General features: G+C 37.6%; 53 protein-coding genes (2 of these 53 cut by a window edge). 29 read left to right on the top strand and 24 right to left on the bottom strand.

Annotated features, from left to right (window positions below; translation table 11 throughout):
* Nucleotides 1-295, bottom strand: partial view of an aminopeptidase N gene (pepN, locus tag ABMA76_RS05020; RefSeq protein ID WP_392912539.1) — the beginning only. 2,321 nt of this gene lie to the left of the window's left edge; the window shows 295 of its 2,616 coding nt (coding positions 1-295); the start codon lies at nucleotides 293-295; its stop codon lies off the left edge, out of view.
* A 139-nt stretch (nucleotides 296-434) separates the two neighbouring features.
* On the opposite strand from pepN, the gene ABMA76_RS05015 reads away from it, so the two are divergent.
* A complete protein-coding gene (locus ABMA76_RS05015) occupies nucleotides 435-1,166 on the top strand; it encodes a PilZ domain-containing protein (RefSeq protein ID WP_392912620.1) in 732 nt (243 codons plus the stop codon).
* Here the strand turns inward: ABMA76_RS05015 and ABMA76_RS05010 are convergent.
* Entirely contained in the window at nucleotides 1,132-2,085 is a 954-nt protein-coding gene (locus ABMA76_RS05010; protein ID WP_392912537.1) for a hypothetical protein, read from the bottom strand. The genes ABMA76_RS05015 and ABMA76_RS05010 overlap by 35 nt on opposite strands.
* Before the next feature lie 122 nt (nucleotides 2,086-2,207).
* On the opposite strand from ABMA76_RS05010, the gene spt reads away from it, so the two are divergent.
* From spt to ABMA76_RS04995, 3 genes are read left to right on the top strand one after another with little or no spacing between them, the layout of a single operon-like run.
* Nucleotides 2,208-3,416 (top strand): serine palmitoyltransferase, encoded by a 1,209-nt coding sequence (spt, locus tag ABMA76_RS05005; protein ID WP_392912534.1) that lies wholly within the window; start codon nucleotides 2,208-2,210, stop codon nucleotides 3,414-3,416.
* A 23-nt stretch (nucleotides 3,417-3,439) separates the two neighbouring features.
* A complete protein-coding gene (locus ABMA76_RS05000; protein ID WP_392912532.1) occupies nucleotides 3,440-4,567 on the top strand; it encodes an N-acetyltransferase in 1,128 nt (375 codons plus the stop codon).
* Nucleotides 4,567-5,547 carry an NAD-dependent epimerase/dehydratase family protein gene (locus ABMA76_RS04995; protein WP_392912530.1) on the top strand — a complete coding sequence of 327 codons (981 nt, stop codon included), beginning with the start codon at nucleotides 4,567-4,569 and terminating at the stop codon, nucleotides 5,545-5,547. Before ABMA76_RS05000 ends, ABMA76_RS04995 begins: the two co-directional genes overlap by 1 nt.
* Before the next feature lie 6 nt (nucleotides 5,548-5,553).
* Here ABMA76_RS04995 and ABMA76_RS04990 read toward each other — a convergent pair whose 3' ends face one another.
* From ABMA76_RS04990 to ABMA76_RS04975, 4 genes are all read right to left on the bottom strand, one after another.
* Nucleotides 5,554-6,162, bottom strand: a complete 609-nt coding sequence (locus ABMA76_RS04990) for a sterol desaturase family protein (RefSeq protein WP_392912527.1) — start codon at nucleotides 6,160-6,162, stop codon at nucleotides 5,554-5,556.
* A 399-nt stretch (nucleotides 6,163-6,561) separates the two neighbouring features.
* The gene (locus ABMA76_RS04985) at nucleotides 6,562-7,641 is read right to left on the bottom strand and encodes a metallophosphoesterase (RefSeq protein ID WP_392912524.1); all 1,080 of its coding nucleotides are present in this window, start codon (nucleotides 7,639-7,641) and stop codon (nucleotides 6,562-6,564) included.
* 2 nt (nucleotides 7,642-7,643) lie between these two features.
* Entirely contained in the window at nucleotides 7,644-8,606 is a 963-nt protein-coding gene (locus tag ABMA76_RS04980) for a GGDEF domain-containing protein (protein ID WP_392912522.1), read from the bottom strand.
* Nucleotides 8,607-8,614: 8 nt separating this feature from the next.
* Entirely contained in the window at nucleotides 8,615-10,252 is a 1,638-nt protein-coding gene (locus tag ABMA76_RS04975) for a hypothetical protein (protein WP_392912520.1), read from the bottom strand.
* A gap of 226 nt (nucleotides 10,253-10,478) precedes the next feature.
* Here ABMA76_RS04975 and ABMA76_RS04970 point away from each other — a divergent pair, with 226 nt between their 5' ends.
* From ABMA76_RS04970 to ABMA76_RS04960, 3 genes are read left to right on the top strand one after another with little or no spacing between them, the layout of a single operon-like run.
* Complete coding sequence (locus tag ABMA76_RS04970; protein WP_392912518.1) at nucleotides 10,479-11,540, top strand: L,D-transpeptidase family protein; 1,062 nt, start codon at nucleotides 10,479-10,481, stop codon at nucleotides 11,538-11,540.
* 11 nt (nucleotides 11,541-11,551) lie between these two features.
* Nucleotides 11,552-12,289, top strand: coding sequence for a hypothetical protein (locus ABMA76_RS04965; RefSeq protein WP_392860146.1), 738 nt, complete (start codon nucleotides 11,552-11,554; stop codon nucleotides 12,287-12,289).
* A gap of 9 nt (nucleotides 12,290-12,298) precedes the next feature.
* Nucleotides 12,299-12,637, top strand: a complete 339-nt coding sequence (locus tag ABMA76_RS04960) for a polymer-forming cytoskeletal protein (protein WP_392912516.1) — start codon at nucleotides 12,299-12,301, stop codon at nucleotides 12,635-12,637.
* A 17-nt stretch (nucleotides 12,638-12,654) separates the two neighbouring features.
* On the opposite strand, the gene ABMA76_RS04955 is transcribed toward ABMA76_RS04960, so the two are convergent.
* Nucleotides 12,655-13,266 carry a hypothetical protein gene (locus ABMA76_RS04955; RefSeq protein ID WP_392912514.1) on the bottom strand — a complete coding sequence of 204 codons (612 nt, stop codon included), beginning with the start codon at nucleotides 13,264-13,266 and terminating at the stop codon, nucleotides 12,655-12,657.
* Between the two features lie 134 nt (nucleotides 13,267-13,400).
* Between ABMA76_RS04955 and ABMA76_RS04950 the strand changes: the two genes are divergently transcribed.
* Nucleotides 13,401-14,330 (top strand): hypothetical protein, encoded by a 930-nt coding sequence (locus tag ABMA76_RS04950; protein WP_392912512.1) that lies wholly within the window; start codon nucleotides 13,401-13,403, stop codon nucleotides 14,328-14,330.
* Here ABMA76_RS04950 and ABMA76_RS04945 read toward each other — a convergent pair whose 3' ends face one another.
* On the bottom strand, nucleotides 14,331-15,710 hold the full coding sequence (locus tag ABMA76_RS04945) for a M16 family metallopeptidase (RefSeq protein ID WP_392912510.1): 1,380 nt from the start codon (nucleotides 15,708-15,710) through the stop codon (nucleotides 14,331-14,333).
* Nucleotides 15,711-15,729: 19 nt separating this feature from the next.
* Nucleotides 15,730-17,118 (bottom strand): M16 family metallopeptidase, encoded by a 1,389-nt coding sequence (locus ABMA76_RS04940; RefSeq protein ID WP_392912508.1) that lies wholly within the window; start codon nucleotides 17,116-17,118, stop codon nucleotides 15,730-15,732.
* 66 nt (nucleotides 17,119-17,184) lie between these two features.
* On the opposite strand from ABMA76_RS04940, the gene ABMA76_RS04935 reads away from it, so the two are divergent.
* From ABMA76_RS04935 to ABMA76_RS04890, 10 genes are all read left to right on the top strand, one after another.
* Nucleotides 17,185-17,973 carry an MBL fold metallo-hydrolase gene (locus ABMA76_RS04935; protein ID WP_392912506.1) on the top strand — a complete coding sequence of 263 codons (789 nt, stop codon included), beginning with the start codon at nucleotides 17,185-17,187 and terminating at the stop codon, nucleotides 17,971-17,973.
* A gap of 85 nt (nucleotides 17,974-18,058) precedes the next feature.
* Nucleotides 18,059-19,168 (top strand): alanine dehydrogenase, encoded by a 1,110-nt coding sequence (gene ald, locus ABMA76_RS04930; protein ID WP_392860138.1) that lies wholly within the window; start codon nucleotides 18,059-18,061, stop codon nucleotides 19,166-19,168.
* Between the two features lie 199 nt (nucleotides 19,169-19,367).
* Nucleotides 19,368-20,609, top strand: a complete 1,242-nt coding sequence (locus tag ABMA76_RS04925) for a hypothetical protein (protein ID WP_392912504.1) — start codon at nucleotides 19,368-19,370, stop codon at nucleotides 20,607-20,609.
* A 249-nt stretch (nucleotides 20,610-20,858) separates the two neighbouring features.
* Nucleotides 20,859-22,460, top strand: a complete 1,602-nt coding sequence (locus ABMA76_RS04920; protein ID WP_392912502.1) for an ABC transporter substrate-binding protein — start codon at nucleotides 20,859-20,861, stop codon at nucleotides 22,458-22,460.
* Between the two features lie 13 nt (nucleotides 22,461-22,473).
* Nucleotides 22,474-23,499 carry an ABC transporter permease gene (locus tag ABMA76_RS04915; protein ID WP_392912500.1) on the top strand — a complete coding sequence of 342 codons (1,026 nt, stop codon included), beginning with the start codon at nucleotides 22,474-22,476 and terminating at the stop codon, nucleotides 23,497-23,499.
* Nucleotides 23,499-24,395: an ABC transporter permease gene (locus ABMA76_RS04910; protein ID WP_392912498.1), complete on the top strand. Its 897-nt coding sequence runs from the start codon at nucleotides 23,499-23,501 to the stop codon at nucleotides 24,393-24,395. Before ABMA76_RS04915 ends, ABMA76_RS04910 begins: the two co-directional genes overlap by 1 nt.
* An 11-nt stretch (nucleotides 24,396-24,406) precedes the next feature.
* Nucleotides 24,407-25,369, top strand: a complete 963-nt coding sequence (locus ABMA76_RS04905) for an ABC transporter ATP-binding protein (protein ID WP_392912496.1) — start codon at nucleotides 24,407-24,409, stop codon at nucleotides 25,367-25,369.
* A gap of 15 nt (nucleotides 25,370-25,384) precedes the next feature.
* A complete protein-coding gene (locus ABMA76_RS04900) occupies nucleotides 25,385-26,326 on the top strand; it encodes an ABC transporter ATP-binding protein (RefSeq protein ID WP_392912494.1) in 942 nt (313 codons plus the stop codon).
* 113 nt (nucleotides 26,327-26,439) lie between these two features.
* A complete protein-coding gene (locus ABMA76_RS04895) occupies nucleotides 26,440-26,964 on the top strand; it encodes a hypothetical protein (RefSeq protein ID WP_392912492.1) in 525 nt (174 codons plus the stop codon).
* Nucleotides 26,965-27,103: 139 nt separating this feature from the next.
* Nucleotides 27,104-27,481: a hypothetical protein gene (locus ABMA76_RS04890; protein WP_392912490.1), complete on the top strand. Its 378-nt coding sequence runs from the start codon at nucleotides 27,104-27,106 to the stop codon at nucleotides 27,479-27,481.
* 114 nt (nucleotides 27,482-27,595) lie between these two features.
* On the opposite strand, the gene rpmG is transcribed toward ABMA76_RS04890, so the two are convergent.
* Nucleotides 27,596-27,772 (bottom strand): 50S ribosomal protein L33, encoded by a 177-nt coding sequence (rpmG, locus tag ABMA76_RS04885; RefSeq protein WP_021268365.1) that lies wholly within the window; start codon nucleotides 27,770-27,772, stop codon nucleotides 27,596-27,598.
* A 126-nt stretch (nucleotides 27,773-27,898) separates the two neighbouring features.
* Here rpmG and ABMA76_RS04880 point away from each other — a divergent pair, with 126 nt between their 5' ends.
* Together ABMA76_RS04880 and ABMA76_RS04875 are read left to right on the top strand one after the other, a co-directional pair.
* Nucleotides 27,899-28,195: a hypothetical protein gene (locus tag ABMA76_RS04880; protein WP_392860124.1), complete on the top strand. Its 297-nt coding sequence runs from the start codon at nucleotides 27,899-27,901 to the stop codon at nucleotides 28,193-28,195.
* 123 nt (nucleotides 28,196-28,318) lie between these two features.
* Complete coding sequence (locus tag ABMA76_RS04875; RefSeq protein WP_392860122.1) at nucleotides 28,319-28,585, top strand: type B 50S ribosomal protein L31; 267 nt, start codon at nucleotides 28,319-28,321, stop codon at nucleotides 28,583-28,585.
* Between the two features lie 55 nt (nucleotides 28,586-28,640).
* On the opposite strand, the gene ABMA76_RS04870 is transcribed toward ABMA76_RS04875, so the two are convergent.
* Nucleotides 28,641-29,225, bottom strand: coding sequence for a hypothetical protein (locus ABMA76_RS04870; protein WP_392909539.1), 585 nt, complete (start codon nucleotides 29,223-29,225; stop codon nucleotides 28,641-28,643).
* A 239-nt stretch (nucleotides 29,226-29,464) separates the two neighbouring features.
* Here ABMA76_RS04870 and ABMA76_RS04865 point away from each other — a divergent pair, with 239 nt between their 5' ends.
* Nucleotides 29,465-29,890 (top strand): hypothetical protein, encoded by a 426-nt coding sequence (locus ABMA76_RS04865; protein WP_392909537.1) that lies wholly within the window; start codon nucleotides 29,465-29,467, stop codon nucleotides 29,888-29,890.
* 28 nt (nucleotides 29,891-29,918) lie between these two features.
* Here ABMA76_RS04865 and ABMA76_RS04860 read toward each other — a convergent pair whose 3' ends face one another.
* The 3 genes from ABMA76_RS04860 to pyrE all read right to left on the bottom strand — a co-directional run bounded on the left by ABMA76_RS04860 (nucleotide 29,919) and on the right by pyrE (nucleotide 33,054).
* A complete protein-coding gene (locus ABMA76_RS04860; RefSeq protein ID WP_392909535.1) occupies nucleotides 29,919-30,950 on the bottom strand; it encodes a small ribosomal subunit Rsm22 family protein in 1,032 nt (343 codons plus the stop codon).
* A 69-nt stretch (nucleotides 30,951-31,019) separates the two neighbouring features.
* On the bottom strand, nucleotides 31,020-32,291 hold the full coding sequence (locus tag ABMA76_RS04855) for a citrate synthase (RefSeq protein WP_392909533.1): 1,272 nt from the start codon (nucleotides 32,289-32,291) through the stop codon (nucleotides 31,020-31,022).
* Between the two features lie 130 nt (nucleotides 32,292-32,421).
* The gene (gene pyrE, locus ABMA76_RS04850) at nucleotides 32,422-33,054 is read right to left on the bottom strand and encodes an orotate phosphoribosyltransferase (protein ID WP_392909531.1); all 633 of its coding nucleotides are present in this window, start codon (nucleotides 33,052-33,054) and stop codon (nucleotides 32,422-32,424) included.
* Nucleotides 33,055-33,233: 179 nt separating this feature from the next.
* On the opposite strand from pyrE, the gene ABMA76_RS04845 reads away from it, so the two are divergent.
* The 3 genes from ABMA76_RS04845 (at nucleotide 33,234) to ABMA76_RS04835 (ending at nucleotide 37,090) form a co-directional block, all read left to right on the top strand.
* Nucleotides 33,234-34,598, top strand: a complete 1,365-nt coding sequence (locus tag ABMA76_RS04845; RefSeq protein WP_392909529.1) for a hypothetical protein — start codon at nucleotides 33,234-33,236, stop codon at nucleotides 34,596-34,598.
* A 130-nt stretch (nucleotides 34,599-34,728) separates the two neighbouring features.
* Nucleotides 34,729-35,160 (top strand): DUF3015 family protein, encoded by a 432-nt coding sequence (locus ABMA76_RS04840; RefSeq protein WP_392909527.1) that lies wholly within the window; start codon nucleotides 34,729-34,731, stop codon nucleotides 35,158-35,160.
* A 58-nt stretch (nucleotides 35,161-35,218) separates the two neighbouring features.
* A complete protein-coding gene (locus ABMA76_RS04835) occupies nucleotides 35,219-37,090 on the top strand; it encodes a DUF4105 domain-containing protein (protein ID WP_392909525.1) in 1,872 nt (623 codons plus the stop codon).
* A 10-nt stretch (nucleotides 37,091-37,100) separates the two neighbouring features.
* Here the strand turns inward: ABMA76_RS04835 and ABMA76_RS04830 are convergent, their stop codons facing one another.
* The gene (locus ABMA76_RS04830) at nucleotides 37,101-38,453 is read right to left on the bottom strand and encodes a hypothetical protein (protein WP_392909523.1); all 1,353 of its coding nucleotides are present in this window, start codon (nucleotides 38,451-38,453) and stop codon (nucleotides 37,101-37,103) included.
* Between the two features lie 81 nt (nucleotides 38,454-38,534).
* Between ABMA76_RS04830 and sfsA the strand changes: the two genes are divergently transcribed.
* Nucleotides 38,535-39,287, top strand: coding sequence for a DNA/RNA nuclease SfsA (gene sfsA, locus ABMA76_RS04825; protein WP_392909521.1), 753 nt, complete (start codon nucleotides 38,535-38,537; stop codon nucleotides 39,285-39,287).
* Here sfsA and ABMA76_RS04820 read toward each other — a convergent pair.
* The 6 genes from ABMA76_RS04820 to ABMA76_RS04795 all read right to left on the bottom strand — a co-directional run bounded on the left by ABMA76_RS04820 (nucleotide 39,282) and on the right by ABMA76_RS04795 (nucleotide 47,731).
* The gene (locus ABMA76_RS04820; RefSeq protein WP_392909519.1) at nucleotides 39,282-40,103 is read right to left on the bottom strand and encodes a hypothetical protein; all 822 of its coding nucleotides are present in this window, start codon (nucleotides 40,101-40,103) and stop codon (nucleotides 39,282-39,284) included. The genes sfsA and ABMA76_RS04820 overlap by 6 nt on opposite strands.
* A 97-nt stretch (nucleotides 40,104-40,200) precedes the next feature.
* Entirely contained in the window at nucleotides 40,201-41,241 is a 1,041-nt protein-coding gene (locus tag ABMA76_RS04815) for a quinone-dependent dihydroorotate dehydrogenase (protein ID WP_392909517.1), read from the bottom strand.
* Nucleotides 41,241-42,164 (bottom strand): hypothetical protein, encoded by a 924-nt coding sequence (locus tag ABMA76_RS04810; RefSeq protein WP_392909516.1) that lies wholly within the window; start codon nucleotides 42,162-42,164, stop codon nucleotides 41,241-41,243. Before ABMA76_RS04810 ends, ABMA76_RS04815 begins: the two co-directional genes overlap by 1 nt.
* Nucleotides 42,161-43,558, bottom strand: coding sequence for a hypothetical protein (locus ABMA76_RS04805; RefSeq protein WP_392909514.1), 1,398 nt, complete (start codon nucleotides 43,556-43,558; stop codon nucleotides 42,161-42,163). Before ABMA76_RS04805 ends, ABMA76_RS04810 begins: the two co-directional genes overlap by 4 nt.
* A 36-nt stretch (nucleotides 43,559-43,594) precedes the next feature.
* Complete coding sequence (gene dnaE / locus ABMA76_RS04800) at nucleotides 43,595-47,215, bottom strand: DNA polymerase III subunit alpha (RefSeq protein ID WP_392909512.1); 3,621 nt, start codon at nucleotides 47,213-47,215, stop codon at nucleotides 43,595-43,597.
* 78 nt (nucleotides 47,216-47,293) lie between these two features.
* Entirely contained in the window at nucleotides 47,294-47,731 is a 438-nt protein-coding gene (locus ABMA76_RS04795) for a YqaA family protein (RefSeq protein WP_392909510.1), read from the bottom strand.
* A 97-nt stretch (nucleotides 47,732-47,828) separates the two neighbouring features.
* Here ABMA76_RS04795 and ABMA76_RS04790 point away from each other — a divergent pair, with 97 nt between their 5' ends.
* The 4 genes from ABMA76_RS04790 to ABMA76_RS04775 all read left to right on the top strand — a co-directional run bounded on the left by ABMA76_RS04790 (nucleotide 47,829) and on the right by ABMA76_RS04775 (nucleotide 53,029).
* Nucleotides 47,829-48,302, top strand: a complete 474-nt coding sequence (locus tag ABMA76_RS04790; protein ID WP_392909508.1) for a CBS domain-containing protein — start codon at nucleotides 47,829-47,831, stop codon at nucleotides 48,300-48,302.
* 297 nt (nucleotides 48,303-48,599) lie between these two features.
* A complete protein-coding gene (locus ABMA76_RS04785; RefSeq protein ID WP_021268301.1) occupies nucleotides 48,600-49,511 on the top strand; it encodes a hypothetical protein in 912 nt (303 codons plus the stop codon).
* A 291-nt stretch (nucleotides 49,512-49,802) separates the two neighbouring features.
* Nucleotides 49,803-52,577, top strand: a complete 2,775-nt coding sequence (locus ABMA76_RS04780; protein ID WP_392909506.1) for a fibronectin type III domain-containing protein — start codon at nucleotides 49,803-49,805, stop codon at nucleotides 52,575-52,577.
* 104 nt (nucleotides 52,578-52,681) lie between these two features.
* A complete protein-coding gene (locus ABMA76_RS04775; protein WP_392909504.1) occupies nucleotides 52,682-53,029 on the top strand; it encodes a hypothetical protein in 348 nt (115 codons plus the stop codon).
* Nucleotides 53,030-53,512: 483 nt separating this feature from the next.
* Here ABMA76_RS04775 and guaA read toward each other — a convergent pair whose 3' ends face one another.
* The 3 genes from guaA to ABMA76_RS04760 form a co-directional block, all read right to left on the bottom strand.
* Complete coding sequence (gene guaA, locus ABMA76_RS04770; protein ID WP_393061018.1) at nucleotides 53,513-55,066, bottom strand: glutamine-hydrolyzing GMP synthase; 1,554 nt, start codon at nucleotides 55,064-55,066, stop codon at nucleotides 53,513-53,515.
* Nucleotides 55,067-55,077: 11 nt separating this feature from the next.
* Nucleotides 55,078-56,556 carry an IMP dehydrogenase gene (gene guaB / locus ABMA76_RS04765; RefSeq protein ID WP_392909500.1) on the bottom strand — a complete coding sequence of 493 codons (1,479 nt, stop codon included), beginning with the start codon at nucleotides 56,554-56,556 and terminating at the stop codon, nucleotides 55,078-55,080.
* Between the two features lie 93 nt (nucleotides 56,557-56,649).
* Nucleotides 56,650-57,671: the 3' portion of a hypothetical protein gene (locus ABMA76_RS04760; RefSeq protein WP_392909498.1), read on the bottom strand. It continues 259 nt past the right edge of the window; 1,022 of the gene's 1,281 nt are visible here — the last part of the coding sequence; the start codon falls outside the window, past its right edge; it ends in the stop codon at nucleotides 56,650-56,652.

The following is a 57,671-nucleotide window of genomic DNA, read 5'->3' as shown; positions in this document are numbered from 1 at the left end:
TAATTTCATTGTGAATCTCAAGAGTAAACTTTTCAGTTGGAAGTGCACTAAGAGTTAAGATCTCTTTTTCTTCATTGAAGTTTTTAAATTCTTCACCGTTAACTTTTACTGATTTAAGAACTAATTCTTCACCATTAAGTTCAAGAGTTTGACCATTTACTGGTACAACTTCCATCTTTGAATAAACTTGAGTTTTTGTATCGTCTAAGTGGAATTCTAATTCCACAGTCTCGATTTTGTGAGTTGGCGCTTTATAGTCCGCCAAATACTTGACCACAGGAGTTTCGCTTTTCATATATACCTCGTTATTTCCTATAATTTTGAGTATTTATTTGTAGAATTTGCCACAATTTGAACTGAATGAAAACTTTGATTAGAATATATTTAATATTAAACACTTAAATTAATTTATATATTAGTAAAGTGAGAACTTGATGGATGCGAATAAGAAATTTTATTTCTCAGAAATACCTTTTGAAGAGAAGATAAGTTTTCTAAAAAGGGCCCTAAGCGATGAATTAATCATTGAAATCTGGCGCAAGGGACAAGAAAAAGACAAAGTTGAAAGCTTCAAAATTAAATCTTTTGATGAAAGTGAACTCGAATTCACTCTCGACTTTGACGCAAGCCTCATTGCTAAGCTGGCCGGATCTAAAAATAAGGACAGTGAGGTTCTTCTAAAAATTAAGTTTAAGTCAGTTATTTTATTTTCTAGTTCATACTTAAGCTTTCTTCCAGCAGAAGAGGTCTATAAGCTTAAAATTGACCGTCCAGTTTATAAGAGTCAACAAAGATCTAACTATCGCCTCCATGCGAATGCTTACATCCCTATTCAGATTAAAATCGAAGAAGATGTATTTGATTGTAACGATATTTCAGCTGGTGGTATCAGTTTTAACTGTCCTAAAGACTTTGCACAAAAGTTTAACAAAGAAGCAATTTTTGATAATGCAACAGTTAGGCTCGCTTCAAAGAGATTTGAAATTCCACAAGTAAAAATTGCAGCAACTTGGCCAATTGAAAACAACGAAGAGACGCCAATGGGCATTGGTATCGCCTTTATGAATATGGATAAAGAAGTTGAAGAAGATCTTGTTCTTTCGATTAATTCAGAGGCACGCGGCGAAGAGCTTAGGAAGCAGGCGGCGATGAAGAAAGGCACTTAGAGCTTTCATTCTCTATAAGCTTCAATTCTTTAAAGTAAGTATTAAGCTCATCCTGTTTAAGGATATCCTTTAAGGCCCTCTCATTTCCCTTAGTGAAATAATCCTTAAAAGCTAGGATCGTTTCAAGCTTTGGGCAACCTATTGGCATGCTAAGAATAAATGCATTGATATCTTGTGCTTTCACATCTTTACTCAAGAATCGTTTGTAATTTCGATCATGCCATCCTTCTAGATAGCGTGCGAGATAGACCGAAACGCCAGACTTATGTGAATCAATTTTGAAGAAGTTCTTTGAAACAAATTCCTTTAAGTCTTCATGATTAGGAATTGCGCTGATTAGGGCCCCAAGGTCTTTATAGGCAATACTCTCTCCACCCTTTTCAAGCAGATGAATATACATTCTCAAATCTCCAGACTTTTCAAACCATGGCCTAGGAAGCTTAATGGCCATTAAATAAAAAGACTTCTTTGCCTTATCTGAGTGGGAGGCATTAGCTAATTTTAGAAAATTACCTCTTTGATTTTGAAAGTAGTCATAGCACTTATAGTGATGACAATTGGCCATGGCACTCAGATAGAGCTCAATTTGAGTCGTATTCACATCCTCTTCTTTTAGCGAAAGATACGAGCAGCCACCTACCGAAATTAACTTGCCACATATATAGAAGATATCATCTGCATAGTGAGACTGATATTTTTTAAAGTTGTCTTTTGAACGATTTAAGATACTTACAAGAGATTGTCGATATTCAATAGGTCCATTTAGTGAACTTAAAATTTCTTTTCGGCCACAGAGCGAATTCAAATCACATGGAGGTTTCCAGTCAGAAACTTCGACTTGAGTTCTTTCATTCTGATCAACCTCGCTTTGACACGAAGTGTTAACAGTTAACAGAATGAACATGATGCATGTTTTCAAAGTGAATAATTTAAGTACCATAGGTGCTGTCACTGTGCGCATAATTTGTTGACTTGTCAATCTATACTGGCTAAATTCAACCCTACCTCTATTATTAATACAATTCGAATGAGATGTGAAATATGGCACTTAAATTCTCTAGCGCAGCTGACCGTCTAATGGACAAAGCGGCAATGCTAAAGTCAAAAGATCTTTACCCTTTTTTCCGCCAAATTGGTGATTCAGAAGGAACAATAGTCAAGATTGATGGAAAAGATCAAATCATGATCGGCTCAAATAACTACTTAGGGCTTACGCATCACCCACATGTAAAAGAAGCTGCCATTAAGGCCATTGAAAAATATGGAACAGGTTGTACTGGGTCTCGTTTTTTAAATGGGAACCTAACAATTCACGAGGAACTTGAAGAGAAGCTTGCGCGCTACCTTGGACATGAGAAGGCCCTTATCTTCTCGACAGGTATGCAAACAAATCTTGGTGCTCTTTCGGCAGTTTGTGGACCTAGAGACTGCATGCTTTTTGACTCTGAAAACCACGCATCAATCATCGATGCTTCTCGCTTAGCAATGGGAACGACTTTCAAGTATCGTCACAACGACATGGAGTCCCTAGAAGAACAACTAGAAGCAAATATCGACCGCTTTCAAAAAGTTATTATCGTAGCTGATGGTGTCTTCTCAATGACTGGTGATATCGCAAACCTTCCAGAAATGGTTAGACTTGCTGAAAAATATGGTGCTTATATCTACGTCGACGATGCCCACGGTATCGGTGTTATGGGAGATAAAGGTGCAGGAACAATGAATCACTTTGGGGTAACAGATAAGGTTCACTTAAATATGGGAACTTTCTCAAAGTCATTCGCATCAATTGGTGGTGTTCTTTCAGGTGATGCAGAAACAATTAACTATGTGAAGCACCTTGCAAGATCATTTATGTTCTCTGCTTCAATGGCACCTTCTGCAGTTGCAACAGTTTCGGCATGTATTGACGTTATCAACTCAGATGACACAATCCATGAGCGTCTTTGGGACAATGTAAAATTTATGAGAAACGGTTTCCAAGAAATTGGTTTCTATACATACAACTCACAAACTCCAATTATCCCAATCTTTATTGGTGATGATGTAAAATCAATGCTTGTTACTAAATTCTTAAGTGAAAATGGTGTCTTTGCAACTCCAGTTGTTCCACCTGCAGTACCTAAAGGTGAAGCATTAATTAGAACAAGCTATATGGCCACTCATAACAAGAGCGAGCTAACAAAAGTTCTAGAAGTATTTGCAAGAGCAAAGAAAGAGTTTGATATCCCTTCAACAATGGGACAATAGTTAAATTTTAAGGAGATAAGTCTATGGCCATTTATATCGAAAAAGTTGATATCTTAAACGATAAAAAGGCCCGCAAAAGATTTATTGATGTCCAATTTAATATCTACAAAGACGATAAATATTGGGTTCCACAGCTTCGCATGGAGCTCAATAAGCTCTTCACTTATAAGCATCCATTCTATCAAACAGCACAATGTGCTTTCTATATTGCAATAAAAGATGGAAAAGATGTTGGCCGAATTATGGCCATCAATAATTACAATTATAATGAATTCCATAATACTCAAGAAGGCCACTGGGGCTTTTTTGAGGCCATTGAAGATATTGAAGTCTTTAAGGCCCTCTTTAATTCAGCAATGGAATGGACAAAGTCACTAGGCCTAGCAAAGTTTGTGGGCCCATTTAATCCGTCGACAAATTATGAGTGTGGAACACTGATTAAAGGCCATAATGAGATTCCTGTTCTAATGATGATGTATAACTATGAATACTATCATCAATATTTGAGTGAGCTCGGATTTACAAAAGCAAAAGATCTTTTGGCCTACCATATGCCGGCAGAATTTGAGATGCCAGAGGTAATCAAAAAGATTGCTCATCGAGCTGAAGAGAAGGCCAACATAACTTATCGTACTGTTTCTAAAAAGAAGTGGATGCAAGAAATTGATCTAATGTATAGCATTTACAATGATGCCTGGGAGCAGAATTGGGGCTTTGTTCCAATGACTAAGGAAGAATTCTATACCATGGCAGCTGATCTTAAGACTGTTGCTGATGAGAAACTGATCCTTTTTGCATTAGTTAATGGAGAAGAAGCTGGCTTTATTGTTTGTCTTCCAGACTTCAATCAAGTCCTACACAAAATCCCAAATGGAAAGTTATTTCCAAAAGGAATTTTTCAAGTTCTTCGAGCTCCAAAGTTAATAGACGGTGTTCGTGTTATTACAATGGGAGTAAAGAAGAAGTTTCGCCTATATGGACTTGAATCAATTCTTTATTACAGATGTCATGAAAATATCAAGCAGTATAAAAAATATAAGAATGTAGAGATGAGTTGGATTTTAGAAGATAATCTCAATATGAATAAACCACTTATTCGCATGAACGCGGTTCCATATCGCACATATAGAATTTTTCAAAAAGAGTTATAATGAAGGTTTTAGTTACTGGTGCAACAGGTTTTGTAGGCTCACATCTATGTGATAAATTAACTCAACAAGGTCATGAGGTCTTTGCCCTTGTAAGAAACCCTCAAAAGGCAGAGTCATTAGAACTTCCTGGTGAATATATTAAAGGGAATCTTGAAGAGGAATCAATTAGGTCTTGGGTAAGAAAACTTCCACAAGACATCGACTGTGTTATACATACGGCCGGTGTTGTTTCAGCAAAACATTCTCTAACCTTTGCAAAGACAAATCATCTCGCAACTGAAATTTTAATTACAGCTTTAAAAGATAAATATGAAAATCTTCACTTTATTCTTATCTCTTCTCAAGCTGCCGCAGGACCTTCATCACAACTAATTGACGAGAGTAATGAGTGCCTTCCAGTTTCAGCATATGGCCATTCAAAACTAGCAGCAGAGTATGCAGTAAATGAGCTTGCACCAGAGAGTTGGAATACGACTATAATTCGTCCCCCGATGGTTATTGGCCCTCGAGACAGTGCAGTTCTTGATGTCTTTAAAATGGTTAAAGGTCGAATTGTCACTGGCCCTGGACTTAATTTTAAAAAGAAGAGATATAGCGTCGTAAATGTTTTTGATCTAGTCGATGCGATTATCCTCTGTGCATCTCAAGAACAAGATCAAGCAAAGAAAGAAACTTACTTTGTGACATCAATTGATGAAGTGACTTTCGAAGAATTAATCAATGAAATCTCAAGTGCTCTTGGAGTCAAGAAGATCATTTTTATGGCGCTACCAATATGGTTTCTTAGGATTGTTGCGGGAATGATTTATACCCTACCGATTCACTTACCTCTTACAGGCGACAAGATTAATGAATTAGAACAAGATGCTTGGCTTTGTAGCAATTCAAAGATTAAGGCACTTGGATATATTCCTAATTACAATTTAAAAGATACAATTGAGATGACGGCAAAGGATTACAAAGAGCGCAACTGGCTCTAGACAATATTAATCTTCTTTAGGCCCTGTCACTGTTCTAAATACATAATCCCACAGCGGTGAACTTACCCCGTACTTCGCTTTCTCATGTCTAAAGTGATGTTGTAGGTGAAACTTCTTTAAGTAACGTCCAATTCTTCCAGTCATTTTAAAATGGTGAGTCGCATAGTGGATATAGTCATAACAAAGATAGCCAACAGTGAAGAAGGCCATGAAGCCTGACATATAAAAAGCCGGAATAAAAAGAGAAAAGAATAACCATATCAAGGCCATAATAAGAATTGCTGGCACAGGTGGCATCACAAGCCTTGTCGGGTCATTTGGATCGTCATGATGAAGTCCATGAAATAAGAAGACAAATCTTTCAGTAAGAGGTCCAATAGGCTTTAGATGGAAAACAAAGCGGTGTAGAAGGTATTCTGTAAGAGTCCAGATGATTAGACCACTCACTGCACAGAGAAGCATCTGAAAATGAGTATAACCAAGTTCAAAATATGAACGATAGATTAGAAAGCCTATAAATGGTGCCCACAGTACTAAGGGTACAATTGGATGGACATGGGTAAATGACTCAAGAATAGGGTTTTTAAATATTCTGATTGATTCGTATTTTTTCACTTCTTCTACCTAATTAAATATCACATATTTCTACCAAAACTTTTCTTTAAAGTCAGCACAAGTCAGCACAAGCCAGCACTTGAGCATGAAAAATTCGCTTCAGGAAGTCATCATAATATTAAATCAAAAGTAATAAAATTTTATGATGTCAGAAAACAGAGAAACATATTTTATAGAGTGTGTAAATACCCTATAGCAGGGGCATAAGAATAATGGACTAAGTTAATCTCTAGTGCGAGTTACTGTAAGAAAAATTCTCTTGTGGTTTCTGTAAAATAGAATAAACTTATTAATAAGCAGAGACAAAAAATTAAAGACACTTCGGCGTTTCGGGAAAGGACTTTTTAGGAACGTCGTTTTTTTTACCACAACTCTCCTCAGATTATCTTCAATCCCCTTTTAACTTGTTCTAATTTCTTCAATATAAGGCTTCCACTGGCCCATCCACTGATTCATTGATGCATTAACTAATGAGTTACTCTCTGGATGTACGATAACACTACAATAAGTAAGGCTTAACGTATCTTGATGTTTTCCAGCATCAATGGACGGGATATTATTCCATGTCCCAGTATTGAAGTAATAGCGTCCCTCTGGAAAACGCCTCCACTCTTGTAGATGTGTATGCCCCATAACAACGGTATGAATTGAACTATCGCGATCTAGGATACGTCTTGCCATACGCTCATAGCGTGGGTAGATCGTGATTTGTTGGAGAATTTTTAAATTTGTTTTAAAATTTGAATTTTGACGTGTGTAATAATTTGAATGAGTCTTAATGACATAGTTAATACAAGTCATAAAAAGTCGCCAAAAGAATCTTGTATCATTAAATAGGCACCACTTTACGTATGAAGACATGGGCCTAACTTTATCAATATAAGGACGCTCTTTTTTAAGCTTCGGTAGGACATTGATACAAAACAGAGACCCCCATGGAAAGTTAAGAATATCTTTACCTCCAGGTCCACGAATGAATTGCTTGGCCTTTGGAACTGTATTTACCGCCTCAAAGCGGTGCCCGTGTTCCACATGAAGTCCATTTTCTAAGAATGTCTCAGTAAAGAAAATATTATCTCCACAGATTTTAGAAAACTTCTCTTGTGCACCTTTAAAAAGCATCCCAACATCGTGATTTCCCACGACATAGACAACGCGCTTATGAGGTGCCCTTAGAAACTTCTTGAGGCCTGCAAAGAAGCGAGGGTGCCCTTTTGCAATATCCTCAATCTGCTTAATTGTCATTTGCTCATCAACAACATGAGTAAAGACACCGTCAGAATCAATTTGTATGAGATTGAGAATATCTCCATTCATAATAATTGTGACTGGTTTTGAATAATATTCATTCGTTGAGAAGTAGTCACAGAATTCATAGAAACGATTATCTTCGAAGAAATCTTCCAAGATGTTAAATTCACCGTTTTGCAGGTAACTACCTTTGCCTAAATGGAGATCAGATAAGATTAGATACTTCATATTTATGAGTCTGCTACACAGACTTTGCCACGTCCAGACTTTTTTGCTTCATACATCATTCTATCGGCCATTCCGATGATTTCATTACGTCCAGAAGCGTTAGTTGGATAATTAGCAACACCAATTGAGACACTCAATTGGACATCCTCATCCTCATGAGTATTGATTTCGAGATCTGCTTCAATCTTATAGACTGTCGACTTAACACGACTAAGAATTCGTTGGCCAATCATCTTAGCGTCTTCCAGTGAAGAGTACGGAGCAAGGACAACAAATTCATCTCCCCCATAACGATAACAAAGATCGTCCTCTCTAACTGTTGAACGAATAGTTTCAGCAACCTGTTGGAGTAAGCTCGTTCCAATTAAATGACCATGCCCATCGTTGATACTTTTAAAATAATCAATATCAATGAAGATTAAAGAGAACGAGCGCTCAAGTGCTTCAAACTCTCTAATAGCAGCATCAATATCACTCTTAAATTTTCTTTGGTTATAAAGACCGGTAACATCGTCCACATGTGCTAACGACTGAAGTCGCTGTAGCTCTTTGACTTGCAGAAGACTTCTAAATTTTGATTGTATATAGTTTTCAATTTGCCTAAATATATCTGTTGAAAATTCTCCATTGAGAACTAGGTATAAGCTTTGACTACCGTTGAAGCCCACTTCCACAAAGCGGTACTTATCACCTTCAATATCAACATGAAGCTTCTGTGTCTTTAAGGCCCCCATAAGTTCTTGATAGACCTTACTTGGATATTCTTCGATGATTTTATTATTATAGAAATCTCGAATGATCGGATTTGCAGAATCATTATCAAGTGTTGCAAAAACAAGCGGCGTTTTTGAATCAAACTCTGTTCTAATAAAGTCACGAAAGGACTTCAAAACGATATTGAAGTTATGTTCTTCAACATTTTGACAGATAAAATCTAAAAGTGCTTTGTATTGTTTTTCCAGCATATTAATTATTAATCATCCAATCCTAAGTCATCATCCAATTCTAATGTATCAGCAACTACATTCAAAGATCCCCTTAAGTTTGTAATAAGGCGTTCAAGTTTTTGCTGTGCTAGCATTCTCTCTTTCTTTGCTTGTCTCTCGTTGATTGCAACATTTTCCATATTAAACTCAAGAGTATCTATTTTACGCTTAAGCTCCAAGATCTTTTCATCTCTTGCTTTTATCTTATTGTCACTGTCAATTGCCATTAACTCCAACTGACTTTCTAGCTCCTGTTCACGAGCTCTAATACTTGTATGATCAATCTTTAGGCGTGTGCCAATTTCGGCCATTTCTTCCTTCATGGCCTTATTCTTCGCCTCACTTAACTCGAGGCCATGCCTATACTTATCAAGCTGAGACTTAGTCTCTTCAACTTCGATAGCATGTCGTTTTTTAGCAATTGATAGCTCGATATTTTTCTCATCAACTTCAGTTCTTAAGTTAAGTGATTCCCTTTTTAGAATTTCAACCATGGCCTTAAGTTCGTTTAACTCAGACAGAAGATTGATACGATCTTCCTTCAACTCAGTTACAGTAACTCTTAGGTCAAGCAGCTGATCCTCACTCAGGGAGCTTAAAATATGTCCAGGATGAAAGTTAATATTTGCACTAGCATAAGCTTGAGTTGTCCCATGCTCAGTAGAAGTAAGGTCTTGTGGAACTTCTGCTGCAGGAGTCTCCACTGCTTCATAGTCATTCATATCAAAATTAGAAGTTACCTCTGTTGGCGATACTGACGTCACAGTTAATGTTTCTTCTGATGAAACTGCTGGCGTCTCATGGTGTTCTTGGTTTGTCTCAACCATGCCATCAAGTTGTGCCATCGTGTCCTCAGGTTCAACAGGAGCTTGCAACACAGGTGTTTCAACTTCGTCAGTAATGTCATGTGACTCTACTGCATCAAAAGACATATCAAGGTCTGCATCTAAGTCTTCATCAACATCCTCGAAATCTCCTAAGTCATCGAGGTCCCCTAGGTCATCAAGATCGCCCAGGTCCCCAAGCTCATCATCAAGATCATCACCTAGTGACATCTCCATTTCGCTTAGTTCGTCATCCAGATTATCTAAATCGTCTATATTGTCTATATCCCCTAAGCTCACCTCAAAGTCATCCTCAGAGGCATTTGCTTCAACCTCTTCTGGTTCTTCTAGTTGCGTCTCAGGTACTTCCTCAGCTTTATCTTCAACAATAATGGGATTATTATCTAAATCGAGATCATCTTCACGAGCAGCATCAATTGATGCATTAGGAATTGTATCCCCTTCTTGAGTAAGATTGATCTTTATACTTGATGAAAAGTCCATATCCAGATCATTTGGAGAATCTGCATTTGCAGGGGCATTTTCAATAATATCCCCTTCAGCACAAAGATCAATAGCACTTACGTCATCAAAGTTAAGCTCGATACCTTCGTCCAGTGGGGAGCTGGCCTCATTGTTCAACTGTGAAAAGTCAATATTTGTGTCAACAAGCGTTAAAGAAGTTTTCTCCTGTGCGTCACTGTTTGACTCAGTATCGCTTGCAAGAACTTCATCAACTGCATTTTGAATTCTCTCACTTTCAGCGAGTAACTCTTCTTGTTGCTTCTTTTCTGCTGACATATTTTTCCCCATCGCGGCCATGCAAAACGTATGAAATTTATTTAAATATGGCCTTTTCTTAAATCCTTACCCTCTACTTTTCGCCTTTTTTTGAAAAAAGTTAAGTATTTACGACTCATAAAGTTATTTTGTCGAAAGTTATTTCACTTTTTGGGGGATAAATACTTGAGAAGTGGTAAAAAAATGTTCTACAATATTAGGTAGTTATCAAATATAAAGGCTTTTCATGATTAAAAAACTATTATTTTTATCGACTATTATTACATCGACTATTTTTTCTATGAGTAGTGTCGCTCAGGAATTCTATCCATCAAATCTGCTTTTATTAAATGATTACTTCGCTCACCATGTGATCGTTGCAGAGAAATCAACTCACACTCTCTACCTATATGAAAATAACGATGGCCTACCACGCTTAATTAAAACTTATCAAATGGCCACAGGTCAGAAGGTTGGAAATAAGTCTTACCAAGGTGATCGTAGAACACCAGAAGGTGTTTACCATTTTAATCAATTTATTGAGCACAAAGACCTCATCAAGAGACATGGAGAACTTGGTGCACAATATGGTGTTGGAGCATTTGTTCTTAACTACCCTAACCCAATTGATAAGGCCCTGGGAAAAACAGGTGGCGGAATCTGGCTTCACTCAACAGATAACGAACCAAGAATTGATAAAGGTCTTGATTCTAAAGGATGTCTAGTCGCACACAATATCAACCTTATTGATATTTCAAAGTTTATTGAAATTAATAAGACTAATATTGTTGTTGTTCACAACCTGAAGTTCTTCAACAAAGAAACATGGTTAAAAGAAAAGAATGAAGTTCTCGATACAGTTAATGGTTGGCTAACAGCATGGTCAACAGAGAATATCAAAGACTATTTAAGCTTCTACTCGCGCACAGACTTTGTTGATCCAAACCGTGGGCGCTATAACTCTTTTGCACAATACAAAAGGGCCGTATTTGCAAACCCAGGGACTCCATCAATTCAACTAAAGGACCTTACTGTCTTAAAAGCTGATGACTATGTTGTCGTAACGTTTAAGCAAGACTACACTAGTAATACAATTAACGACATTGGAAAGAAAACGCTCTATTTAAAACGTGATGCTTACTACAAATGGAAAATTGTAGCAGAAAGATGGCAACGTATTCCAATGGATATTACAAACGAGAGGGAGCACTTAAGTTTTGAACCTTCACAGAGGTTCTTTACTTCGCAAGACCCAAAACAAATTTTCACATTGAATCTCACTTTAACGAGACCATATAGCGAAAATTAAAAGGGAACGGGATGTCCACACCATCAAGTAGTTCGAAGGCAAAGAATAATTTGTCTTTCATTCTTTATGAAAATAATAAAGTACCAAGATACTTACAGCTTTCTCCGCGCGAGTATAAAGCAATTCTTTATGTACCAGTTGTCCTAACAGTTTTTTCGATCTTTGCCCTAGCTGGGTCATATTTCTACACGAAGAATATCGAAAAGCTTATTAAGGCCAAAGAACCTCTTATTATTAAAAACCTAAGAGACGAAAACTCAACTCTGGCCCAGAAGAATACTGAGCTAACAACTCTTAATCTTGATCTAACAAACCGTCTTGCTAATGAAACAATTAGTGCCGTTAGCGCTAGTTCACTTAATATTATTGCTCCTGTTAAAGGTCAGAAAGATCTAACGAGTCCAGCTAGTATCAATATCGAAGACTTAAAAGTCACAAAGAAAGATGATAAGGCCGAGCTAAACTTTAATATTATCAATATAACTAAAGATAATAATAAGGTTTCAGGTTATATCCATATCTTCTTATTTGATGGGAATAACTACTTTCACTATCCTGAAGGTGGGGATTCAATTAGAAACTTCTCTCTTAACTACACAAAGGGTGAATCGTTTGCGACATCACGCTTTCGTCCTGTAACAGCTAAGTTTGATATGCCAAAAAATAAAACCGTTATGTTTAAAATACTAATCTTTAATCGTCTTGGTGATATTGTCCATCAACAACTTTTTAGAGAAGAGATTAAGTAAGGGCCAATTATGGATTTAAGAGATCAGAATTTTACATTTGTTGGTATTGGCTCAGTTATAAAAGGTGATATCGTTCTAGCGGGCCCCTCACATATTTGTTCAATAATCGAAGGCGATATTCAAATTGATGAAAAACATCAACTCACAATTGAGCCACAAGGAAATGTTAAAGGACGCATTCGTTGTGGTGACTTGAATATCTACGGTGTTGTTTGTGGTGATATTACTGCACAAGGAAAGGTAAAGGTCTTCCCTACCGGAACGGTTAAAGGCCAAATTGTTGCTAAGAATATTAATATTGCTCCGGGAGCAAAGGTTAATATGCAAGGTCATACACTAGAGTCGTAATTTTTTTGTATAAGTATTTAGCGAATTAAACGATCAAGAATCCCACGGTTGAACTTAAAGACAATTCCTAATGAGATTAAGTTCTCATGGCCATCACCATTTTCCTGGTAAGTATAGCTTGATTGAAAGTGTATCTTTCTTCCAATATGAAAAAAGTCATAGGCCGCTCCTACTCTAAGGCCACCTAATGTTGTATTTCTTTTAAGTCCATAAGTATTTGCGGCCCCCGCAAAGATATTTTCATCAGAATTATTTTCAAGGTAATCATTAAAAGAAGTTAATGCGTAACCTAGTCTTATCGCAAGCCTTGGGATCGGATAAAAGTGAAGTTCGACACCATAAATATTAAGAGATTGAATGGCCACACGCTCAGCTCCTCCATGCTTAATATCACCACTTAATTCCACACTTGTGTAGAAGGTCTCAATTCCAATGACTCGATTTCTTACCCCATATGAAAGATTGTAGCCGATACCGCTAGTTGCCGTATCATATTGGTCCATTTTGTCGTTGGTTCCAATTCCAAAGACTCCATCGATTTTTAGGTATGAGAACTCGGCCCGTGCAGCTAGGCCAAGCAAGCATAGAAGAAGTAAAGTGAATAGTTTTAAATATTTAGCTAAGCTCAATTAAACACCTCTAACCTATTGTAACAAAAAGAAAATAAATTTTCCTGAAACAAGATAAGCGGAAGTTTTTTCTCAATCTTACCTATTTAAACATCCAATTAACTTTATTTTAGGCTTGGCCCGATTCTTTAGGCATGAGAAAGTTAAAGATGATACACCTGACATTTTTTATCACCTTAATCCTTGGCCTTAGTTCTTGTAAGGAAGTTGAGTCAATCATTAAAGCTGAGCCCCTGCCAGCACCTAGTGGAAACTATCTTGAACCTGGAGATATCATTGTGATGAATTATACTGCTGATTCAATTGTTCAACTTGATAGTGATGGGGTTTTCAAAAGAACAATTTATCAAGCAACTGGCAATAGTGTCTTGCTGCTGGCGCTTGGTTGGTCAGCTGAAAATAATCAACTTCTTTTTACAACAGATGGAAATGACCGAGTTCTGGGAATTAATGCTTATACCGGAAAGGTATCTGATGTAATAGTTCACTCCGGCCTAAACGGTGCCCTTAGGGGTGTGACAGAATTAGTAAATGGAAATATCGCTGTTCTTGAGTCTAACGCCCTCGAAGTATTCACTCCTCTAGGAGATGGCCATCAAAGAGAGACTTCAGGCTTCCCTATTGCAAATATTATTAATACTGGACAAGGAATGGCGCCACTAGCAGATGGTGGTTTTTTAATAAGCTCTCGTGGATCCGATCAAATTAGAACTTATGACGAAGATGGAGTTCAACAAAATAGTGTGGGAAGTCCTGCTGGAGCAAATGATGGCTACTTTGCTATCGAGTTAGATAATGGAGATATTGTCGGTATTTGGAGTGGGACTACAGACCAAGTTGTCGAATATGACAGTACTCTAAGCGCAACAGGAGCAAGCTATAGCAATACAACATATCTTGCAAATCCAAGAGGTATTGCACAACTTCATAGTGGTAATATTATTGTTTCTGATTATTCATATAATCACTTAGTCGAGATTGATATTAGTGATTATTCTTTGGTTAGGACAATTGGGCAAGGCCTTTCAGGCCCTACCCACGTTCTGGTTGTTCCAGAGTATTGATTAGAGAAAATTCTTATAAGAATAAGTTTTAATCTTTCCGATCTTGCTTAAGGCCTTTTTCATGGACTTGTCACCAAGTACGACAATTTGAACCTTATCATATGGAAAAGCTGCATAGACAGTCTTTGCAACATCCTCTTGTGAGATCTTATCAACAGACTTTGTGTACTCAAGGAATCGTTTGATATCAACTTGAGAGTTATCAAGACTTACAAGCTGTCTCATAAAACTTGAAGGCTTTTGAAATTGAAAGGCAAATCCACCCTTAACGGCCTTTCTAACTTTTTCAATTTCTTCCATTGAGATATTTGTGGCCTCAGAGTTATCTTTTAAAATCTTCACGACTTCTTGAACCATCTGCCCTACTGTTTCTTCCTTTGTAAAAGTTGAAAGTATCGAGCGTCCATAATCCTTTTGCATACCAGCTGTTGCCCATGCTGAATATGTTAGACCTCTTTTTGTTCTTAATTCTTTAACAAGAATCGATGTGAATCCACCACCTAGGTATTGCGACATAAATTCAAGATTTTCAAAACCAGGGTCCTGTTTCTTTGCAATATAAACCCCTGCTCTCACTTGTGCTTGATTTGCCTTAGGGACTTCAACAAAGTGAATAAGTGGTTTTTCAGGGTTAAATTTCTTTATCTCTTTTACCTCAGTGTCCAATCTTCTTATGAAGTTGGCCTTCGCATTAAAGCCACATTCGTCAGTAATAATATTTTTTACTTTAAGAAGGGAGCGAGGTCCTGTGATATAAACTTTCTTCTTCACATCATCTCTAAAATACTTTAGACGACTTTGAAGGTAGCTTCTCTTAATACGCTTAATATCAGCAAGCCTACCTCTTACATCTGAAACATATGGAGTTCCCTTAAGGCTTATTGCACGAAATGCAGTTGAAGCAAGTTCACCGTGATTTGAAACAAGGTTTTGTCTTTGAGCAATGAGAGACTTCTTTGCTTTAGATAATTCTTGATTTGGATAAACTGCATCCCTGAAGATATGACAAATCTTCTTCGTCGTTGGAACCACATCTTTTACAAGTCCACTATAAGAATAACTTGAAAACTCATGCGTTACATTTGAAGAAGTTGAAACACCGTAGAACTCTAAGTTATCCGCAATTTCATTTAAGCTAAAGCGATTTGTCCCACTCTCCAGTAGATCAAACATCATCTTAGTCACACCTTTAGTGCGTCCATCTTTAATGGCACCATCTGCAAAGAAAATAGTGACATTATAGGTTGGAAATTTATCATCTTGAATATATGTGACATCAATATTATCCCACTTAAATTTTTCAATTTTATCGACAAGCTCATTGGCTCCAACACTTACGAATGTGGATGCAATGATTAATGATTTTAAAATTTTATTCATAGCTACTAATCCTTTCATTCTAGTTACGATCCCAAATTGATAAGAAAACATAATCGTTACCAGAAATGTAACGATGACAAACATCACGTACCTGATCAACAGTCATTTCACTATAGCTCTTTAGTTGTTTCTTATATTCTTTATAGTCACCATTAAAGAACTCTGATGAGCCTAGAAAGCTTGCTAAACCATCATTTGTCGAGATTGCTTCATAGTACTGCTTAAGAAGCATATTCTTAGTTTTTTGAACAGTACGTGGAGTGATCGCTTTAGAACAAGACTGCTTAAGTGATCGAAGTAATCGACGACGAGTATCTTTGATCCCTTTCTTTGGAAGAAGCTCTCCTCCAATGACAAAGATCCCACCATTTTTTAGGCCATAATTATATGAATATACTTTTGATAGTCTTGGTGACTTAGAAACAACATAATTCTTAACAAGGTAAGAGCTTGTACCAGTTCCTAAAATGTCAGATAAGAAGTCCAGAGCGTATGAGTCTTCATGAGTAACTGATACTGCAGGAAAAGCTAGTCTAAACATTGGGTTCTTAGATTGTCCCTTAAGACTTCTAACGTAAGGAAGTTTAGCTTGTCTTTTATATCTTCCAGCATCATCAAGTTTTGCCTTCTTTGCTTCAAGATTCTTATTCATTGGAATTTTTCCAATTGTCTCTTTCACTTTAGAAAGTGTTGAAGAAAGATTGATATCTCCAACAATAACCATAATGGCATTATTTGGTGCATAGAAGTCATGGTAGAACTCAAGCATTTGCTTGCGGTCTAAATCCTTTACGTCCTTTGCGTCCCCTATAACAGAGCCTCCATATGGAGTACCTTTAAACATTGCTTTCATCATCGCAAGGTGAATCTTTCCACTTGGCCTATTTTCATAGCGCATCTTTCTTTCTTCAAGAACAACTTGTCTTTCTTTTTCAAAAGGCACTTCTTCAAGCATGAGGTTTGCCATTCTTTCGGCTTCAAGCTCAATCATTTTTTCAACAGTTGGAGCTGCGATATTTTCGTAGTAAACCGTGTTATCAAATGTCGTGTAGGCGTTTGAATTCCCACCATATGTTTCAATATAGTCAGAGAAATACTCTGCAGGAAAGTTCTTCGTCTTCTTAAACATCATATGCTCAAGAAAGTGAGTTGCTCCAGTTGTGCCCTTTCTTTCATAACGGCCGCCAACATCATAGAATGTGTAAATTGAGGCAATCGGTAATTTCGAGTCGCGAACAAGTAGTAAGCGCAGGCCATTATCTAAAGTGTGCTTTTGAACATCAATATTAAGCTCAAGTGACCCTAGATCTGTGTCACTAGAGTGCTTAGCTTCATTAGTTGATGAACATGATGAGTTTAGAATAAGAGCTGCAGTAATAAAGGCAAATAAATTAATTGCTTTAAACATCAAATCTCCAATAAAAGTTAATATAAATAGCTTAAAAACTTATGATTTTCTTGGCAATATAAAGTTATGAATTTATTAGTTACGTTCCTAGGAACCGGAACAAGTACAGGTATTCCAATGTTAGGCTGCAGCTGTCCAGTTTGCACGAGCTCTAATAAACACAATAAACGCTTGCGAACATCATTTTTAATCCAACATGATGATACCACAATTCTCTTCGATACGGGGCCAGATCTTCGAACGCAATTATTGCGTGAGGGAGTTAAGGACATTAGTGCGGTGATTATTTCACATGCCCATGCAGACCACTTGAACGGTATTGACGATATAAGGCCATTCACATTTAAGCACCCTATTAACCTTTATACTGATCAAAATAGTGCCGATATAATCAATATAAGATTTGGTTATATTTTTGGAAATAACCCTGGCCATATCGGCTCAAGTCCGAGGCTTTTGCTCAACCAAATTGAACCAAATAGAGTTAGTAAAATTTGTGGTCTAAAATGTGAGTTCATAAACCTCCCACATGGAAATGGCATAACGCTTGGCCTCATTATTGGAAAGCTGGCCATTATTTCAGACTGTCATGAGATTCCACAAAAAGAGATCGATAAACTGCGTTCATATGAATTGGACTCACTTATCATTGACTGTGTGCGCCACAAGCCACATCCGGCCCACCTCTACGTGGAGCGAAGCTTTGAGTACATCAGAAAAATAGGCGCTAAGCATAACTACCTTACCCATATGGGCCATGAACTGGATCACGACAGCTTGCAAAAAGAGTGTGACCATCACTTTCCAGATGGAAGTGTCAAAGTTGCCTATGACGGGTTAAAATTCGAGCTTTAATATATTGTAATAGCAAATGAAAACAATTATATTTGCCTCATAAATTTTATGAGTATTTTAACGCCTTCAATTCAATGGAGTTTTTATGATTATTGGTGTTCCTAAGGAAATTAAAAATAACGAAAATCGCGTAGGTCTAGTTCCAGGTGGTGTAAGACAACTTATCCACGATGGTCACGAAGTTTACGTAGAAACTAATGCTGGTGTTGGAATTGGTATTTCTGACGAAGCATATATTCAAGCTGGTGCAAAGATTCTTCCATCACTTGAAGAAGTATTTGAAAAATCAACAATGATCATCAAGGTTAAAGAGCCTCAAGCAAGAGAAATCGCTCTTTTAAAACCTCACCATATTCTTTACACATACCTTCACCTTGCGGCAGATGAGCCACAAACTAAAGGTCTAATGGAATCAGGATCAACTTGTATTGCATACGAAACGATCCAGCCAGCAGATGGTTCACTTCCACTTCTAACTCCAATGTCAGAAGTTGCAGGAAGAATGGCAACTCAAATTGGTGCTGCTTACCTACAAATTGACCACGGTGGAAAAGGTGTTCTTCTAGGTGGTGTACCTGGTACAAGAAGAGCAAAGGTAACTGTTATCGGTTGTGGTGTTGCAGGAACTAACGCAATTAAGATGGCAATGGGTATGGGTGCAGATGTTACTGCAATCGATCTATCAACTAAGCGTCTTGCTGAACTTGATGATCTATTTGATAACAGAATTACTACTCTATTCTCTAATATCGACAATATTGAAAAAGCAGTACAAGAGTCAGATCTTGTTATTGGTGCAGTTCTTGTTCCAGGAGCAAAGGCACCAAAGCTTGTAACAAGAGAGATGATCTCTAAAATGGAAAAAGGTTCAGTAGTTGTTGATATTGCTGTTGACCAAGGTGGATGTATTGAGACTTGTAAGCCAACAACTCACCAGAATCCAACTTTCCTAGTTGATGGTGTTGTTCACTACTGTGTTGCAAATATGCCGGGAGCCGTTGCTCAAACATCAACTTATGCTCTAACAAACGTAACTCTTAAGTATGCTCGTATGATTGCAAAATACGGTGTTGAAGAGTCAGCGATGATGGACGATGCATTCAAGAAAGGGATTAATATCTACAAAGGTAAACTTGTGTACAAGCAAGTTGCTGAAGATCTAAATCTTGAGTACACTCCACTTAATCTAAACTAAAATTTAAAATATTGGCCCCAACCTGGGGCCATTTTCTTACCAAAAATCGTTTCGCCCATAAATATCCACAATAAATAACTGTCATTTTTCTCAAAATATCTTACATCTTGCGGTTAATTTAAAATTTACCACCCTAATTTTTTCAATTTCACTTAAAACTCGATAAAAACTCTCAACTGTTATTTTTTAAGGGGGAGAAATGTCAAAAATTCTAATCGGGCTTATGCTCGCATGTTACACTCTCGCTGCGAATGCAAGCGATCATCAATTAAACTTCTCATTCAATGGTGGTGATAATGATGTACAAGTACTAGCTAAGGAAGTTGAAGTTACTAAGTACAAAGAAGAGCCATACGAAGGGACATGTTACCGCCAAATTCCATACCAAGAAACAGAGTGTGGATATGAAACAGACTACCGTAGAGAATGTCGTTGGGAACCAAGCCGTCAAATCTGTGAAACAGATTACGATTACCAATGTCGTTATGAAACAAAATACCGTCGTGAATGTACACGAGGACCTTCAAGACAAGAGTGTCGTACCGTTCCTGGGCAAAGAGTTTGCCGTACAGTAAATGGAAGACAAGAATGTCGTCAACGTGATAGCCGTCGCGTGTGTGAAACAAAGCCAGGACGCGAAATTTGTCGTTCAGTTCCATACCAAGATCGTGTTTGTCGTAATGTACCAGTAAGAAGATGCCACACTCGTCCAGGACGAAATGTATGTGATAATGTTCCTTACCAAAAATATGTATGTCGTGATGTAACGAAGTACCGTTCAGAGCCGTACTCTTGTACAAAGACTCGTACAGTTGCTTACAAAGAAATGGAAAATGTAACTCACAAAATAAAAGTACAATACCTTGGTGCAATTGATAAGGCCGATGCTAACTTCACACTTAAGTTTAGTGATGAACTAAAGAGCTTTGATACTCTTGTACAAAACTTAAATAAGGAAGCGACTCAAGTTAATGTCCAAGTATCAGACTTCACGAGATCTTCTGATTACAATTATGAATCAACACTTAAAGTAGAGTTCTTCGATCTAGATGAGGCCAAGGCTCCAATTTTAGTTAATCCAGAAAACGTAAAAGTTGGAATCAAGGGTCAGTTTGAATTAGAGCTTTCTAACTTCAAAGAAGGAATGGATCAGCTTAGAGCAGAGATCGTTGTTTACGATAAAGAAAAGAAGAAAATTCACTTTAAGAAAACAATTGATCTTCTAACTTTCAATAAGTCTCTACTTGATAATGGAAATATTCTATTCAAAGAAGAGCTAAAGAAGCATGGTTTTGAAAAAATTAAGAAATTTCCTCTCGGGCCATTTGAAAAGGCACGTGAGCTTAAGGTTACACTAACATTCTTCCCACTGGTATCAAAAGTTCCAGGGCAAGAGCTAAAGTCTGTAACACACACATTAAATACAAAAGCTAAGTTTTAATAAATTGGCCCTTATTTAAAATAAGGGCCTTCTTCAATATTAGGGAATTGATGAAGGCCACTTATAATAAAGAACCCTCTGCTATCGCGTAGAGGGTTCTTCTATTATTTTTTCCTCACAATAATCTAGTAAAAAGAAGTTATATTTAATCAAATTGCCGCTAGGCATTGTTTACGGAAGCTTAAATGCTACGTATCATTTTAATTAAACAAAATTTAATTTAATTTATTTTAAGTAAGGGAGAGAAGAATGCTTAAAAGCTTAATGGCCACATTAATGATGGCCACACTCGTTGTCTCATGTTCAGGAAAGAGCGGTGCCAATAAATCAACTTTTGTTTATTGTTCAGAGGGCTCTCCTTCTGGCTTTAACCCACAGTTCCTAACAGATGGCCCATCACATAATGCTGCAGTCTACCCTCTTTATAATCGACTTGTTAAATTTGAAACGGGATCGACGGATATCATTCCCTCAATTGCTGAGAGCTGGACGATTTCTGACGATCAGCTAACTTATACTTTCAACATTAGGAAAGATATAAAATTTCACTCAACAAAAGAGTTCAGGCCAACTCGTAATCTCGATGCGAGTGATATCGTTTGGTCATTTAATCGCATGTTCAAGAAAGATCACCCATACCACAAAGTAAGTGGAGGGATCTACGAGTATTGGGATGGAATGGGAATGAGTAATATTATTAAGAGTATAGAGCAAACAGATAAGTATCAAGTTCAGATTTCATTACACCACCCTGAGGCTCCCCTACTTGCAAACTTTGCCATGGCCTTCACTAGTATTTTATCTCGTGAATATGGTGAAAAAATGTTGGCCGCACAAACTCCAGAAGTTCTGGATCGAAAACCAGTTGGAACGGGGCCATTTATTTTTAAGTCTTACCAGAAAGATACGATGATTCGCTACGTTGCTAATGAAGAATACTTTAATGGTGTTCCAAAAATTAAGCGAATGGTTTTTTCAATCACACCTGATGCCTCAGTTAGAACGCAAAAACTTGTGGCCGGAGAATGTCACCTTGCAACTCAACCTGCGCCAACCGATATTGCTGCACTTGATGCAAATAAGGACATTACTGTTCTTTCAGGGCCAGGGCTAAATGTTGGTTATCTTGCTCTAAACACACAAAAGAAGCCATTTGATAATATTCACGTAAGACGTGCCATTAACTATGCACTTAATCGAAAAACATATATTGAGCCAATCTATCTTGGTTATGCAACAGTTGCTAAGAACCCAATGCCACCAACAATTTGGGGATATAATAACAACATCAAAGATTATGACTACAATATTGAGATGGCCAAAGAAGAGTTAAAGAAAGCAGGACTTCCAGACGGCTTTAGCACAACTCTTTGGACGCTACCTGTTTCACGTCCATATAATCCAAATGGAAAGAAGATGGGTGAACTTATGCAAGAAGACCTTGCTAAGATTGGTATCAAAGTTGAGCTGGTTACTTACGATTGGCCAACTTACCTAAAGAAGGCCCACGCAGGTGAACATGCAATGCTACAAATGGGTTGGACTGGTGATAATGGAGATCCTGATAATTTCCTATATATGCTTCTTAGTTGTGAAGGCGCGAAGGCCGGCTCAAATTATGCTAACTGGTGTAATAAAGATTATGACCGCGAGGTTATTGCGGCCAAGCGCCTAAGTGATAAGAAAGAAAGAGCGGCCCACTATATGAAGGCCCAAGAAGTATTCAAAAAAGAAGTTCCTTGGATCACTTTATTCCACTCAACTGTACACCGTGCAATGAGAAGTAATGTGAAGGGATATAAGATTCACCCGTTAGGAAATGATATTTTCGATAAAGTTTCACTAGAGTAATTTAGATTAATATATGAAAAAATTCTTAAAAAAACGCTTTTTACAGCTAATCCCAACACTCATTGGGATTAGTTTATTTTCCTTTATAGTTGTTCGCTTAGTCCCTGGAGACCCTGTTCTACTTTTACTAGGAGAACGTGGGGCCGACCCAAAGGTCTATGCGGCCATGCAAAAAACCCTAGGACTTGATCGTCCAATCTTGGAGCAATACTTCATTTATATGAAAAATATCTTCACTGGTGATTTTGGAATCTCCATTGTAACGAAACAAACTGTTATCAATGAATTCTTCTCACGTTTTCCTGCGACTTTAGAGCTTGGAATTTGTGCCATGATCTTTGCCATCCTAATTGGAATACCAGCAGGTGTTTATGCCGCTTTAAAGCGTAACTCCTTCATGGACTATCTTCTAATGGGAACTTCACTCGTTGGCTATTCAATGCCAATTTTTTGGTGGGGATTAATTCTCATTATTATCTTCTCCGTTAATATGGGAATCACACCAGTATCGGGAAGAATGGATGTTCTCTTTGACGTCCCTAGAGTCACAGGTTTAATGTTAATCGACACACTAAATCCAGAAGTGGTTTCTTTTGATGGATTTGCACCTTTTACATCAGCTATTAAACACCTCATTCTTCCAACAATTGCCATGGGGACAATTCCCCTTGCCGTCATATCTCGTATGACGAGATCAAGTGTTCTTGAAGTTTTAAAAGCACCTTATATCCAAACGGCCAAGGCCAAGGGCCAGAGCTATCAAAAGATCGTTTGGAAGCACGCCGTACGAAATGCACTGATACCAATTGTTACAGTAATCGGTCTTCTCTTTGGAAGTATCATAACTGGTGCCATCCTAACTGAGACAATCTTTTCTTGGCCAGGTATTGGCCGCTGGCTTGTCGCAAGTATTCACGCCCGAGACTATCCTGTAATACAAGGCGGAATCCTCTTTATTGCTCTGATGGTTATTTTCATCAATATGTGTGTGGATATTATCTACTCAATTGTTAATCCAAAAATTTCAGGTTCTAAATAATGGAAGCGCAAAATACTCAAAACTCAAATGTAACAAATATCCAAATTCTTAAAGAGTTTATTGATCACTTCAGTGACAATAAAGGAGCAGTCTTTGGTCTCGCTCTTGTTTTTGGCTTTATCATAATTGCACTTCTAGCACCCTTAATCGCCCCACATGGTGCAAGTGAAATTTTCCCAGGACAACTTCGTATACCTCCATTTTGGGCAGAAGGTGGATCATTCCAATTTATTTTAGGAACTGATGATCTAGGACGAGATGTTCTAAGTCGTCTTATCTATGGTGCTCAAATCTCTCTCTTTGTTGGTATCTCAATTGTTCTAATCTCAACATTAGTAGGTACCATGCTTGGCCTTATAGCCGGATATTTTGGCGGCAAAACGGATGCTGTTATTATGCGACTCATTGATATCCTCATGGCCTATCCAAGTATCTTACTTGCCATCATTGTCGTTTCAGTTATTGGGCCAGGACTTATGAATGCAGTCTTTGCTGTTGCTCTTGTTAGTATTCCTTCATTTACACGTCTTATTCGTGCAAATGTTTTAGAGATTAAAAACCTTCAGTACGTACAAGCAGCAAAAACATTTGGAGCCTCTCCTATTCGCATCATGCTCAAAGAGATTTTACCAAATTGTATGGCGACATTAATTGTTCAAGTAACACTTGGACTGTCAGAAGGAATTCTCTCTACTGCGGCACTAGGCTTTCTAGGACTTGGTGTCCAGGCACCGACTCCTGAATGGGGAATCATGCTAAGTGATGCAAGACCTTATATTCAAAGTGCACCTTGGCTAGTGACTCTTCCAGGTCTTTGTATTCTGGCCGTTGTTCTTGGACTTAATCTTTGTGGAGACGGACTAAGAGACGCTCTCGACCCTAAACTTAAACGATAAAGAAATAATATATGAGCTTATTAAAAGTAAAAAACTTAAATATACAATTTAAAACCAAAAAAGGACTCATCCACGCCGTTCGCAATGTTTCATTTGAAGTTGAAGCAAGTGAGACACTAGGAATAGTTGGAGAATCTGGTTGCGGTAAGAGTATTACTAATATGGCCATCATGGGCCTTCTTGATGATAACGCCGTTGTAACAGCTGATGAGCTGAGTTTCAATGGAGTTGACCTGCAAAATCTTAACGAAAAATCATGGCAACAAATTCGTGGTGGTGACATCAGTATGATTTTCCAAGATGCCATGAGTAGCCTCAACCCATGCTATACAGTTGAGAACCAAATTGAAGAAGTCCTCCTCATCCATGAGCCACGCCTTTCTAAACAAGAACGTAAGAATCGCGTCGAAAGACTACTCATTCAAGTAGGAATTCCTGCGCCAAAAGAGCGTATGAAGGCCTACCCACATGAGCTCTCGGGGGGGATGGCCCAAAGAGTAATGATTGCCATGGCCATCGCCTCAAGCCCAAAGTTTTTAATTGCTGATGAGCCTACGACGGCCCTTGATGTAACTGTTCAACAGCAAATCTTGGAACTCTTAGATGAAATCCAAAAAGAAACTGGCATGGCAGTTATCTTCATCTCTCATGACCTTGCAGTTGTTAAGGACTTTACGCAAAATTTACAGGTAATGTATGCAGGAGAAGTAATTGAAAGAGGCCCTACAATGGCCGTGATCAACTCTCCTCGACATCCGTATACATCAGGGCTTTTAAAGTCAATTCCATCATTTACGAATGATATCAACGCTCCTCTTTACTCAATTAAAGGAATGGTTCCAGACTTAGGAGATCGCCCTACAGGTTGCCAATTTAGAAAGCGTTGTGAATATGCGACAGAGCAATGTGAAATACTACCAAAGCTTGTGATCCACGACGATCGCTCCCTTCGTTGTATTCATCCATTAAATTAAGAATTAGGTATAAATATGATCGATACAATTACAGTAAATGATTTAAAAAAGTATTATCCAGTTGGAGATAAATTCGTTAAGGCCATTGATGGGCTAAGCTTTACTCTTCAAGAAAGAACAACTCTTGGAATTGTTGGTGAATCTGGTTGTGGTAAGTCGACTCTTGCAAAATGTCTGATGGCACTTGAGCAACTGACAGATGGAAGTATTACAATTGGAGGAAAAGACTTCTCAACTCTTTCATCAAAAGAGTTATATAAATCCATTCAAATGGTTTTTCAAAACCCTCTTGAATCACTAAATCCAAGAAAGAAGGCATGGGAGATTATTGCAGATCCACTTCTTATTAATGAAAAAGTAACAAAGAAAGAAGCTTTCGAGCGTGCTTGTGAATTAATGGAAACAGTAGGCCTTCGTCGAGCACATGCTCATAAATATCCACATATGTTTAGTGGAGGCCAGCGCCAAAGAATTGGTATTGCAAGAGCACTTATCTTAAAACCAAAAGTTTTAATTCTCGATGAGCCAGTATCGGCCCTTGATGTTTCGGTTCAGGCACAAGTTTTAAATCTATTAAAAGAACTTCAAGAAGAGTTTAACCTCACTTATATTTTTATTTCACACGACCTCTCTGTCGTTCGCTATATCGCAGATAAGGTTCTCGTCATGTACCTTGGAAAGGTTTGTGAATATGGAAAGAGTAAGGTTATTTTCAATACTCCTCAGCATCCATATACAAAAACACTTTTAAAGTCAGCTCATGCTGTTGAAAATGAAGTGATTAAAACATTTCCTCCACTAAAGAATGTAGAACTTCCCTCTCCTCTAGATCCACCTACAGGGTGTAACTTCCATACTCGCTGTCCTCTTGCAGTCGAGCATTGCAAGAGCAAAGTTCCAGATTGTCGCCATATCGACAGCAGAGATGTCTTTTGCCACGAAGTCATTGAAAAATAGATATGATATAGGCTTCCATATGGAGGCCTTTTTTTGTAATTATTTCAACTTATTTTTATTTAATATCGAAAACTGCTATAAGCCTTCAAACAGAAAAATGAAGGAGAGACCTGATGAAAAAAATCATCACTAAAGCACTAGTTGTTGCAACGATTTGCTCTACAGTAGTAGCATCAAGTTGCTCTGAGCAATATCAAGCAGATATCACTGCATACAATAATAACAAGCTAATCAAATCACTTAGAAAGAATACGTCGGCTTACCATGCGGTGACAGCAATAGGTCTATATATGGTTGGTGTTCCTGCATTTCCTGCATACTTTGCTCTCCCACTCGTTGGATTGGCGCTAACATCACAGCAGAAAAAACTTAAAGGCTATGTTCAGTTCTTCAACAGTGCAGAATCTCAACAAAAACAAGCAGCACAATTGCAAACAAAGCTTGCAAAGAAAGGTGTTGATGTATCGACAGAAGAAATTATTAACGAGCTTGTGATGCTAAATGAAACCGGTGCTCTTTGTGATGGATCAATTTTCTACACAATGACTGGTGGACATCGTAACGACAATAGAAAGCGCAAGGCAGTTAAAGCGCCTTCACAATATCAAGTTATTAAATACCTAAAGAAAGCTCTTTAAAAGAAAGGATAGATAAATTAAAGCAATAATTTTACTGACACTAACATCTTCGGTATTTGCAAATTTTTGTGCTAATGAAACACTCTTTGACCCAAGCTGGCCAAAGAACGAAATTACGAATGTTATTAAGTGTAATCGCGTGAAAGCAAAGTCTTATGTTCTTGAAGAGAATATGCTACTTGGTGAAGTCGCTTGTTTTGGAATCATTAAGGAACATTTTACTGACTATAAGACTACGACATTTAAAGTTTCATTTTGGAATACAGAAAAGAATTACGAAGGGCTAAGCATTATTCCAACGATCCTTGAGAACGGAAAAATGTTTGAAAAGGCCAAAGTAGAAGTTGAAGATAATGGAGATACATATCTCTCATATAAAGACCCAAGCCGTGGTTACACAACAGAAGTTGACTTCAATCTTGATAACCCTTCTTCAATGAAGGTCCATGTCTTTAATAAGAAATTCTTTTCAAAGAAGTCGATAGAAACAGCTGAATACGAATGTCAGTTTGAATAATAGATAAAAAAAAGCCTCGCATTGCGAGGCTTTTTTTATATGTAAATTTGAAAAATAGGCAAAAAAAAGCCTCGCAATGCGAGGCTTTTTTATATGTAGATTTGAAAAATCAAATTACTTAATTTCTTTGTGAAGTGTATGCTTTCTTAAGAAAGGATTGTACTTCTTAACTTCAAGTCTCTCTGGATGAGTCTTTTTGTTCTTAGTCGTTGTGTAACGAGATGGAGTTTGTCCATTCTTTCTCGCTTCTGTACACTCAAGTGTAATAATAACTCTTGGCCCCTTTGCCATAACTGCCTCCTAAAATATATAAAACCTTAAAATTGTTTTCTCTAATTGATACAAATTACAATTCGTAGGTTAGAAACTTACTAGAAATACATTGTCATGGCAAGGGCCAACTGCTAAAAATACAGCATGGAAACACAAAATCTTGTAAATCTAAAGAACTGGAACTTCGCTCACTTCAATAGCGAGCACTTTAAGTCATTCATTGGCATGACTGGAGATGTCCAGGAGGTAGATGGGCAAATCAAAGAGCTCATCCTCTATTCAGTTACCGTTGTTGACGGTGAAGACATGGAAGTATTCCAACGAGATTTCAGCTCTTTAAAGAGCGCTATTGACTTTATCAATGAAAAATATGGACATTGGCAATTCAATGATCCTACCGACAAGTCTGGCGGAGGCTGTGGTTCTTGTAGTGCTCACTAGGAAGTACTGGAAGCACTACATTAGATCTTGACAAATGGTCCTATATGGGCGAAATTGCTCAAATCTCTAATTAATACTAAATCAGCATTGTACCAAGCAATGCAAAAGATAACGAGGTTTAAAATGAAAAAAGGTATTCACCCAGAGTACAGAGAAGTTCTTTTCCATGACATCTCTGCAGACACTAAATTTGTAGTAAAATCAACAATCAAAGCTGATTCAGAAGAAGAGTTTGATGGGAAAACTTACCCATACGTAAAGCTTGATATCTCAAGCCTTTCTCACCCATTCTATACTGGTAAAACTAAAGTTCTTGATACTGAAGGTCGTATTGACAAGTTCAGAAAGAAATTTGGTACTTCTTACGCTTCACTTGGTAAGAAAAAGTAATTATCGAATTAAATTTTTCGAATATAAAAGAAGCCTCGCAATGCGAGGCTTTTTTTTAGATACCTGTACAATTTGAGTAGTACGTATCAAATGAGATATTTGTGTCATAACCATACGGAGTATTCCAACTTGATCCGTTATAGACTCTAACCCCGGTATAAGACAAGTATCCAGGAGAAGTAATAGACATCGAAAAGTCCCCTCCTGCAGTATCTATGACAAGATAGTAAGTCTTCCCAACTTGAAAAGGAACAGGAGAAGAAAAGTAGAGATCATGCTCAGTTGTAGGATCGGCGCTCCCAAGCCCACTAGTCAAAGTTGCAGTCCCTACAAGTGTTCCATCATCAGGAGTATGTGAATGTGCTTCTTCAAGATCCTTATAAACTCTAACGGTAATAGAAGTTAGATTTTCAGATGACATAAAAAGTCGAATTCGATCCATATAAATAGTTGCTCCTATTATTCCATTCATCCACAACTCTTGCGCCACACGCTGGCCGGATGTTAGATCCACTGAATAACCTGGCCCTGAAATATCTTCACTTGAAGGACAGTGGCCAAAAACAGAATCTAAATCATCCTCAGACACACAACTGGCCATAGTAGCTAGCATAAAAAGTAACATGATAATTTTCTTCAAGGCCCTCTCTCCTTTGTCTTAGTTAATCACTCAAATACTATTCGGCGTGACTAAATAAAAAAATGAGAAGAAAAATTTGTAACATACTGATATCATTGAACATATCAGAATGGAGATAATATAAAATTGAGTGATTGCGTAACAAAGCTTAAGGAATCATCTACAAAAAAACTTTGGTTACACTTATGGTTAAAAATTTATTCCATGTTAAAATTTTAAAATATAAAGATAGGACTTCTATGCATAATATTTTATTTCTCTCATTATTTCTTCTTACAAACTCGGCATTGGCAAACCTAGATAATAAGATCAATTATATTGCCGATATTCTTATCAAAGAGCAGTACTTAATCAACGACTCGAAAGAGCGTGCAGATTTTGTAAAAAGACAATTGATAGAAAAGTCTGCAAAGAGTTTAGATAATAAGAAACTAGAAAAAATTATTGATGACAACACAAGCTTCGTTGATATCAAAGAAGAAATCAAAAAGCGCATTAAGGCCAATTACACAGAAGACGAAGTTAATCGACTTATGGCCATTCTTGAAACGAAAGAGATGAGAAAACTAGCTAAAGATGTTCTCTCCAAAGTCTTAACGATTCCACACTTTAAAATGGATAAAGAAAAAATTATCTACGAAGTTAAAGAGCTAAAAAGTAAATAATGGGCAAGCTTAAATAAGCGTCGCCCTTCTATTCAATCCCTTCAACTTCAATCGTCTTCACTCGTACTGTAGAGTTTTCTAATTCTTTATCGATCGTATAGCGTACACTTATTCCTGAAGAGATCTCTTCTAGTTGCTTGACGACTTTCTTTTTAAAGAGCTTCTTTGGAACTTCCAAAGTAACAGACTTATTATTTTCATCACAAACATCCCAAAGAAATGCATGCTTAACATTCTTTTTGAGACGGATAATTCTCGCTTGTCCGGCCTTATCTTCAACATGCTCAAGTGCATAGAAGTGAATGGTTGCAGGCATAACCTTACGGTCTAGTTTTGCGACTTGTGATAGAGATTCTAGTTCAAAATCTAATGATGTTTTAATTGATTGGTGGCACCAGTCATCGATTCCTTCAAGAGGGCAAGTCCCTTGTCCCATGCAAGGATATTGAATCTTATAATCAATAAGTAGAAGTTTCTTTCGAAGAGCAAGCAAGTCCTTAAAAACATCCTTTGTTCCTGGTTCAATACAGATAATGAACTTAGGATTATAACGTTTAATGATTTTAAAGGCCGCAGGCATTCCCATCTCATTAATAGAGTTTCCAAAGATAAGAGTTCTTGGCTCATCATCAACATTTGGAAGAGTCTGAGAAAAACCAATTTTAGAATTTTGAAAATACTCATCATTCAGCTTATTGGCCTGATCAATCATAAGCTTCGATTCATCAACTCCCGTAAATGAAAGAGCATCTGAAAATAACTCACTGGCCGCAAAGGCATAAGTTCCAGGCCCTGTTCCAATATCTAAGATATGAGTTTTAGATATTTCGGCCTTCATCTGCTCACTTAAATGCTCAACTAAGAACTCAAGTTTTAGAGCATTTGTAGGAAAATAAAACGATGTATAAGCACTGATTAAATCTTCATCAGAATAATTATTCTTAAGCTTGGTACGCTCGCTTGTAAATTGTGTTGATTGAGTTCCAATGAGTTTTGCAAGCTGTTGCTTATTAAGATTTGGATTTAAAAGACTCTTTAAGATTTTATCGTATTCAAACATTCCTACTTCCTAAAAAAAAAGGCCCAAGAAGTCCTTGGGCCTCTATTTAATATGCTTTAAAAGATTATACTATCTTTTTTCAGGTGCTACGTAATCTCTTTCGTTTTCACCAATATAAACTTGGCGAGGACGTGAGATACGTGCTCCATCTTCTCTTAGCTCTTTCCACTGAGATAGCCAACCTGGAAGACGTCCTAATACGAACATTGCTGTAAACATATTAGTTGGGATTCCAAGTGCTTTGTAGATAATACCAGAGTAGAAGTCTACGTTTGGATATAGGTTACGCTTAACGAAGTACTCATCTTTAAGAGCAACTTCTTCAAGGCCTTTGGCAATATCAAGAAGTGGATCTTCGATTTTAAGCTTAGTAAGAATTGTATCACATGCTTTCTTGATGATCTTTGCACGTGGGTCAAAATTCTTATAAACACGGTGACCAAATCCCATAAGACGGAATGGATCTTCCTTGTCTTTCGCTTTCTCGATGAATTTTTGGTAATCACCACCATCTTTCTTAATTTCTTCAAGCATTTCAAGAACTGCTTGGTTTGCACCACCATGTAATTGTCCCCAAAGAGCTGTTACACCAGCTGCAATAGAAGCAAATACGTTAGCGTGTGAAGAACCTACAACTCTTACAGTTGAAGCTGAACAGTTTTGCTCGTGGTCTGCGTGAAGAATAAGAAGAGTATCAAGGGCGTCTGCAACGTCTTGATCTACTTCACCATCAAACATTAGATTTAGAAAATCCGCAGAGTAGTCAAGTTTAGCATTTGAAGTAAGTGGGCTTTTTCCCATCGTCTTGCGATAGAATTGCGCCATCATTACTTTTACTTGTCCCATCAGTTGAACAATTGCTTTATTCTTGATTTCTTCTGTTGCTTCTGGATCTAGGAACTCTGGGTAGAAACCACTTAGAGATGAGATCGCAGCAGCTAGAACACCCATAGGGTGAGCAGAACCAGGGAATTGGTCGATGATTTTTTCAACACCACCTGGCAGCTTACTATAAGCAGAAATTTCTTTATTGAACGCATCTAGTTCTTTAACAGTTGGAAGTTTTCCATTGTAAAGAAGGTATGAAACTTCAGCAAAGTTTGAAGATTCAGCAAGTTGTTCAATTGGGTAACCACGGTATCTTAGAATACCCTTTTCTCCGTCTAAGAAAGTAATCTTTGACGTACATGATCCTGTGTTAACAAAACCAATATCTAAAGTAATTGCACCAGTTTGTGCTCTTAGCTTTGAGATGTCTAAAGCGACTTCGTTTTCAGTTCCTTTGATCACAGGAACTTCAATAGTTTGACCATTGATTTCAATTTTTGCACTATCGGCCATTTTATTCCTCCAAAATTTAAGTTGGATATAACTTAAATACGTTAAAAAATACGAATTAAATTAAGTAGATACATATCTTTTTTTGCTAAATCTGTCGACACGTCTTGCGTCTAAAATGCACAGCGTTGCATTAATTCTCCCAATTATCTGGGTCTTGCTGCCATTTCATAAGAAGGGCGTGGCCTCTTTCTTCGATCAATTTTTGCGACAAACAAATATCGGCTAATTGACTCAGATTTATTAAAGAAAAAACCTCAATTCCTAACTCTTTGGCAACTCTTTTGGCATTGGGAGTTTGGTAGTCGACCAAACACAGCACAGAGTCTACCACATGGCCATTCTCGCGAATAAGCTTAATGACTTTTTCAATACTTGAGCCCTGATTAACGAGGTCTTCCACTAAAAGTAGTTTACTATTTTCGCCAACTTTTCCTTCCACTACTTTACCAGTGCCATGGGCCTTTGGCTTTGAGCGAACGTAATTCATTGGCTCACCACGATGATATGCTAACGCTGCTGCGTGAGATATACCAGCAGTTGCAACACCTGTGATAAAGTCATAAGAAAGTTGATTTTCGTCAATCTGCTCACTCATTAATTCAATAGCAAGCTTCCACATTTTTGGGTCTGAAGACATAAGACGATTGTCGCAATAAATAGGCCCTGTTTTACCAGAAGCGTATTTAAATGGATTTTGTGGAGAAATTTTAATTAAGCCAAATTTTATCATCTCTTTTACAAGAGCGACTGTCTTTTCCGTCATGCTAACCCCTTTAAAATAGTTTAAACAAATTTATCCATCTTAAAAAGTCGAATTCTTGTATAATTACCAATTGTTTGCTTATTTTTTTTACTAACTAAATTTTATTATTTCAATAACTTACCGATGTAGAGAATATATTTTGAAGAATTGATTATTTAGTTGATTAAAGGAGTACGTTTTTGAAAGCATTATATATTTGTGATGAAAAAGATGAATGGGGATATATTAGAGATTCATTCTCTAATTGTTTTCCAAATATCCAACTTCATTGCGCAATTAGTGGTGATGATGCAATTGACCTATTAAGTTTTGAAGGTCCATTTGCCATGATCATTATAGAAGTTTCTCTTAAAAACGAAGACCCTTCTCAACTAGCAGGAAAGATACTTTCTATTACCGGTCAAAGGCCATTTATATTTATTGGTATGGAAGCAATGATCAAACAAAGAATTCCTGATGCTCTGTATGCACGAAGTGAATCAAGCTCGGCCCTTTTACGCCCTATTGAAGAAGAAGATTTTATAGCCGCAGTAAATAAGGCCCTCGCTTGGGTAAAAAGTGAAGACTTTGGCTCAAGCATCGAAGAATTCGAAGAAGAAGACTTGCTACCAATGAAAATTCGTGGCTTCTACTTATTTGATACTATCGCCTATGATGTCTACCTAGAGCTAACACAAACGAAGTATACGAAGATCATATCAGCTAATAAGAAGTACTCTCATTCAACAATCCACTCTTACGCAAGAAAGAATATCAAGGTTCTCTATTTAAAGAAGAACGATTATTTAAAATTTCTAGAAGAAGGAATCGAGAACCTACTAAAAACATTTGAAAGTAGAAAGAAACTACAAGACTCAGAAGTTATTGAGAACCAAATTAAGGCGGTTCTTCTTATTCACCAATATGTAAAAACAGTTGGTGTATCTGAGAATGTCATCAAGTTATGTGATGAAGTTATTCTTTGCAGTCGCGATATTATTCTTGAAAATAAGAAGTATCGTAATGTTCTTTCATTATTTCCAAAAGGGCCATTTGATGTTGCAACACAATCAATTATGACTCTTTATTTATCTCACTTTATTCTCCAGGCGCTAGGCTGGGCCTCTGAAACTTCTAAGAAGAAACTTGGACTTGCTTCACTTCTCTATGATTCAATGCTTGATAACGAAGACCTTGCTTCGATTCAGTCTCTTGAAGATCCGCAGCTTAAAATGTTTAAGGAAAGTGAGCAGGAAAATTATCGCATCCACCCTCTTAAGGCCGCCGAAATTGCACAACATTTCACAGGCTATCCTGAAGCAGACTTTGTCGTGGCCCAACACCACGAAAAACCAAAGGGAGATGGCTTTCCTAATAAGCTAAGTACAAATAAGCTAACGGCCCATTCATGTGCATTCATCCTAGCAAATAACTATATTTTAAAGTTATGTACGAGTACTGGTGGCAAAAAAAACTTATTAAATATCTTCCGAGAAATTAAGGAAGTTTATAATCAAGGTAACTTTAAAGACCCGCTTAATGCTCTACAAAGGACGATTCTGTAAATTAAAGATTTCTTAAAAATGGAGAAATTTTACACAATTAAAAACGAGTAAACTTTAATTTACATTCGTCCTGAGTAAACTAAACTCTTTGTATTGTTTTACAAATATCTCAATATTAAGGAGTCTATTGATGAAAAAACTATTATGCGCAGCTCTTTTTACAGTTGTTACTTCTTCTGCAATGGCAGCTCACGGGCCAGCTGGTTGTGGTCTTGGTGCAGTAATTTTCGAAGGAAAGTCAGGACTAGCTCTTAACGTATTAGCAGCAACAACAAACGGTATCTTTGGTAACCAGACATTTGCAATGTCAACAGGTACTCTTGGTTGTGAAGACGCAAAATCTGCGCGTGTTGCAGCTGTTTCATTTGTAGAAAACAACATGATCGCACTATCAAGTGATATTGCTCGTGGTGAAGGTGAAAGCCTAGATGCATACCTTGCACTAGTAGATGCTCCAGCAGCTAGCAAAACTAGCCTTAAGCAAAACTTTGATATGATCTTTGCTGAAAATGCTGACGCTCAAACAATCCACAATAACATCCAATCTGTTTTAGCGATGTAATATGATGGCCTACAGTGAAAGCTGTCGGCCATTTTTAATACGCCAAAGATGATTAAGAATGAAATTACTTTTTACTGCAACACTACTCACCTTTGTCTTTGGACAAACTTCCTACGCAACGTGGGCCCCCTCTAGCTTAGGCTCTTTTTCAAAGTCACAAAAGTGGTTAAAGCTTATCCGTTATGAAAAAGGACTGCTCGGTTACGAATCTCTTGTGAAAGCGAATGAGTACTTTCTCTCTAAAGAGGGAAAAACTTCACCTCTCCAAGAGTTAAAGAAATCAATCTCAGGCATTGAATCTGCTGCAATTGAAGATATGAATAATCATCCGAAGTGTCTTTTCCCTGCAAGATTTATGCTTTTAAAAGAACATAAGTTAATTAATCAGTCTCTTAATTTAAAGGACTGTCCTGCTTATCAAGCTTATATTGAAAAAATCGATATCTCATCTGTATCAATCATTTTTTCTTCTTACTTTATCGAGAAGCCAGCTTCAACTTTTGGCCACACTTTCTTTCGTGTTCGATCAAGGTCTTCGGAAAACCAAGATAATGATCTCTTAGACTATGGAGTCGACTTTAGTGCAAAGGTTGATACTATCAATCCTCTTGTGTATGGATACAAAGGGATCTTTGGTGGGTTTAAGGGCATGTATGCCATGATGCCATACTATGTAAAAGTTAAAGAATATAATAATATGGAATCAAGAGATCTTTGGGATTATGAATTAAACCTAGATAAGAAAGATCTCATTTATTTTCAGGCCCACCTTTTTGAAATGAATAGGGCCTATTTTGATTACCTCTACTTCACGAAGAATTGCTCTTATCATATTTTGGCCTTCGTTGATGCCATAAGAACAGATTGGAAACTAATCGACAATATTGATACTACTGTTCCACCTGTTGATACGATCTATGCTCTCTTCAAACAAAATGATATCGTAAAGAATATTAAAGTTAGGCCTGCTTCTTATACTAAGTTAAAGGCAAGATATAATAAGATGACTCCTAAGCAAGTTGAACTTTTTAAAGTACTTGTAAAGAACTCAAAAAATATTAGCAATATCAAAGATAATCCAAAGGAGCTCTTTGTTCTTGATACTTACAACCTCTATGTGGACTTTAAAAATGCTGATGTAGATGCAACCAAGTCCTTAAAGAATAAAGAGAAGAAAGAGTATCGAACAAAGAAGTTTCGTATCAATAGTAAGCGTGCAAAACTTGCATCAAGGTCACAAGATATTAACTATGATTTTCTTATGCCAAAGTCCCCTGATAAGGGCCACCACACAAATCAGATCACTCTAGGCTCTAGTTTTGATACACATGGTGAATACCTAAATTTTGAATTTCGTGGCGCCCTTCACAATGCGCTCGATCGCCAAGATGGCTACCTGCCAATGTCTACAACAGAACTAGTTAACTTTAAACTTGATTACAATCGCTATCAAGAAGATAGACTCAGACTAGTTGATGCAAAGCTTGCCCGCATTGAGGCCCTAAGGCCCGTTAGTGTCTTTGCAAAGAAGCTTAGCTGGCAATTTGGTTTTGGATTTGCTGAAAGCTTTACATATCAAAGTCGTACGCTAAACCCTTATCTCGACTTTGATCTTGGCTACACACTTGGAAATGAAACATTTGCAGTAGCAGCACTTATCGCTACTCAAAACTCGTATATCTACGAATCAGATTATGACTATGCTCTAAGTTATGGACCAAAGCTAAGACTTATTTATTCAGGTAAGTACTTGTCATGGCAAGGAAGCTATCAGTACGTCTTTAGGAACCACACGAACTTAAATAAGCTCCATGAATGGAATACTGAGGCAAGGTTTCACTTCACTAAGAATGTAAGCCTAAAGATCGCCTATGAGTACTATGATAGTATTTACCAGAGAGCAATGGCGGGATTAAATTATTTTTACTAATTAATATAAGTTAAATTTTTATTGTTGCCAGCGTTTCAATAATTTTCTTATATGTATGCTTAGTAAAACGCTCACGTAATTTGGTGATAACATCTTCAACATTGATTTTCTGACGATCTTCAATTCGCTGATAAATCTCTTCAGTGAATGCTTCAGCAATAATAAGAACTTTTGCAAGTGGCGAGATATCATCTTTGAAACTTGTGGCAAAGCCAAGTCCATTTGAAGTACCATGATGCTGCATAATAATAACATCAGCACCTAGTGGACAAGCAGGATAGCGCCTAATAGCATCCGCGGCTTCAGCAGCGTGATTAATAATGATTTCCTTATCCTCTTCAGATACTTGAGGATCAAAGATAATTTTATCTTCATACATAAGATCAGGATATTTCTTATACACCTGAACAAGGTACATATCATGAAAGTAGAGAACGAATTTAAGCTTTTCTTTGTGAGCAGGGCCACCCCACTCAACATTCTCAAGAATATGAGAAGAAACATAACCTGCAATAATTGAGTGACTATAAAGAAAGCCCGATTTAAGAGCAGCTAGATCTTTTAGAATTGATTTAAGGTCTGGCACACTATCGATAACTTCTTCCATTGTATCCATACACATTTGAGATAGCTGGACGACTTCTTTAGTCACGCCTTCATCTTCAAATAATTGCTCTGCAATCGCATCAATACTCTGCTCAACAAAATCAAGAGACTCTTGTTGTGGTGTCTCTGGTGTTACTTTTTCCATACTTTCAATAAGTAGCTCTGTAACTCTTTTCGTGAAAGCAAAACGCTCTCTTGCAGGAATGAGAAGATGGGAAACATTCTGATCCAAAAACTCTCTTACCTTGGGCCAAACATCACTGTCTGTATCATAGATTTTAGTCGGAGTTTTAACACCATCATTTTCAAGCATATAGTATGTGTCACAAAAAGCTTTATTAAATGGAAAAAAGAGACGAATTGGCATTTCATATAACTCTTCAGTTACAACGGCCAAAACTTCTCTTGGTGTTATTTTTAAGCATTCAAAAATATTTTGTAAAATTCCCGGAATATCAAATTGATTCTTTACGACATAATTTTCATCTGGAACAAGATCCCCTTCCCCAATGACAATTGAAGGGATGTCACGATCATTTTCAATAAGGTTATGAAAGGCCAAAAGCGCCGTATCTTCCTCACCAATGGATGCCATTGTTACGAGTAAATCAATTGGAACCTCTGTGTCTTCGATATGAATAAGCGCCTCATCTAGTGATGACGTAAATATTAAATTCAACTCAGTATATGTTTTGAGATTTACACTATAAATTGAATTTAAAACTTCATTGTCACAAATAACTAAAGCGGTTTTCACAAAGTCCTCTTAAAATGATATCGTATTGCTAATTGTAACATATAATTACAGATGCTTAGCAACTTGCACACAAGGAAAAATATGCAATTTAAAGAAAATGAATTGGTTTTAGGAACAATTATTGAACGCTATAAACGTTTTTTATTAGACTTTAAATTGGATAAGAACTTTAAAGAGTATAAGTCTAAGGATACCTTAACTGCCCACCTCGCTAACACAGGAAGTATGAAGACCTGTTGGGAGCAGGACTGGAAAGTTCTCATGACTCACTCAGATGATCCAAAAAGAAAACTTAAATTTTCTGCTCAAATGATATCTAATGGTGACTCTTGGATTATGGTTAATACTGGGCTGACAAATAAAATTGTTCAAGAGGGCCTTGAATTAGGAAAATTTAAAGAGCTTAAAAATTATGAATACTTTAAGAGTGAAGTAAAAATAGGAAAAAGTAGAATTGACTTTCTCTTAAGTAATAAAGAGATCGATAAGAAAGATCTACAACTTGAAGACTCAAGCTTTAAGTATAACTTTGTTGAAGTAAAGAATGTTACTTTAAAAGTTGGTGAGCAAGCTCAATTTCCGGATGCAGTCTCAACTCGTGGACAAAAGCATCTTGAAGAGCTCATGGCCTTAAAAGAGCAAGGCCATGAAGCAACAATGCTCTATATTATTTCACGCGAAGATGTGAAAAGCTTCAATGTTAGTGATATCGATAAGGAATACAAGAGATTACTAATTAAGGCCAAAGAAGTTGGGGTACAGATACTCGCCTATCAACTTAGTTTAAATGAGAACGAAATAGCAATTGCAAAAAAATTGAAAGTTGTCCTATAAATTAGTGGATTCAAATTTCTCAATATGATTTGCGAGCTGAGAGTAAACGCGACTCTCGTTTGGAATCTTTGTCAGAAGATGATTGAATTTCTGCAGGTTATCTTTATTAATAAAGCGATAAAGCTCTTTTGTAATAAGAGAGTTCTCATTACTACGACTAGAAGCTAAGACCGTTACAATTTGATCACTTATTTTATCTTTAAATTCTTTAGATACTGCATATTTTTCTAACTCTAAAATAATAAGTGAATGAAGATCTTTTCCGTACACTCCTTGCGACAATTGAATAAGTGCATTTAATGATCTCAGATCACTCTTTTGTGTACTTAATAGTAAAACAAGATTCTTCTTTAAATCTTCATTTCCAAGGTCAATAAAGTCTAAAGCTGTTGTGATAATAGAATGAGAGCGAAAGCCTCTTTTTAATGTGAAGTTATATAGTTGATTGATATTTTCATTAATCTTGGCCGTTACAAAATCACCATACTTATCATAATTTTCAGAAACCTCTTCACTTGTGAAGTATTCCTGACAAATATTTCGCATACAACCCTTGAGTTTAGATAAAGACTCTTCATAAGACTTATACATATGCATGTCCTCAACCCTTCTCTTCTTTAGAGCGCGTGCCGTAACGTCATCAGACAAGGAAGCAATAGATCGTTTAACAAAATCAGGTGAGCGATCAACATGCTTATAAGGGTTCGCACCACTGCCAAGCTCTTGCTTAAGAGTACTCTCAATATCACTACTCGTGAAAAATACAAATGCACTTAATGATGCAATAACGACAGTATGAACTAAGCCTTTAATCATTTCTTTCCTTAAATGTTTAACCAACCTTTTTACTCGTTTCGGTTAATTTTAGGAAAAAATTAAATTTTAGTTTTAGTTCATATGTAAATTTAATAACTTACAATGAATATAAATGATGATAGTGCTCAATTAATTGCTCAACACAATTAAATCCCTTTAATTCCATATCATTTAAGATGGCCTTATTTAGATCTTGTAAAAGCTTTGGACCTTGAAAAACAAATGCAGAATATACTTGTAGGCACCTTCCCCCATCACGCCAGTATTCCACAACGTCTTCATAGGATGAAAATCCACCTACACCGATGAATTCTAAACTAGGATACTCTTTCATTTTATCAAGACAGGCCTTACGAATTCCACGGGCCTTTTTAAGTAGAAGCTTTCCAGAGACACCACCGACTCCACGCTCCTGCATAATAGTCGTATTAGTAGCAATAATCCCTGTAAGTCTATAATCACTTGCAGCTTTGATAATACTGTCAATCTCATCTTCTTCGATATCAGGAGATATCTTTAAATAGAGGTCGACCTCACCTTCTTTGCGCTCAAGAGCTGCAAAAATCTTCTCTAATGATTCACGTGTTTGATGAGAGCGAAGTCCTGGGGTATTAGGAGAAGAGACATTAATGACAATATAATCAGCTAAGTCTTTAAAATCCTGATATAGAGATGCGTAGTCTTCGTAAGCAAATTCATCTGGCGTATCCTTGTTCTTACCAATATTCACCCCTAAAGGAATTGAACGCTGGGCCAAGCGAACCTGATTCTTAAGAAACTCTCCACCTTCATTATTAAAACCCATGCAGTTGCGAATCGACTCTTCTTCAATATAGCGAAAGAGTCTTGGCCTCGGATTTCCGGCCTGTGGCCTAGGGGTAACTGTTCCAACTTCTACCGCACCAAAACCAAGGTTTGAAAGAAATTGATAGCCTCGACAGTTTTTATCAAGACCAGCAGCAAGTCCAATAGGAGTTGCCCAAATATTGTTTCCAACTTTTAATTTTAAATTATCACGACGATAGCTTGGAAAAATTTCAGACATAACTGGAAACTTTTCCATCAGATCAATCGTTAGGTCATGAGCATCTTCAGCATCTAGTTTGAATAAGAAATTGCGTGCAAGAGAATAAATCATTAGTACAGCTTAACAAAGTCACCTTCGTGAACAGAGCCTCCAGAGTGTAGGATACCAATTGAAGCGTCTGCACCGATAAAGTCGACAATCTCAATTGTTCCTTTGATCTCCCCTTTAGAAACACCAATGAGTGCCCCTGTCTCAGGATCATAAATATCAACACCTTCAGTTACAACTTTTAAAACGTCACCGATATTAAGCCCCGAATCTCTTCCAGCATTAATATAGATATTATTTCCAATAATCTTTGCAACACGGCCTATCCATTCTAATTTTTGGGCCGTATCAAGAATCCTTGGGATTGATTTTCTAACAGAAACCTTTGTTACATAACGAAGAAGATCTTGGCGATACTTTGACTTAGAGTCTCGATCAGATTTAAAGAAACGATAGCTATTATCATCAGCATAACCATCGAGAGTATCCGTATAGATTTCTTTATTTGAGTTTACATCATAAATTCTAATTTCAACTTTTGCTTCACTGTAGCTCTTTGTACTTCTAACAAATCCAACCTCATCAGACTTCTCTCTAACTCGGGCCTCAATAATTCGTCCAAAAATGACAAAGTTAACACCTTCACCTTTGGCCTTTCTTGTCATTTGAACCAGCTTAGAGCCACCTTGCGAATAAACTTGCTTAGATGAACCAAATAATCTTGCTGACATCGGATCAACGATAAATTGTCCTGTCTTTTGAAGTTCACGGCGTAATTCTTCAGTAGCTACAACACCTAGGTCTTGCCCTCCAAATGGGGATTCGTTGAAGAAAGTTAATAGTGCAACTTTCTTCTTAACACCTGTAAAGTGTTGACGCTGAGTCGTTCTTTCTTTTCTTCCGTGATAATCTCTTCTTTGCGGAGGTGCTAGAAGAGAACACGACGTTGTAATAATCAGTAAAATTGGCAATAAATACTTAATCATAGATTCTTGGCCTTAGTGGCTTCCTTATCTTCTTTAATAACTTTTCCATTCTCTCCAGCATGAATAATATTGAAGACAAATGGTAAATTTTCATCTCTTATAATTGAAGCTTGATCTGATAGCTTTGTGTTAGAAAACTTCTTTAATACATCCATGGCCTTATCTTTATCACCAGAGAATGTAATACTAATACTTACAACATTTTGAAGAGTTGAAGTAATTTGTGGATCAAAGAAGTAAACAACGCCCTCTTCCTTAAGCATACCTGCAAAATCAAAAGCTTCATTAATATTGCGAGTATTTCTTAGAACAATATCAAAAGAGTTCTTTACAGAGACTTTCTCTTTTATTGTTCTCTTTAGGCCTTTCATTTCAGAAATAGGTAGCTGATAAACAAAGCTTGCGATATCTGAACTTTGCTTATGTGGGTCTACTGTTGAGTACTGCTGTCCTTTGGCCTCAAAGTCTTTAAAGTTTACAATTGCTCCATCACGTAGATCCGTTAGGACAATCCCACCATAAGTTTGAATATTGATTTGTTTTTGCTTTTCGTCTTTAAATTCTTTTTCAAGAACAATATCAAGAGTTAGCATAAGTGAATTTCTTAATTCTTCCTGACGAGTCCCTAAGATTTCACCTTCGCTTGAGCGTAAAGTAGAAAGAGGCTTCTTTAAATGCTCAAAGATCTCTTGTCTTGTCGACGGATTGACAATTTCAATTCCTTCTAAAAAGACACCACCAATATTTCCCGTTAATTCTTTGATCCAATGGTCTTCTACAACATCTGTAAATTTAGATTTAGAACTTACCCCTACTTCTTCCCAAGTAAGGTCTTTAAGCTTGTAGTTGATATTTAGATATAGCTTAGTGAAGTTCCTTGTCTTACCTTGCCCGATATAGCGATAATAGATCTCAGAAACAAGTTTACGGTCAACTTTTGCATCAATATTGTAGTAGTGAGTATCTGCACGAGATAGAGACTTAGACATTTTCTTTACTGTATAAGAAGAGATGATCGAGTTAAATCCACCAAAAGAAGCACGTGCCTTAAGTCTCTTACTTCTTAATCCTCTTTCATATCTTTCAAGAGCACTACCTGTTAGAGTCACAGGATTCCCTTCTTCATCCACAGCACCAGTTTGGCGATCATATGTCTCTTTGATCGGAGCAAAGTACTCTTCGAATTGCGTTTCATAATTCTGCCAAAATGTCTTAGTGTCTAGACCTAGTTTTTCAAGCTCTGAATCAAGAACATTTCTAACTGCATTAGAATAAAGCTGCTCTTTAATAAAAGATAAAGAGTCTCCTGTTTTTGATGTGAACTGGCCTCTTGCACTTACTGATGCTGCAAGAGTATTTGTTGCTAAAAATAGCAATAATATTAGTTTCTTCATTATCCATCCCTAGATTTAAATATATCTTTAAGTATTTTACCCTACATCGCTAATTTTTCCATCAATAATAAACTTCACCGCATCAGCATCAAAAATCTCATTAATTTTTGCCGCCATTTGTGGTGTTGGGTTTACTAGATAGTCACTTCCTAGTGGCATCCTCGCTCTTCCCGAATCATGTTCAAAAATAATATGAAGTGGAACAGTTCCGCGATGACCTAGAATCGTCTGCTTAAGACGATTTAAACGGCCTTCATTTAAAGAAGTCATTGGAACATTAAGACGAACAGATGACACTCTTTCTTCGGCCTGCTCTTTTAGCTTTTGAATCTTTGACGGGAAGAATTTTCGAGGTTCTTCGGCCAAGTTGACCTGTCCAGTCATAATGATTGGATCATCACTTAATAGAATTTCTTCATATTGAACAAATGTTTTTGGGAAGACAATACATTCAATTTTACCTGACAAGTCCTCTAGGGTAGCAAAACACATGCGATCGCCTTTCTTTGTCATGATCGGTTTTCTCTCAACGATCATCCCAGCAAGGACCATATCTCTTTTTGAAGTTCCATCAATATCTTGAATTTGCCCAATTGGCATTGAGGCCATCTGCTCAATCACGCCTTGATATCTATCAAGCGGGTGACCTGATACATAAACTCCGATTAACTCAGCTTCATAGAGAAGTTTTTCTCTATCGTCCCAGTCGGCCGTATGTTCAATATCAAGTTGGTTAGCACCGGTATCGACAGACCCTTCGGCCATATCAAAGAGATTAGTCTGTCCCATCTCTTTTTCTTTTTGGCGCTTACTTGCGTAAGCAACAACCATTTCCATGTTTTCAAGCATCGTGCGACGGTTTAATTCTTTTTCGCAACCATCGAATCCACCTACGCGAATTAATGCTTCAACTGTTCTCTTATTAACTTGTCTAAGATTTACTCGCTCACAGAAATCAATGAAGCCGACAAATGGCCCATTTTCGGTACGCTCGCGTACAATCTCTTCAACAGCACCTTCACCAACACCTTTAATTGCACCCATACCAAAACGAAGATTGCCATCAACAACGTTGAATAGCCAAAGAGATTCATTCACACATGGAGCAAGTACTTCAATATCGTGATTTCTTGCATCGTTAATAATTGTCGTAATCTTATCTGTATTAGAAAGTTCCGTACTTAATAGACCAGCGTAAAACTCTGGAGGGTAATAAGTTTTTAAGAAAGCTGTTTGGTATGCAATATATGAATAAGCAACGGCGTGAGATTTGTTAAACCCGTATTCCGCAAATTTCGCCATCTGATCATAGAGAGTTTCTGCAATCTTAAGATCGTAATTTCTCTCTTTAGCACCATCTAAGAAAATTTGCTTATGGCGCTCCATCTCCTTAAGCTTCTTTTTCCCCATCGCCTTACGAAGCATATCCGCTTGACCAAGAGAGTATCCTGCAACCTTTCGGGCGATATTCATAACCTGCTCTTGGTAGATAATGATCCCGTAAGTATCGTTCAGGATTGGCTTTAGATCTTCAAATGGATAAGTTTCTTCCTTACGCCCGTGCTTAATTTCAACGAACTCATCGTGCATTCCCGATCCCATCGGACCTGGACGATAAAGAGCGTTAATGGCCGTAATATCATCGAGTGTGTCTGGAGAAATACGACGACATAAATCCTGCATCCCCGAAGATTCCAGTTGGAAAACTCCAATCGTATCCCCTTCAGAAATGAGGTCATAAACTTTTTCATCTTCGTAGTCGATTGCCTCAATATCGAAGTCAGGCATATAGTCACGCTTAATAAAATCCGAAGCGTAATCAATTACAGTTAGAGTTTTAAGTCCAAGGAAGTCAAATTTTACAAGTCCAATTAACTCCGAAAAGTCCTTATCAAATTGAACAACTTTTTCACCCTTAGCACCTTTAAAAAGTGGACAGTAATTTACAAGTGGCTCTGAGGTAATGATAACTCCGGCCGCGTGAATACCAGCGTGGCGATAAAGTCCCTCAAGTCTTTTTGAAATGGTAAAGATTTGGCGAATCTTTGGATCTGTTTCAATAAGCTCCTGAAGCTTCGGCTCCATCTCAATTGCTTTATCTAAAGTGATTCCGATTTCATCAGGAATCAACTTTGAAATCATATTGGCTTCAGCAAATGTTAAATCATAAACACGGGCAACGTCTTTTACAACGGCCTTTGCCTGAAGCTTACCAAAAGTAATAATCTGACCGACTTTATCTTCACCGTACTTTTGAGTTACATATTCAATAACTCGCTGACGTCCGGCTTGACAAAAGTCAACGTCAAAGTCAGGCATCGAAATACGCTCAGGGTTAATGAAACGCTCAAAGAGAAGGTTATAAGGAAGCGGGTTAATATTGGTAATCGTAAGTGAATAAGCGACAAGTGAACCAGCACCAGAACCACGTCCAGGGCCTACAGGAATTCCATTATCTTTTGACCACTGGATAAAGTCGGCAACGATTAGGAAGTACCCAACGAATCCCATTTGAATAATAAGATCTGTTTCATATTTAAGACGTTCGTAATATTTAGGCTTCTGCTCTTCCCAGTCTGGTTGATTTACAATATTTCTAAATTGTGGTCCATCAAAGCGGGCCTGAAGTCCCTCATTAACCTCTCGTATGAAATATTCTTCAAGAGTTTCTCCTGTATCAATCTCATAATCAGGCAGGTGATAAATTTGGTTACCGTTTTCATCTTCCCAAGAAAGTTCAACATTACACTTATCTGCAATCTCAAGCGTGTTATCACAAGCATCTGGTGCATAGTGAAATGCTGCTCTCATTTCTTCTGGAGATTTGTAATAGAATTCTTGCGACGTCATACGCATACGATTTTCATCGGCGTAGGTCTTTCCTGTTTGAATACAAAGAAGAACTTCCTGAGCAGTCGCATCTTCAGGAGTCATATAATGTGAGTCATTTGTCGCAACAAGCTTAATGTCGTTCTTGCGAGCAAAATCAATAACTCTTTCGTTTACAATTCTTTGCTCCGGAATACCATTTTCTTGGATCTCAAGATAGAAGTCGTCTGGGCCAAAGATATCTCTTAACTTTTCAATAGCACGGATGGCCTTATCATCTTGGCCAGTAAAGAAGTTGTAACCAACTTCTCCCTTAAGACATGCTGTCGTACAGATTAGACCTTCTGAGTACTCTCGAAGTAGTTCAACGTCAGCGCGCGGCTTATAATAGAAACCTTCAAGATACGCTTTTGAAAGAAGCTTACATAGGTTTTGATAGCCTGTATTATTCTTTGCAAGAAGAATAAGGTGGTGAATTTGTCTTGAAGACTCTTCCGCATCTTGGGAACTAACACTTGCGGACTTCTTTGCAGCACGACGATCAAAGCGAGAACCAGGAGTAAAGTAAATTTCTGAACCAAGGATAGGTTTGATTCCTGCATCCTTACAGCGAGTATAGAAATCAATGGCCCCAAACATATTTCCATGATCTGTCTGAGCAATGGCCGGTACCCCAAGCCTCTGCGCTTCAGGAATTAGATCCTTTAAGCGAATCGCTCCATCAAGAAGAGAATATTGCGTATGTAGGTGTAAGTGAACAAAACTATCAGGGTGTGTTTCTTTTAGTGATTTCGTTTCATTAGATTCGACGTTACTATCTTGTTCCATGGAGTCCTCAAAATGTCTTAATTAATCAGTGTGTCGTGCTTTTAAATTATCCCATTTTAAAGGTGTTTTGTCATATTCTTAGAGTTTATTTGCTAACCAAATTACAAACACATAACGCATAGCCTTACCAATATACATTGTGAGAAAAACATATTTGGGATGACAACGAAAATAACCCAGTGCAACGGCCAGTGGATCCCCTACAATGGGAAGCCATGTCAAAATTGCTAGTCCTGGCCCATAGTTTTGAATTAGGCCCTGCCAGCGATTGATTTGATCTTTACTAATCTTTAGATATTTTTCACACCAACTTAGCTTTCCCAAGTGACCAAGATAGAAACAACTTACCCCGCCCAGAAAGTTTCCAAGACTGGCAGACCAAAAGATATCAATCTTTGAAAGCCCTGCCTTAACAGCACCAAAGAGAAATGCTTCTGAACTAAAAGGAAGAATGGTTGCGGCGGCAAAGCTGATAAAGAAAAGCCCTACTATGCCATATTCATGAATAAATTCCATTACGAGTTATTATGATGATTTCTCTACATTTAATCAAAATCTTTTCAAGTTTTAACAATACAATTTGTTATATGTTCAAACGAAAAAGGGATAAGTAATGGTTAACTACACTCCGCCTATCGAAAGAGATAAGGCCCCAAGACAAAAAGAAAAAGATGAATTATTCACTTCCAGCTATAATATTATCAATCGAGTTATCAAGGAGTTCATCCCCCTCCATACTGATATGGATATGCAAGAGGCCGGAGAATACTTTATAAAACACAATATAACGGGACTTCCCGTGGTAAATGATTATGAAAATATCGTGGGCTTTCTTTCACAAAAAGACTGCCTCAAATACAGCCTCGACGCTAAGTACTACAACCACCCCTCTTCTCTTGTTGAACACTATATGAGCGAAAATGTAGTGACGATCCCAGCAAAGTCCACTTTAACCTTCATTGTTGAGCTCTTCCTTCACTATCCCTTTCATGCCTTTCCTGTGGTGGAAAATGGAAAAGTCATTGGAATCATTGAAAGAACGACTGTTTTTGAAGTCATTCACAATATGAAAGGAACCAATTGGTAGCCCAGACTACATAAATCTTACTGATACACCCAGAGCACAAAGTTCTCTTTCGAGAAGACTGGATGATATGTACCGGAATTGAGCAAAGTCTCTCGGCCCTATCAAATAGCTCACTGGTATTTGATAGCAACGATCTTAAAATGATGACTTCGGCGACAATCACCCTGCTTAACGATAGTAAATGCTATTAATTTTCAATAACTTAGTATCTGTAAATATTGCAGATACTAAGCTCTTTTCTTGAACGCGACCATGACTTCTGCGAATATACGGCATAAAAGTTTATAGAGAGACAACATGGTTTTTACTCGTAAGAAAAAAACACCAAAGAATAAGGAGCAGCTTGAGTTTAACTTTGAGCTTCCTCGCGAAAATGATCGCAACTTCCACCTAGGTGGAAAATCTTTCTATTTCTTCGACTTTGACGACAATGTCGTTTTCCTTTCAACTCCAATTATCATCTTTCACAATGAGACAGGCGAAGAGAAGCTTCTTTCTTCTCACGAATTTGCTGCTCATAACAAGATCATTGGAAAAGAAGGACCTTACGCAAATTATCACATGGATTTCGATGATGAGACGGGAACTTTTAGAAATTTCCGCGATTCAGATCTTTCGCTTACTCAACGACTAACCGGAAGAAAGCAATCACTTATCACAGATATCCAGGATGCACTTGAAAGAAGTGATTCGACTTGGAAAGCTCCGAGCTGGAATCACTTCTTCCATGCAACTTATAATCAAAGACCTGTTTCAATCATTACAGCTCGTGGTCACAGAGAGGATACGATTAAGCAAGGGATTGAAGTTATTTATAATGAAGGTCACCTGCCTAATATGCCAAACTTCCACACTGTTTATGCCGTCTCAAACCCTGAGACACGTGTACGCCTTGGTGGACGTGATGAAGATTATAATGTGCCAGAGCTTAAGTACAAGGCCATCATTGAATCAGTTGAACTTGCTATTCAAAAATACGGCTACTCTGATTATCACCGCTTTGGAATGAGTGATGATGATGCTGGTAATATCGACCTGATTACAGATGCGATGAAAGAGCTAAAGGCAAAGTTTCCACGTATGTCTTTCTTCGTTATTCAAACTTATGACAATGGTTTTGAAAAACGCGAAGTTCATGAGCACTCTGTTGAAACAATTTTCTCTAAGCATGAGTCACGCCTAGACCAGCTTAACCTTTTTGCACAATAATCTAGTAAAAAACTGAACACTACCTAGGCAATTATCAAAAAAGTATTTTCAATTATTAAAATCCAGTAAGATTTCTCCATGGAAAAGAAATTTATCAAACAAGTCATGGCAACATTCTTCATCTTCTTATTCTCGGCCTTAATGTCCAATGCATTTAGTAAGGACCTTTTAAAGCTAATTCAGTAACAATATTTAATACTTACAGCAACTTAACACTACTTTCTAAAGAAGCTGATTTTTGTCAGTTATTTTATTTATAAATATTTATTATCTCTATCCGATAATACAAACATGTTAAAAGTAAAACAGTTTGTAATATTAATGACTTCTATCGCTTTCCTCTTAGTAACATTAACGTCATGTTCTGCAGGAGCAGACGAGGAAACCCTAAAGAAAGTAAATATTGGCAATGAGCAGCTTCCTCTGGGAGAGCTCTATATCGACAATATTACGATCTTAACCCCTGGTTACTACACTCTGGGAGAGACTATTTCGATCTCGGTTAACTTTAATAAGGCCGCAACAGTTATTAGTGGCACTCCCCGACTTGAATTAGAAATTGGTGCCACAACTGTTTTTGCAGACTATGTCTCAGGAAGTGGAACTGATGAATTTATTTTTGAATATATCGTGGCCGCAACAGATAATGATGGTGATGGCATATCAGCGATCTCCCCTCTTGATGTTTCAAGTGCAACGATTGAAGATGACCAAGCAAATACATTAACAAGTATCTTTACCGAAAAGAACTTCCCTTCTGTTTTTGTCGACACCCAAGCACCAAGTTTTACTTCAATAACACTTCCAACAGATGGCAGCTACATCATTGATGATATCTTAAACTTCGCAGTAACCTTTGATGAAAGTATTGTGGTAACAGGAAGTCCAAGGATTCAGCTACAACTTGATAGTGGTAACGTCTTTCTTGATTACAAGAGTGGTTCAGGAACAAATACACTTAACTTTGAATATACAATTACAAGTGCTGATAATGACCCAACAGATGGAGTTCTTCTCTCATCATTAATTGAGCTTAACGGTGGAACAATTAAAGACTATGCTGGCCATCATGCAAGCCTGGCCATAACGACAGGGGACACTAGTGGTATCAAGATTACAAATGATATTCCACACACAATAAGTTTTTTAATCAATAGTGGCGCAAGTGCAACTAATCAAACGAGTGCAACTTTAAGTATTACAGCTTCAAATGCTAATGAAATGTATATTACAACAGATGCGAGTTGTTCATCGGGAGGTAGCTGGCAAACCTATGCAACATCTCTTCCTTGGACTCTTTCTTCATTAAATAGTGTCAACAATGTCTATATTAAATTTAGAACGGCAACACTTTATGAGTCGGACTGCCTTAGTGATGACATCATTCACGATGATATCGCTCCAACGGCCCCTACTATAAATTTAAATTCAGATGCAACAATAAACGCATCGGATTCATTTTCATTAGCAAACGCTGACGCAACTGGAAGCACTATTAAGGCTTATGAAGTGGCAATTTCATCATCTCCGGCAGAAGCAGATATTTTACCTGGAGCAAATTATACTCCCTTTATGTCAGCTTCATATCAATACACTGGTGTCACACTAACAGAAGGAGAGCAATATTATCTCCTTTTAAAAACAATTGATGCTGCAGGAAATGAAACAATTACTTCATCTACTTCATGGTACGTTCTAGCACCGCCAAATAAGATTAATAACCTCTCTTTAGTAGAGAGAACAACTGATTCAATTAAGATTGCTTGGACTACTCCAGATCCTAATGGCCCAGCAATTACAGGATATCAAATTGATTACAAAGAAGGTGTTGGAAGTTGGCAAACAATCACGACTTCGCATCCCCTAACTGACTTTACGCACACAGGACTTACACCAGAAACAGAGTATAGCTACCGAGTCTATGCAACAAATGGTGCCTACAATTCTGAATCATCGAATATACTAATTTCAGAGACTCTTCCAGATATTCCTATATTTCAATCCAACTATATGGCCGTCAATGTAGGAGGCGCAACTTCTTGTCGTCTCGTTTCGCTTGAAGATGGAAACAATTTTGAACACAATGGAACACCAATTGCAGGAACTTTTAATAAGACTGATACTCATAGTTTTACTTGCGCTCAATTTGATACTATTGAGGCAACTGGGAAATTCTTTGTTGCAGGAAGAAGAAGTGACAGCAATAGCACTTCCGCAAGTAAGAATGCTAATATCGTTTGGAACCCAACAAGTTGGGTAGGAAAAAGCTTTCTCTTTAATCATACAAGACAAAATGTCAGCAATATTTCAGTTTACGCCTACACTGACTCTGATATTGAAATCACAAGAAATGGTACTGTCGTTACTTCTGCAAGCTTAGTAGCAGGAACTTCAACAACACTAACTGTTTCAACTTATGCTTCTTATGAACTCAACTCAACGGGATATATACTGGCCTATATGATGGCAGGAACTGGTACTGATCACGTGGATCCAAAACCTCTTCTCCCAACGGCCACTGATATTATTGGCTTTCCATCAACAACTGGAAATATCACAACTGCGGCCAGTAGCAATAGTGTAACAATCTACAACTCAGAGTCCACAACTCAAGCTGCGACTCTTACGGCAGGTACAACTTACGCACACATAGTGAGTGGAAATCGAAACCTCTATGACACACAGGCAACACGTATTGTTTCAGACGTCTCCATTCCAATGATTGGAAACTCAACAGCTGATTCAAACGGATACTGTGCAGCACCATTTGTACCAACAGCGCTAATGAAGAACTCGTTTGGAATTAATACCAATGCTGACTTTGTTGCCTTCACTTCCCTCTCACCAGCTATTATCACAGTAACTGATGGAAGCGATGGTTCAACATCAACAATAACTTTGACGCGCACAATCAACGAGGACAACGTCCCTTATCGTGCCTACCTAAGCACCAATATTGCTTCTGGCACAGTATTTGAGTCCCCTGATAAGTTTCAGGCCTGGTATCAGCCTAATAATAATAGTGCAAGTGGTGACGAAGATGAGACCGTGTTATTTGGCTGGTAGCGTAATCAAATCTAACACTTTCTAACTATTGTGCTTCATCTTTTGCGTTGGCGCTTCTTTTTCACTAGAATTTCATATCTCATAAATCAAGATAAGGAGTTCAAATGACAAAGATCGCAAAAATTACATTATCACTACTTTTAGCATCTTCTGCCTTATCAATGGATTGTACCGCCTCTAAGAGATACCTAGATGACAGAGGCCAATCTCAACTTAAAGAAATAAAACTTGAAAGAGCGTTTGATTATACAGATGCAAAGATTCACGCAGATATCGATGAAGCATACTTCGTCTTCACAAAGTACGACGAAGAGCAATTTGTCGCTAAAATCACATTTGGTCCCGACTATACTAAAGGGATTGTCTCAACTGCAACATTCGATCAAAACAGCCGCTTTGAGCTAGTTAACGTCGATGGTGCAACTGTTTATAAGCTAGTTTGCACTAAGTAAGGTACGCGCCACCTTTTCGAGATTTAAATAAGTTAGCGAATAATTTAAGTCCTAGACAAGAAAGCTAAGGCCAATAACTAATGTCTTATTAAATTAACTAATATATTTAGAACTAGAAATTAGGCTTACTTAAAATAGTTGGCCAGAGTAAGCCTGTGATCGACTATTTGAACAATATAAATATTTAAATATTTAAAATCTCGAAAAGGTGGCGCGTACCCAAGGCTCAATTCGTAGGCTTTCCCATTGCGCCTGAGGCACATCCTGCGGCAAAAGTACCCTAAAGGGTAGTTTTGATGCAGAGATGGATGTGATTCAAGAAAGCAAACCGTAGGTGCGGCTTTCGCTCAAATGCGACAACTTTCCCATACCGCCGGAAACAACACGACCGACATAAACGTCGGTCGGTTGAAGTATTGTTTCATTACAGGCAACGGGCGGTAGCACCGCATCCCATTTTGCGGATGCAAAATGATGCGGGTGCTACTCCCATTCAATGGTACCAGGAGGTTTAGACGTGATGTCATAAACCACGCGAGTGATGCCCTTAACTTCATTTGTGATGCGATTTGAAACACGAGATAAGAAAGCGTGTGGCATATCAGTCCACGTCGCAGTCATCCCATCACTTGAGTTAACCATACGAAGACAAATAACTTCTTCATATGCACGGCCATCACCTTTTACCCCAACTGTTTTTACTGGAAGTAAAACAGTTAGTGCCTGCCAAGTTGATTCATAAAGATTATTCTTATGTAGCTCTTCAAAAAGGATTTGATCACTTTGCTGAACCTGAGCGATGCGAGTTTCAGTAAGCTCACCTAGGACGCGAATTCCAATTCCTGGCCCAGGAAATGGATGGCGATGAACCCAACCGTGCTCAAGTCCTAACTCCTCACCCATCTTTCTAACTTCATCTTTAAAAAGGTAGCGAAGTGGTTCTAGAAGTTTGAGATTCATTCTCTCAGGTAGCCCACCAACATTGTGGTGAGATTTAATTGTTACCGACTTTCCATCTTCTTCATGCGGAGAGATTGATTCAATAACATCTGGATATAAAGTCCCTTGAAGTAAGTACTCAAAGTTGATTCCGTGGTTTTCCTGATACTCTTTTACTTTCATTTCAAAAATATCAATAAAAGTTTTACCAATGGCCTTACGCTTATCTTCAGGATCAGACTTACCTTCCAAGTTTGCCATAAACTCGGCCTTGACATCGATCACTTCAATATTAAGTTGAGTTTTTTCTTTTAGCGTTTCAATATGCTGATAGTCTTGTGGGCGAAGAAGTCCGTGATCAACGAAGAAGCAGTAAAGATTATCACCGATTACTTCATGTGAAAGTTGTGCTGCGACGAGAGAGTCAACGCCACCAGAGAAAGCACATAGAACTTTTGATTTTTCAATCCCACGAACAAGCTCTTTTGCTTCTTCAAGCATCTCTGTAGCATCCCAATCTTTTTCAAGCTTGGCGATATCTTTAAAGAAGTGATTTAGAATATCCTTCCCGTGTTCACTATGTTCAACTTCTGGGTGAAATTGTAGCCCCATCATTGGACGCGTCGTATGCTCAATGGCCGAAACAAGTCCATTTGCTGATTCCATCACAAGGTTGAAATTTGCAGGAAGTTTTGAAATATGATCAGAGTGAGACATCCAAACATTTACTTCTTCGGGAACTCCATCCATTTTAAATCCATTAATTAAATGAATCTTGGCATGCCCATACTCGCCGATTGTTCCCTTCTCAACGACACCACCAAAGTATTTCCCCATAAGCTGCATACCGTAGCAAACACCTAAGATTGGAAGATCTTCATTTTCAAAAACAAAGTCATAATTTGTTTCATCTTCAAAAACTGATTGAGGGCCACCAGAAAGAACAAGAGCATTTGGTCTCTTGCCTTCACTGAAAAGTTCACGGGCCTTTTTTACAGTGATGATCTCACTAGAGTAACCTAGCTCACGTGATTTTCTAGTAATTAGTTGTGTGTACTGTGAACCAAAGTCCACGATCCAAATTTGTCTTGCACTCATATTTTTATTTCCTATTTTTCAATTTGATAATTTGGCGCTTCTTTCGTAATCATAATGTCATGAGGGTGACTTTCTTTAAGAGATGCTGCCGTGATTTTTACAAACTGCGCCTTCTCTTGCATTTCAACAATTGTTGAAGCTCCAACGTAGCCCATACCACTTCTAATACCACCATTTAATTGATAGATATTTGAAGCAAGACTTCCTCTATAAGGCACCTGGCCTTCAATTCCTTCAGGAACAAGTTTTTGATCATCAACATCACCTTGGCCATAGCGATCTTTTGAACCAAGCTTCATGGCACCTAAAGACCCCATTCCACGATATACCTTATATGTACGACCTTGATATAAAACCATTTCACCAGGCGTTTCATCGCAACCAGCAAACATTGAACCTAGCATGACACAACTTGCACCGGCAGCAAGGGCCTTAACAATATCTCCAGAGTATTTAATCCCTCCATCTGCAATGAATGGAATCCCCGCTTTAAAACAAACATCAGCACAGTCCATAACGGCCGAAAGTTGAGGAACACCAATACCTGCAACAACTCGAGTTGTACAAATTGAGCCTGGTCCAATACCAACTTTAACTCCATCAACTCCTGCATCAATCAATGCCATACAAGCTTCTGGTGTAGCAATATTTCCGGCGATAATATCAACACTTTGATCTTTAGGAATAAGGCCTCGAACTGTTTTCACCATTCCGATGACACCCTTTGAGTGGCCATGAGCTGTATCAATGATAATACAATCAACACCTGCTGCAATAAGATGCTTAGCACGCCCAACTTCCTTGTCGCCAACTCCAATTGCTGCTGCAACTCTAAGACGTCCAAGGTCATCTTTATTTGAATTAGGAAAGTTAATACGTTTTAGAATATCTTTGATGGTAATTAGACCCTTAAGCTTTCCGTTCTTACAAACAATTGGAAGCTTCTCAATTCTGTTCTTATGAAGAATTTTTTGGGCCTCATCTAATTCAATTCCCTCAAGAGCAGAAACTAACTTCTCTTTTGGTGTCATGATATCTTTTACTTTTTGATTTAAGTTTTGTTCAAAACGAATATCTCGACTTGTAAGAATACCGACAAGATAGTTCTCTGAATCAACAACTAAAACACCAGTGATCTTATTCTTACTAGTAAGTCTAATCACTTCTTCTAATTGCATTTCAGGATTTACTGTAATTGGATTGAGAACGACACCTGATTCAAATTTCTTCACCTTCTCAACTTCCCAGGCCTGTTCCTCTGGTGACATATTCTTGTGAATAACACCGATACCACCCTGCTGGGCCATAACAATTGCCGTCTTGGATTCTGTTACTGTATCCATAGCAGCTGAGACGATTGGAATATTTAAAGCAATATTACGTGAAAATTTTGTTTTTAGTGAAACATCTCCTGGCAAAACTTCTGAATAGCCTGGCTTAATTAAGACATCATCATAAGTGAGGGCCTGAGGAATTTGTGAAATAGACATACGACTGATCCCATCTAAATAGTTAAAATATAAGCAAAATAATTGCTTATATTTTAACTGAGATCATTTTTTTATCATACCGGGATTTTTTTCTTAGTAGGCTTCTTTATAATCCTGACTATAACTCTCAAGATCATTTATTAGGCTGTTTACAGCATCACTGTGCTTTTGTTGACTTAAATACTCTCTTCTTAGTGAAGTTTCGAATACATCATTCTTAACCTCTTCATCAACTGGAGATGGAACCGATGCTGGATTACGTAATGATTGAGGTTTCTCCGGTCTAAACTTACGTTCAGGACGGACTCCTTCTTGAGGAGCTTCCCTCTCATATTCACGCTCTTTTTGCATTTGAGCTGGACCTTCTTCTTTAGAAGCAGGAACCCTAGACTTCGGCCCGTAAACATTTACTTCAACACCTGACTTAGTTGTATAGTCTGGCTTAAACTTCTTAACTACTTTCTTTTTCTTAGGAGCTTCTTTTGCCATCTCCTTAAGTTTTTCTTCATAGAATTGCTCAAGACGAGTTGCTCTCGCCCCACCTTCTACTCCAACAGAAGCAATATCACGACGAGTTTTCACTGTATGAGATTGTCTTACGACAATTTCACCTGGTCTATTTGAAACTCTCATATCTTCTCTAAGAGTAACTGAAGCTGTTGATCTCTTAGGAGTCTTCTTATAAAGCTCTTGCGAGATCTTATTATCCTTATGTCTTGGTGCTCTAGCAACTAGAGTGCGTTCATTCATCGGCTTAACAGCAGGAAATAGAGATGTCACCGCTTCATATGCACTTGAAGAAATAGGTGTTGGAACTCTTGGCGCTCCATTTTCATAATCTTCTTTAACAAAAGAGAAACGGCCTGGGCCAACTTGCTCTTTCATAAATTCGTAAACATTATTATTAATTGTATGAGTTCCTGTAATACTTAGAATTTGTGTCTTTCCATTTTCTGGATCATAAGAAGCAATATACTCTCCACTATCATAAGAGATTGTTGCATTTACTGTTTGAAGCTGAAATTTATCATCTGTTTCTTCAATTGACTTAACCCAAACATATCCAGATTTAAGCTCAACGATTTTATTAAGCATTGAAATATAACTTGAACCTG

Source organism: Halobacteriovorax sp. ZH5_bin.2 (genome assembly GCF_043196375.1).
Classification (GTDB): domain Bacteria; phylum Bdellovibrionota; class Bacteriovoracia; order Bacteriovoracales; family Bacteriovoracaceae; genus Halobacteriovorax_A.
Note: the sequence above shows the minus strand (reverse complement) of the source record. Positions and strands in the feature narration are given on the sequence as shown.

Excerpts from the sequence above, each read along its gene's own strand:
- ABMA76_RS05015 (WP_392912620.1), top strand. The coding sequence starts at position 435 with ATGGATGCGAATAAGAAATTTTATTTCTCAGAAATACCTTTTGAAGAG.
- spt (WP_392912534.1), top strand. The coding sequence starts at position 2,208 with ATGGCACTTAAATTCTCTAGCGCAGCTGACCGTCTAATGGACAAAGCG.
- ABMA76_RS05000 (WP_392912532.1), top strand. The coding sequence starts at position 3,440 with ATGGCCATTTATATCGAAAAAGTTGATATCTTAAACGATAAAAAGGCC.
- ABMA76_RS04995 (WP_392912530.1), top strand. The coding sequence starts at position 4,567 with ATGAAGGTTTTAGTTACTGGTGCAACAGGTTTTGTAGGCTCACATCTA.
- ABMA76_RS04985 (WP_392912524.1), bottom strand. The coding sequence starts at position 7,641 with ATGAAGTATCTAATCTTATCTGATCTCCATTTAGGCAAAGGTAGTTAC.
- ABMA76_RS04980 (WP_392912522.1), bottom strand. The coding sequence starts at position 8,606 with ATGCTGGAAAAACAATACAAAGCACTTTTAGATTTTATCTGTCAAAAT.
- ABMA76_RS04975 (WP_392912520.1), bottom strand. The coding sequence starts at position 10,252 with ATGTCAGCAGAAAAGAAGCAACAAGAAGAGTTACTCGCTGAAAGTGAG.
- ABMA76_RS04970 (WP_392912518.1), top strand. The coding sequence starts at position 10,479 with ATGATTAAAAAACTATTATTTTTATCGACTATTATTACATCGACTATT.
- ABMA76_RS04965 (WP_392860146.1), top strand. The coding sequence starts at position 11,552 with ATGTCCACACCATCAAGTAGTTCGAAGGCAAAGAATAATTTGTCTTTC.
- ABMA76_RS04960 (WP_392912516.1), top strand. The coding sequence starts at position 12,299 with ATGGATTTAAGAGATCAGAATTTTACATTTGTTGGTATTGGCTCAGTT.
- ABMA76_RS04950 (WP_392912512.1), top strand. The coding sequence starts at position 13,401 with ATGAGAAAGTTAAAGATGATACACCTGACATTTTTTATCACCTTAATC.
- ABMA76_RS04945 (WP_392912510.1), bottom strand. The coding sequence starts at position 15,710 with ATGAATAAAATTTTAAAATCATTAATCATTGCATCCACATTCGTAAGT.
- ABMA76_RS04940 (WP_392912508.1), bottom strand. The coding sequence starts at position 17,118 with ATGTTTAAAGCAATTAATTTATTTGCCTTTATTACTGCAGCTCTTATT.
- ABMA76_RS04935 (WP_392912506.1), top strand. The coding sequence starts at position 17,185 with ATGAATTTATTAGTTACGTTCCTAGGAACCGGAACAAGTACAGGTATT.
- ald (WP_392860138.1), top strand. The coding sequence starts at position 18,059 with ATGATTATTGGTGTTCCTAAGGAAATTAAAAATAACGAAAATCGCGTA.
- ABMA76_RS04925 (WP_392912504.1), top strand. The coding sequence starts at position 19,368 with ATGTCAAAAATTCTAATCGGGCTTATGCTCGCATGTTACACTCTCGCT.
- ABMA76_RS04920 (WP_392912502.1), top strand. The coding sequence starts at position 20,859 with ATGCTTAAAAGCTTAATGGCCACATTAATGATGGCCACACTCGTTGTC.
- ABMA76_RS04915 (WP_392912500.1), top strand. The coding sequence starts at position 22,474 with ATGAAAAAATTCTTAAAAAAACGCTTTTTACAGCTAATCCCAACACTC.
- ABMA76_RS04910 (WP_392912498.1), top strand. The coding sequence starts at position 23,499 with ATGGAAGCGCAAAATACTCAAAACTCAAATGTAACAAATATCCAAATT.
- ABMA76_RS04905 (WP_392912496.1), top strand. The coding sequence starts at position 24,407 with ATGAGCTTATTAAAAGTAAAAAACTTAAATATACAATTTAAAACCAAA.
- ABMA76_RS04900 (WP_392912494.1), top strand. The coding sequence starts at position 25,385 with ATGATCGATACAATTACAGTAAATGATTTAAAAAAGTATTATCCAGTT.
- ABMA76_RS04895 (WP_392912492.1), top strand. The coding sequence starts at position 26,440 with ATGAAAAAAATCATCACTAAAGCACTAGTTGTTGCAACGATTTGCTCT.
- rpmG (WP_021268365.1), bottom strand. The coding sequence starts at position 27,772 with ATGGCAAAGGGGCCAAGAGTTATTATTACACTTGAGTGTACAGAAGCG.
- ABMA76_RS04880 (WP_392860124.1), top strand. The coding sequence starts at position 27,899 with ATGGAAACACAAAATCTTGTAAATCTAAAGAACTGGAACTTCGCTCAC.
- ABMA76_RS04875 (WP_392860122.1), top strand. The coding sequence starts at position 28,319 with ATGAAAAAAGGTATTCACCCAGAGTACAGAGAAGTTCTTTTCCATGAC.
- ABMA76_RS04865 (WP_392909537.1), top strand. The coding sequence starts at position 29,465 with ATGCATAATATTTTATTTCTCTCATTATTTCTTCTTACAAACTCGGCA.
- ABMA76_RS04860 (WP_392909535.1), bottom strand. The coding sequence starts at position 30,950 with ATGTTTGAATACGATAAAATCTTAAAGAGTCTTTTAAATCCAAATCTT.
- ABMA76_RS04855 (WP_392909533.1), bottom strand. The coding sequence starts at position 32,291 with ATGGCCGATAGTGCAAAAATTGAAATCAATGGTCAAACTATTGAAGTT.
- pyrE (WP_392909531.1), bottom strand. The coding sequence starts at position 33,054 with ATGACGGAAAAGACAGTCGCTCTTGTAAAAGAGATGATAAAATTTGGC.
- ABMA76_RS04840 (WP_392909527.1), top strand. The coding sequence starts at position 34,729 with ATGAAAAAACTATTATGCGCAGCTCTTTTTACAGTTGTTACTTCTTCT.
- ABMA76_RS04835 (WP_392909525.1), top strand. The coding sequence starts at position 35,219 with ATGAAATTACTTTTTACTGCAACACTACTCACCTTTGTCTTTGGACAA.
- sfsA (WP_392909521.1), top strand. The coding sequence starts at position 38,535 with ATGCAATTTAAAGAAAATGAATTGGTTTTAGGAACAATTATTGAACGC.
- ABMA76_RS04820 (WP_392909519.1), bottom strand. The coding sequence starts at position 40,103 with ATGATTAAAGGCTTAGTTCATACTGTCGTTATTGCATCATTAAGTGCA.
- ABMA76_RS04815 (WP_392909517.1), bottom strand. The coding sequence starts at position 41,241 with ATGATTTATTCTCTTGCACGCAATTTCTTATTCAAACTAGATGCTGAA.
- ABMA76_RS04810 (WP_392909516.1), bottom strand. The coding sequence starts at position 42,164 with ATGATTAAGTATTTATTGCCAATTTTACTGATTATTACAACGTCGTGT.
- ABMA76_RS04805 (WP_392909514.1), bottom strand. The coding sequence starts at position 43,558 with ATGAAGAAACTAATATTATTGCTATTTTTAGCAACAAATACTCTTGCA.
- dnaE (WP_392909512.1), bottom strand. The coding sequence starts at position 47,215 with ATGGAACAAGATAGTAACGTCGAATCTAATGAAACGAAATCACTAAAA.
- ABMA76_RS04795 (WP_392909510.1), bottom strand. The coding sequence starts at position 47,731 with ATGGAATTTATTCATGAATATGGCATAGTAGGGCTTTTCTTTATCAGC.
- ABMA76_RS04790 (WP_392909508.1), top strand. The coding sequence starts at position 47,829 with ATGGTTAACTACACTCCGCCTATCGAAAGAGATAAGGCCCCAAGACAA.
- ABMA76_RS04785 (WP_021268301.1), top strand. The coding sequence starts at position 48,600 with ATGGTTTTTACTCGTAAGAAAAAAACACCAAAGAATAAGGAGCAGCTT.
- ABMA76_RS04780 (WP_392909506.1), top strand. The coding sequence starts at position 49,803 with ATGTTAAAAGTAAAACAGTTTGTAATATTAATGACTTCTATCGCTTTC.
- ABMA76_RS04775 (WP_392909504.1), top strand. The coding sequence starts at position 52,682 with ATGACAAAGATCGCAAAAATTACATTATCACTACTTTTAGCATCTTCT.
- guaA (WP_393061018.1), bottom strand. The coding sequence starts at position 55,066 with ATGAGTGCAAGACAAATTTGGATCGTGGACTTTGGTTCACAGTACACA.
- guaB (WP_392909500.1), bottom strand. The coding sequence starts at position 56,556 with ATGTCTATTTCACAAATTCCTCAGGCCCTCACTTATGATGATGTCTTA.